This is a genomic window from Nocardia sp. NPDC058058, assembly GCF_042885355.1.
Classification (GTDB): Bacteria; Actinomycetota; Actinomycetes; order Mycobacteriales; family Mycobacteriaceae; genus Nocardia.
The window spans coordinates 677,105-734,775 of sequence record NZ_JBHVSA010000004.1 but is presented as its reverse complement, the minus strand read 5'-3'; the positions used below and the strand labels follow the sequence as shown (position 1 = coordinate 734,775).

Genomic DNA, 57,671 nt, shown 5'->3' with positions numbered 1-57,671 from the left:
CGGCGACGAGCTGCACCTGATTGAAGCGTTCGAGGAGTTCGCCGGCCTTGGCGTGCCGGAACCACACGCGATCACCGATGGCGAGGTGGTCCGCACCGGTGAGCGGGGTCTGGACCTCGCCCGCGCCTTCGGTGCCGATCAGACTCAAACCCTTGGGCCACACCGGTTTCGGGACACGCGTCGCCCCGGCGGGACCGGAGGCGATATAGCCGCCGGAGAAGACCGTGGCGATCCCCTCGGCGGGATGGCGCAGCACCGGCATGGCGAAGTACATCGCAGGGCGCGGAGCCAGATTCCGGTAACCGTCGAAAAGCGTTGGCAGATATAGCCCGGAGCCCGCCGTCACCTCGGTGACATCGGGATCGGAGATGCTCACCTCGATGGATCCGGTGCCGCCGCTGTTGACGATCTCCAGCTCACCGATCTCGGCGCGCACCGCTTCGACGACCTGTCGCCGACGCCGGCCGATCTCGAAGGCGGAGGCCTTCTTCACCAGTCGCACAGCGGGATTGGTATCGGGGAGTCCGGCGATCTGCGCCTCGTAGGTCATCACGCCGACGACCCGGAACCCGCGTCGGCGCGCCGCACCGGCGACCCGCGCGGCGTGTTCGGGGGAATGGATGGGCGAGCGCCGCACCCCGAGGTGCAGCGGCCCGATGCGCAGCGAGGCATCCACATCGACGCACACCCGGGGCGCGACCTTATCGCTGCCGACGGCGGCGCGAATGAAGTCCAGCTGGTCGAGATCGTCGACCATGAGCGTAATCGCGTCCAGCAGTACCGGATCCGTGGCGAGTTTGGCCAGCGATCCGCGATCGACGGTGGGATAGCCGAGCAGAATGTCCCGCGCGCCGAGTCCGGCCAGCCAAATGGCCTCGGCGAGCGAATAACCCATGATTCCGGCGAATCCGCCGGATGCGGTGAGGTCGCTGCCCAGCACCTCTTCGAGGACGGCGCGGCAGCGCACGGATTTACTGGCCACCCGGATCGGCACCCCGCGGGCGCGGCGCACCAGATCGGCGGCATTGGCGCGCAGGGCGGCCAGGTCGACGGCGGCCAGGGGCGGGTCGAGCTCGGCGGTGGCCGCGTGCAGCTCCGCGATCGGCGACGGTTCGCTCACAGGTTCATTCGATCACGAAACTGGTCATGCGTCCAGCAATCCGGGATCTTCGTGAGCGACGCCGGAGCGGACGCACAGGGAATGTGCAGCGAAAGACCGACAAACAGGGCGATCGGTGCGATCAGGGCGCGGGATCAGAGATCGAGCGCCTTGGTGGACAGGTACGACACCAGATCATCGAGCACGACCAGCGATATCTCGTCATCGCAGTCGGCCAGCCAGCGCAGCACCATGCCCTGAATCACGGCCACCAGGTACGCGGCGATCGCATCGACCGGTTCCAGCCACTGCGTGCCGGATCGCTGCGCGCAGAGCTCCAGGAACGCGGTGACCTCCTGATCCAGGTCCCGGAACATGGCCGAGGCCACCGGATCCGGTACACAGACCGTTTGCCCGTCCTCCCAGCGGCGGCGCAGTACCGCCAGCGTGCCCTCGTAGGCGCGTAACTGCCGGTCCGGCGAGGACTTCAGAATCGGCCAGAGGGTGCTCACCCCCGCGTGCAGCAGCACTCGCAGGGCACGGCTACCGGTGATGTCGAGCGACGCGGCGGCCTTTTCGATCGCCTCGGACATGGCCGATCGCAATCCGACCTGGACGATTTCTCCACTAGCGCTCAACGACGACTCCCTTTGGCGAAAAAGATTCGCGCATCTTGCTTGCGCGGCTCGCTCAACGGGTTTGCAGATCAGCACTGATCCCCGAGCAGGACCCCGGCGTACCCGTTCAACGGGTCTCAACGATACGTCGTTTTCTGGGTCGATGACCAGCTTTGATAGCCGGTTTCGTACCGGAAGATTGTTTCGTTACCTAATCGCTACTCGCCCGCGATCGAATGGGAATCGTCGAAATTCATCGATCGCCCGGTAAACCAGGCATTAGAACCGCTTGGTATTTTATGAAAGCTAGTACTGCTAAAGATAGCGAGTGTGCGCGAACCCACACGTCCGAACCCGCCACGCCCTCACAACGCGCCGGTAGCGACACGAAATTCACGTCCACTAGCCGGATTCGACATCCTCCGTTCGGACGCCCACGGATAGCCTGGCCGAGTGACTTCAGCGCGCCACGACCCCCTCCTGATCAACGGCACCTTCAACTTCCGCGATGTGGGCGGCGCCCGCACCACCGCGGGCGCATCCGTGCGCGATGGTGTGCTGTTGCGTTCCGCCCAGCTCAGCCGCCTCGACGACCAGGGCCGCGACCGGCTGCTGGAACTCGGCGTCACCGATGTGCACGATCTGCGCGGCTTCGCCGAGATCGACCTCATCGGCCACGATGCCCTGCCCGAAAAGGTCCGGCTGCACGTCACCCCCTTCGATCCGCGCATGGGCGAGACCCCGCCGCACGAGGCGCGCCGCAATGTCACCGCGGCCAATCACATGCTCGAGGTCTACCGGCTCTTCCCCGCCATGCCCGAGGCGCACAGCGCGATCAAGGCGCTGGCCGATTCGGTGCTCACCGGCACCGCCCTGGTGCACTGCGCCGCGGGCAAGGACCGCACCGGCTGGGCCGTGGCCACACTGCTGCGCGCGGTCGAGGTCACCGAGGAGGACGTCTACGCCGACTACCTGCTCAGCAATGACGCCGTCCCGGTGCTGCGCGCCTACATGGCGGGCGATACCGACGAGGAACTCTCCGACGATCTGCTCGGCGTCCGCCCCGAATACCTGGAATCCGGCACCAACACCATGAACGAGATGTACGGCGGCATCGACGGCTACCTCACCGAGGTCGGCATCGACACCGCCCAGCGCGACGCCCTGCGCACCCGTCTCGTCGGATAGCCACCGTGACGAAGAGTTGCGGCCTGGCCTATTCGGCGAGGGAGCGGCGGACCAGGCCGTCCGGGTCGATGCTCACGTGGTTGCCGGTGTGGAACCAGGCGCCGGTGAAGCGGGATTCGGTGGTCTGGGGGTCGTTCCAGTAGCGGGGGGCGACATTGGGGCCGCGGCACAGGAGTTCGCCGTGGCCCGCTTCCGCGCGCGGGCCCCAGAGCGCGAGTTCGGTTCCGCCGAAAGGGAATCCGAGCACATCGCGGGCGGCCGCGCCGTCATCGCGGGCCAGGCCGATACCGCTGGTCTCGGTCGCGCCCCAGACCGACCACTGGCGGGCCTCCGGAAAGATCTGTCGCAGGGTGGCCGCCACCGAATCCGAGGTGGAGTGGTCGGCGGCGGCGAGTTCGGCGCGGTGACCCGCGCTGCAGACCTGGCGCACCCGATCCAGGCGCAGGCCCGCGAGTTCGGGCAGTAGGCCCGCAAAGATTCTGGGGGTCGCGGAGACCATGTCTATTCGTTCCGCGACAAGCGTTTTCGCGACCACCGCCGGATCCGGGGCGAGCACCACGGTGCCGCCGACCGCGAAGGTGGGCAGTAACTGATCCACGCAACCGCTGGCGTGCGCGAGCGGCAGCAGCACCAGATTGCGCAGCCCCTCGCTCGGCAGATCGAGCGTGCCGACCACGGAACGGATTGCGGACAAAAGGTTTTCGTTGGTCAACTCCACACCGCGCGGTCCGATCTCGGCGCCCGGACTGGTGTAGCAGAGCAGCGCCAGCTCGCCCAGTGACGCACCGTCATCGATGAACGCCGCGCCATCCGGCAGCGCCTCGCGGTAATTCGCCGCGCTGCCACCGCCGTCCAGGATGTAATCGGCGGCGGCATCGCGAATCACGCGGTCCGCCAACGCATCCGGCAAACCGTCATGCACCAGCACCGGCACCGCGCCGGACAGCAGCGCGCCCAGGAACGCCTGCACCCAGCGCGCGCCGACCGGCATTCTTACTGCGACCCGGTCCCCGTAACCGATTCCGTGCTCCTGCAATCCTCCTGCGATCCGGGAGGCGGAGTACCAGAGCTCCCGATAGGTGAGGCGGGGGCCGCCGATCTCGACCACCGCCTCCCGCGCGGAGAAGTTGTGCACCTGGACATCCAGCAATTCCGTGAGCGCCGGGGTCAGGTTCCCGTAGCGCAGGATGCCATCGGCACCACGCGCAACCGGGTTGTCGCACCAGGCATTTCGCGAGTGCGGGTATTCGACCAGTAACTGCGACATCCGTCCCTCCGAGCGCCTCGAGCCTGCAGGCACCAGTGACTATATGATGCACATCACATCCGTGGGCGGATTGTCGGCAAACGTAGTGGAGACGTCACGGCGCGGAAACCACTAGCGACCGGTGTACGTGGCCTTCCCCGGGCCGACGTCGAGGAAACTCTTGACCGCGCCGCGCAGATCATCGGTGGCGAAGAGATGTCCGGAGACCTGCGGCGTCACCGAATCCGCATGCGCCACACCACCGGAACGCCACGCGCCGATGATCTCCTTGGTCGCGGCGTGCGCGCGCGTCGGACCCTCGGCGAGCCGCGCCAGCAGCGCGCGGGCGGCGGTGTCGACATCCTCGTGCACCGCGTTGACCACACCCCAGTCGGCCATGGTCGGCGCGTCGTACAGGTCACCGGTCATGACGAATTCGCGCGCGCGACCCGAACCGGCCCGCTCGGCCAGCCGCTGCGGGCCGCCCATCGACGGGGTCAGCCCGACCACCGTCTCCACCAGACCGAACTTGGCCTTGGGCGCGGCCAGAATGATGTCGCAGGCCAGCGCGATCTCGAAGGCGGCGGTCAGGGTCAGGCCGTGCGCGGCGAAGATGACCGGGCAGGCCAGCGCCTCCAGCGGATGAATGATGCGCGCGAACAGCGTCTGCCACAGCTGCGCGCCCTCGGCCGCCGACAGACCGTCGAAGACGTGCACATCGACACCGCCCGACACCAGCTTGCCCTCGGCGCGCAGCAGGACCGCGCGCGGAGTGTCGGCGGCCAGATCCTCGATATCGGCGGCGATGGCATCGAACAGCGCCTGATCGAAGAGGTTCAACGGCGGATGCGCGATCGTGAGAATCGCGGCCTGGGCGCCGCCCTCGGTGACGATGCGTTCCAGACGGGTGGGCTTGGAGTCGGTCATGAACTGAATGTATGCGCAGTCACATCCCCCGGGATAGATCGGATCGGCAGCGCGTCGCGGACCACCGCCGAGCGCCTGCTCGATCTGGAAGACTGATCGGGTGACCACCTCGGAAGCCGAAAACGGCGCGTATGTCGAGCCGGGCGAGTTCAAACGCGATACCAACTACATCACCACGCGGATCACCGCGGACGGGCGCGACGGCTACCCCGTCGAACCCGGGCGGTATCGGCTGATCGCGGCGCGCGCCTGCCCGTGGGCCAATCGCACGCTCATCGTGCGGCGGCTGCTCGGACTGGAATCCGTGCTGTCCCTCGGCCTTTGCGGCCCGACGCACGACAAGCGCAGCTGGACCTTCGATCTGGATCCCGGCGAGGTCGACCCGGTGCTGGGTATCCACTTCCTGCGCGACGCGTATCTGGCGCGGTTCCCGGACTATCCGCGCGGTATCACCGTGCCCGCCATCGCGGAGATCGCGACCGGGCAGATCGTCACCAACGACTACGCGCAGATCACCCTCGACTTCTCCACCGAGTGGACCGAATTCCATCGGCCCGGCGCGCCCGAGCTGTACCCCGCGGACCTGCGCGCGGAGATCGACACCGTCAACAAGCGGGTGTACACCGAGGTCAACAATGGCGTGTACCGCTGCGGATTCGCGGGCGATCAGGCCGCCTACGATGCCGCCTACGACCGGTTGTTCACCGCGCTCGATTGGCTCGAGGAACGACTCTCCGGACAGCGATACCTGGTGGGCGACACCATCACCGAGGCCGATGTGCGGCTGTTCACCACGCTCGCCCGCTTCGATCCGGTGTATCACGGGCATTTCAAATGCAATCGGCAGAAGCTCACCGAGTTCGAGGCGCTGTGGGCGTACGCGCGGGATCTGTATCAGACCCCGGGATTCGGTGACACCACCGATTTCACCCAGATCAAACAGCACTACTACATCGTGCACACCGACATCAATCCCACCCGGATCGTCCCCGACGGCCCGGACCTGGCCAACTGGCTGACCCCGCACGGCCGGGAAACCTTGGGCGGCAACCCCTTCGGTAGGGGCACACCGCCCGAGCCGCCGCTCCCGGCCGAACGGGTGCCCGCCGGGCACCAACCCGCCTGACGCCACACTCCGGTCCCCCCGCACGACGCTGTTCCGGCCACCCCGCGCGGCCGGAACCGGGTCAGCGGGTCTCGCCGCCGTAGGTGCCGAAGCTCCAGTACACGCCCTCGGGGTCGCGGCAGACGAAACCCCTTGACTCATAACCCTCTTCATCACGGAGTTCGCGGGTGATGTTCGCGCCCGCGGCCTTCGCGCTGGCGTAGATCGCATCCGGGTCGGGCACCACGATGTAGACGGAGCCGACGCCGGGCGGCTGGCAATCCAGGGCCATCCCCTCGCGGGACGAACCGAGCATGATCGCGCCGCCCGCGGGCCAGGCCAGTTCGGCGTGCGCGACGATATCGCCGTCATTGTGGCGGGCGATGGTCTCGAAACCGAAGGCCCGCTCCAGGAAGTCGATCGCGGCCGCGGCGTCGCGGTAGACCAGGGTCGGCCACACCAGAACGGTGCCGGTCGAGGCTGCGGTGGAAGCTGCTGATGTTGTCGTTTCGGTCATGACCTCAGCCTGCTATCCCGGCGGGCTGCGGGTCTTGGACGAATGGGAACTCCTCGCGCTCGCGCCACACCGAGGGCGGCAGCCCGGCGAGTTCGCGCCACTCACGCGCCATATGCGCCTGGTCGTAGTAGCCGGACAGGGTCGCGACCTCGGCCAGCGACGGCGGCTCCGGAAGGCGCATCATGGCGTGCGAACGCTCGAATCGTGCGATGCGCGCCAGATCCTTCGGGGTCACGCCGAGTTCGGCACCGCATCGATTGCCGAGATGTCTTCGGCTCCAGCCGATCTCATCGGCCACCGCGGCCACCCGCACCGCCGGATCCGGTCCGGACAGCAGCGCCCAGGCGTGCGCCAGCTCGGCGTCCCAGTGCGCCGGGCGGACAGCGCGCAGCAACACCTCATCGAGAATCTCGAAGCGGCGCGGCCAGTCCGGGGCGGCCGCGAGCCGCTCCCGCAGTTCCCGCGCGGACGGTCCGAACACCTCGGGCAGATCCACGATCCAGGAACCCAGCGCCGATGCGGGCATGCCGAACAGGGCACGGCACCCCAGCGGGGTCAAAGCCAGCTGCACACCGTGCTGATAACCGTTGTGCGCGATCACACATGGGCGCGTGGTCAGCCCGCTGGCGAGCATCTCCCAGGTTCCGCCGGGCTGATCCGGATGCGAGGACACCGCGAGCTCGATCGGCTCGTCGATGGTGATGATCACCGTCAGCACCGACGCGGGCATGCCCACGTGCGTACCCGGGTCGAACCCGCGCAACAGGTAGCCCTCGTACCCGAGGACGTACGGGCGCAATCGCGGATCCGGAACTCCGCTCGCGCCTTCCGACACACCCGCCACAAAGCCCACGATATGCCGCGTGTCCGACTCAAGTAAGGACTGATCTCGCGACCTTCGGGGTAACTCCTGGGGGACCCCCGAAACGTAACCCCCTCCAACCCGCATGCCCGGTGCGAAACTGGCTATGTCCCTAAGGGGCCGGCAAAAGGTTCGGGGAGGCGGAACAGTCTCGCGAATCGTTGAGCGGGTGCAATAGAGTTTCGGTCGGAGGACCGCGCGAATGTTAGGGGTATGGCGATGTTCAAGGCCGGGCTCGAGAAGACAGTCGTCTCGCTGCTCGACAATGGGGCGCAGGTCCAGGCCCCCGCTGTCGCGAAGTATGTCGGGAAGCTGCGTGATGGCCACCCGGGTGAATCCCCCGCGCAGATCATTGCCCGGATCGAGAAGCTGTACCTGACCGCCGTCACCGGCAGCGGTACCGCGGTCGGCGCGACCGCGGCCGTGCCCGGCGTCGGCACCATGGCCTCGATCGCGGCCATGAGCGCCGAGACCGCGTTCTTCCTGGAGGCGTCCGCCGTCTACACCCTCGCCGTCGCGGCCGTGCACGGCGTCGCGCCCGATGACAAGGAACGCCGCCGCGCCCTGGTGCTGGCCGTCGTCATGGGCGAGAGCGGGATGGAGATCGTGCAGAAGAGCGTCGGCAGCTCCGCCAAGAACTGGGGCACGCTCATGGCCGGGAAGATCCCGGGCATCAGCGGTATGAACGACACCCTGCTCAAGCGATTCGTCATGCAGTTCCTCGCCAAGCGCACCGCACTCATGGCGGGCAAGGTGATTCCGGCCGGAATCGGCGCGGCCATCGGCGGTTTCGGCAACCGCGCGCTCGGGCACGGCATTATCGACAACTCGCGCAAGGCCTTCGGCGCACCGCCCGCGGTGTGGCCGCAGCCCCTGGTCATCGACGCCGATCCGTTCCCGGCCGTGGAATCCGCGCCCCGGACCAAGCAGCCGTGAGCCAGGCGCGACCGCTCGCCTTCGCCGCGGCCGGACTGAGCAAGAGCTTCGGCACCGTCACCGCCGTCGACGACGTGAGTTTCGTGGTGCCCGCCGGCAAGGTGGCGGCACTCACCGGTCCGCCCGGTGCGGGCAAGACCACGGTGCTGCGACTCATGCTCGGCGGGCTGACCCCGGACTCCGGTACCGCGACCCTCGGAGGTCCCGCCGCCGCGCCGCGCGGACGGCAGGTGCTGGGCGCGATGCAGTCCCCGCGCGGACTGCATCCGGCCCGCACCGTGCGCGGGCAGTTGAGCGTATTCGCCGCCGCCGCAGGTTCTTCCGGTGAGCGGGTGGACGAGGTGCTGGCGCTGACCCGCCTGGACACCCTGGCGCAGGAGTTCACCCGCGCCCTGTCCCCCGGTGCTCACACCAGGCTCGCACTGGCCGTCGCACTGCTCGGCAATCCGCCGCTGCTGCTGCTCGACGATCCCTTCGACGGGCTCGACGGGGCCGAAACCGCCTGGCTCACCGAATATCTGCACGCGCATGCCCGGCGCGGCGGCACGGTGCTGCTCACCTCGCGCACCCTCAGCGCGGTGCTGCCGGTCGCCGATGAGCTGATCGTGCTGGACCGCGGCAAGATCACCTATCAGGGCAGCCCGGCGCGCCTGCGCCGCAATCACCCCGATCGTCTGCTGGTGCGCGCCTCCAGCCCGATCGCGCTGGCCACCGCCCTGGCCGCGCAGGGCTTCACCGATGCCGTCATGCGCCCCGACGGCCGCCTCGCCGTCGCGGAAGTCTCACTCGCCCAACTGGAATCGGCCGCCTCCCAGGCCCGCGTCCAGCTCACCGAGATCACCCCCGAACATATCCACCCCGACCAGGTGCTGGCCGCCCTGGCCCACACCGCCCCCGCGGCCCAGCCCTACCCGGCCCCCGCCACGTACGGAATGCCGCGTTGACCCCACCGCGCGCGCAGACCCCGCGCGTTTCCGAATCGGACGCCGCGGCCGCTGCGGCCGAACGCGCTCATGACGCCGTGGCGGGATCGGCGATTATCGGCCGGACCCGTCCGGCCGGTGGCCAGCTACGAGAGGATTTTCGATGATTCTGGATGTCGTGCCGGATTCTGTACTGCGGGCGGCGGATTCGGAGTTTCGGAAGATCACCTCCTTGCGGCTGAACCGGCGGGTGGCCGGATTGCTGGTGGGGTACGGGGTGGTGGCGTTCGCGATCATGGGGCTGACGTTCGAGCCCGCCGACGCGGCGGTGCGGGACCGGTTCCTGTTCGCGACGGGGTCGGCCGTCGCGCCCGGATTGGCTTTGCTCGCGGCCGTGGTGCTGGCCGCGGCGCTCGGCGCGGTGGTCTCGGGCGATGAATATCGACTCGGGTCACTGGGGTTGAGCGCGCTGTTCACACCGGACCGCAATCTGCTGTTCGGCGCGAAACTCGGTGTGGCGGCGGCGGTTTCACTGGCCGTCACACTGGGGCTGGAAGTGCTCGGCGGTGCGGCGCTACTGCTGTTCGGGCGGGATCGGGTGCCGCTCACCGCGAATATGCTGGCCATTTTCGGCGGCGTGGCCGTCGCGGTGGTGTGCTGGTCGATTATCGGTGCGGCACTGGGCTTTCTGCTGCGGACGCCGGTGCAGGCGATCGCGGCCATGGTCGCGCTGGCGGTACTCGAACCGCTGGTGTGGATCACCGCCAAGGCCGTCGGATTCGGTGGACTGGCGAACATCCTGCCGATCTCGGCGACCGTCGGGACGATGACCAATGGCGCGTACGTGAAGGGCGCGTACATCGCGCCCACCCCGGCCGCCATCATCGTCCTGCTGATCTGGACCGGCGGCTCGGCCGCGGCGGCGTGGTGGTTCTTCACCCGCCGCGACCTGTGAGACCGGTTCGCCCGGTGAGACCTGTTCGCCCCGAGGCGATTCAGTCGGCGGTGCGGTCGGCGAACAGGCGACGCCAGACCTCGTGATCGGTGCGCGGACCACCCGGGGTGTCCGCACCGTACTTCGCGATGAGACCGGGTAGATCCAGCGGCGAGGTCGGCGCGGCCATGGTGGTGAGTTCTTCCTCGACCGCCGAATCCGGTACCAGCCAGCACACTTCGAATTCGATGCCGTCGGGATCGGCGGCGTAGAGCGCCTTGGTGGAGCCGTGGTCCGAGGCCCCGGTCAGCGCGCCCGCGGCCGTGAGCACGCCCCTGACGCGCTGCAACTCCGCGAGCGTGTCCACCTCCCAGGCCAGGTGATACAGCCCAACCCGCCCGGTGCGATGCGCGGTCGACGGGTCCGGCGACTGGAACAGGCCGAGATCATGATCATTGGCCGACCCCCCCGCCTGTAGGAACGCCCCGCCCGGGAACCCGCCCGGCAGTCGGCGGAACCCGAGCACCTCTTCGTAGAAGGCCACGGACCGCTCCAACTCGGAGACGAACAGGACGGCGTGATTGAGACGCTGAATCGGCATGAATCCAGCGGACCACGCCCGCGCTCCGCACACAAGCGCGAGTCCGACTTCGCGCACCGACACGCCATCGACCCCGGGATTGTCGGTGGGCGGGAACAAACTGGGGGGAGGGCCGTCGTTACGGCACTAGGTGAGCGTGATGAAGGTGGATGAGGCCGGGGTGGAGAAAAACGGGGTGAACCGAGCACGAGCGGGCGCGACGACGGCCCGCGGAGATGCGCCGACGCACGCGAACGCGCCCGCCGCGGTGACGCCGGAAGGTGCGCCGACCGACGCCGCTCCCGGGTGGTTGCGCCGACTCTGGGAGCGATGTCGCGAACACCCGTGGCTGCTCGCGGGCATTGCCGTCGCGGTGCTGATCGGCGCGGCCGTCGAGGTCACCGGGCCGCTGCTGGCCAAGCGGGCGCTGGACGGGGCCACCGCCGGGAACACCGGCATCATCACCGCCATGGCCGGGCTGCTGGCGCTGCTGGCGGTCGGCCGCTTCCTGTCCTCCTTCGGCCGCCGCATGGCCGCCGGGCAACTCGCACTCGATGTGCAGCATGAGTTGCGCGTGGATCTGCTTGCGGCGCTTCAGCGTTTGGATGGTCCCGGACAGGACGCGCTGCGCACCGGACAGGTGGTGTCCCGCTCCATCAGCGATCTGACCCTGGTGCAGGGCCTGCTCGCCATGGGCCCGTGGTCCTCGCTCGCGGTGCTGCAATTCGTGCTCGCCGCGGGCGTCATGCTGTGGCTGTCGCCGCCGCTGGCGCTCACCGCGCTGCTGGTGGTGCCGGTGCTGGCGCTGGTCGTGTATCGGGTGCGGCCGCGGCTCTATGCCGCCACCTGGTCGGCGCAACAGCGCGGTTCGGATCTGGCCCAGCATGTCGAGGAGACCATCACCGGCGTGCGCGTGGTGAAGGGCTTCGGGCAGGAAGCCCGCATGGTCGATCTGCTGGAACGGCACGGCCGCAAGCTCTATGCCGAGCGCATGCGCGCCGCCCGCATCGACGCCAAATTCGGGCCGACGCTGTCCTCGGTGCCGCAGGCCGGACTGGTCGCGGTCATCGCCGCGGGCGGTGTGCTGGCCCTGCACGGCGCGATCGGACTGGGCACCCTGCTGGCGTTCACCGCCTACCTGTCCACCATGACCAATGCCACCCGCACCATCTCCATGGTGGTGGTGATGGCACAGCTCACCCGTGCCGCCGCCGAACGCGTGCACCAGGTGATCGACAGTGCGCCCGAACGCACCGATCCGCCGCATCCGGTGGCACTGCCCGCCGGACCGCTCGGCATCGAAATCTCCGGTCTCACCTTCGGATTCGACCCGAAGCGGCCGATTCTGGACGATTTCGACCTGACGGTGGCGCCCGGCGAGACGGTGGCGATCATCGGCCCGGCGGGGTCGGGCAAATCCACCCTGTCGCTGCTGCTCCCCCGCTTCTACACCCCGAGTTCGGGCCGGATCACCCTGTACGGCAATGACTCCCACGTTGATATCGCCGAACTGCGCGCCGCCGAACTGCGCGATGCGGTGGGTGTGGTCTTCGACGAGGCATTCCTGCTGTCGGACACCATCTCCGCGAATATCGCACTGGGCCGCCCCGAGGCGACCGAGGACGAAATCCACACGGCCGCAAGCCAGGCCGCCGCCGACGAATTCATTCGCACCCTGCCCAAGGGCTACGACACCGTGGTCGGCGAGCGCGGGCTCACGCTGTCCGGCGGTCAGCGCCAGCGCATCGCCCTGGCCCGCGCGCTGCTGGCGAATCCGCGCATCCTCATCCTGGATGACGCCACCTCCGCCGTGGACGCCCTCACCGAGGCCGCCATCTTCGCCGCGCTGCCCACCGATTCCGGCCGCACCACCCTCATCCTGGCGCACCGCGAATCCACCCTCACCCATGCCGACCGCATCATCCGCCTGCCCGCTCCGGGCGGGGAAACCACACCGGGCCCGGCGATCGCGACACCCGCGCGCACCGGACTGGAGGCCGACGCCGGGCTGGATCCCGATACGCCGCAGGAGGTGCGCAAGTCGCTGGCGAAACTGCCCGCCGCGAACGAACTGCCGGAGCTCGATCCGGCCGAGCTGCGCGAGCCGGATACCGAATTCCGGTTGAGCAAAGCCATGCGCCCGGTGCGGTGGCTGGTCATCGCCGCGGTACTGCTGCTGGCGGTGGACGCGATTGTCGGCGTGGGCTTTCCGTCGATCGTGCGGTACGCCATCGACTCCGGCGTGACCAACCATGACGGTGCGGCACTGGCCAAGGCCGCCATCATCGGGGCGGTACTGGCGGGCGTCGGCTGGCTGGCCGCCTCGACCGCACTGGTGTGGGGTTCGCGCGCCGGCGAACGGGTGCTGTACGGATTGCGGGTGCGCAGTTACGCGCACCTGCAACGACTCGGACTGGACTACTACGAGCGCGAACTGTCCGGCAAGATCCTGACCCGCATGACCACCGATATCGACGCGCTCTCCACCTTCCTGCAAACCGGCGTGCCGGACGCGCTGGTGAGCGTGCTCATGGTGCTCGGCATCGCGGTCGCGCTGCTGGTGATCGATGTACAGCTGGCGCTGGTGGTGTTCGTGTCACTACCGCCGTTGCTGTTGGCCACCTGGTGGTTCCGCCGGGTGTCCGATGCCGCGTACACCGAATCGCGGGAGCACGCCGCCACCGTGAACGGCGATTTCGCCGAGAATGTCGCGGGATTGCGTGCGGTACAGGCGAATCGGCACGAGGAGCGTTCGGCCGAACGTTTCACCGGCTATTCGCACCGCTATCGGGTGAGCCGGATGCGGGCGCAGCGCGCCATCGCGCTGTTCTTCGCGTTTGTCGGCGCGTGGGCCGATCTGGCGCTGGCCGCGGTCGTGTTCATGGGTGCGCGCGAGGTCGCGAACGGCGTCACCACCGCGGGCACGCTGGTGGCCTTCGTGCTGTATCTGGAGTTGCTGTTCGGCCCGATCCATCAGCTCTCCCAACTCTTCGACGGTTATCAGCAAGCCCGGGTCGGGTTGCGCCGCATCGGGGAACTGCTGCGCACGCCGTCCTCCATCGCCGCCGATCCGGCCGACGCGGTCACCGTGGACGGCCGCCTGCGCGGTGACGTGGTCTTCGACGATGTGCGCTTCCGCTATCCGGGCACCGACACCCCCGCGCTGGACGGTGTCACGCTGCGCATTCCGCCGGGCACCAGCCTCGCACTGGTCGGTGCGACGGGCGCGGGGAAATCGACCATCGTGAAACTGCTGGCACGGCTGTACGACATGCCCTATGACGGAAATCACGATCGACAGTCAGGTGATATACCCGGCTCGATAGCCGATTCCTATGGGACGCATCGCATTTCCGGCGAAAACGGCACCATCAGCGTGGATGGCGTCGATATCCGCGACTATCGGCTCACCGACTATCGATCGCGGCTGGGAGTTGTTCCTCAGGAAGCTCACCTGTTCACCGGCGACATCGCCAGCAACATTGCATTCGGCAAACCTTTTGCGAATTCAGCGGAGATCGAGGCGGCGGCCGCGGCGGTCGGCGCGCTCGACGCCATCAACGCGCTGCCGCTGAAAATGCGCCAGCCGGTGGGCGAACGCGGGCGCGGACTCTCGGCCGGGCAACGGCAGCTGATCGCGCTGGCCCGCGCCGAGCTGGTGCGGCCGGATCTACTGCTGCTCGATGAGGCCACCGCCGTACTCGATCCGGCCGCCGAGGCATCGGTGCTGGTGGCAAGCGAATCGGTGACCAATGGCCGCACCGCGGTGATTGTCGCGCACCGCCTCGCGACCGCCGCGCAGGCCGATCTGATCGCCGTCGTCGCGCAGGGCAAGATCACCGAAATCGGCACTCATGAAGAACTGCTATCAACACACGGTGCGTACTCCCGCCTCTGGGCTGCGGCACAGGCCACCGAAGGAATATTCTCAGTTGAGGACGAGTCGTCACTAAGGAACGTGTCCGCTCGGTGGTAGTCCATGCCCGTGGGCTTACAGGGGTGGGCATATCCTCAGAGGGGGCGCGTCGGCGCGCATCCGCCGATTACCCGTGCCGGGCACGTCACAAACGTCGCAGCGCGAAGAACGAAATGAGGCGAACACCTGCTGTGAGCAGCTCAACAGACCAGTTCGGACAGAACCAGTGGCTTGTCGACGAGATGTACCAAAAGTACAAGCAAGACCCGTCGTCGGTCGATGAGAGCTGGCACGAGTTCCTCGCCGATTACTCGCCGGAGTCCACTCCCGGCGATACCGGCAACAGCCAGCCGGTTACCCCGGCGACAGCTGCGGTAGCTCCCCCTGTCACCCCGCCCGCGGCCCCCGCCGCACCGAAGGCCACGCCGAACGTCGCACCGTCCACGAACAGCGTGCCGACTTCGGTCGCGAACAATGCGCCCGCCGCCAATCCGGCCCCCGCCGCGCTGGCCACCCCCGCGCCCGCCGCGGCCGCGGTGCGCACCCCGCAGACCACCCCGGCTCCGGCCTCCAACGCCGCCCCCACCACGGGCGCGCCGAAGGCCGCGACCGCCGATGAGACCAAGATCCTGCGTGGACCCGCGGCGGCCGTCGTCAAGAACATGTCGACCTCGCTGGCCATCCCCACCGCCACCAGCGTCCGGGCCTTCCCGGCCAAGCTGATGATCGACAACCGGGTGGTCATCAACAACCACCTCGCGCGTACCCGCGGTGGCAAGATCTCCTTCACCCATCTGCTCGGCTACGCGATCGTGCAGGCGGTCAAGGCGTTCCCGAACATGAACCGGCACTTCGCCGAGATCGACGGCAAGCCGAACGCGGTCACCCCCGCGCACACCAATCTCGGCCTGGCCATCGACCTTCCGGGCAAGGACGGCAACCGTTCGCTGGTGGTCGCGGCCATCAAGAACACCGAGACCATGACCTTCGCGCAGTTCCACAGCGCGTACGAGGACATCGTGCGCCGGGCGCGCGACGGCAAGCTCACCGCCGACGATTTCTCCGGCGTCACCATCTCGCTCACCAACCCGGGCACCATCGGCACCAACCATTCGGTGCCGCGCCTCATGCAGGGTCAGGGCGCGATCGTGGGCGCGGGCGCCATGGAGTACCCGGCCGAATTCCAGGGCATGAGCGATGAGCAGCTCGCCGAAATCGGCATCGGCAAGCTCATGACGCTGACCTCGACCTACGATCACCGCATCATTCAGGGCGCGGAGTCCGGCGATTTCCTGCGGACCATCCACAACCTGCTGATCTCGGACGAGTTCTACGACGATATCCACCACGGCCTGGGCGTGCCCTACGAGCCGATCCGGTGGCGCAAGGACATCAAGGAACGCGGTATCGACAAGTCGACCCGCGTGCAGGAAATGATCGCGGCGTATCGCAACCGCGGTCACCTGATGGCCGACACCGACCCGCTGCGGCTGGTGAAGGACAAGTTCCGTTCGCATCCGGATCTGGATGTCACCCAGCACGGTCTGACCCTGTGGGACCTGGATCGCGAATTCAATGTCGCGGGCTTCCACGGCCAGGAGCGCATGAAGCTGCGCGATGTGCTGTCCATCCTGCGTGACGCATACTGCCGCCACGTCGGTGTGGAGTACACCCACATCCTGGATCCCGAACAGCTGCAGTGGATTCAGGACCGGGTCGAGCAGAAGCACGCCAAGCCGACCGTCGCCGAGCAGAAGTACATCATGTCCCGGCTCAACGCGGCCGAGGCGTTCGAGACCTTCCTGGCGACCAAATACGTTGGCCAGAAGCGCTTCTCGCTCGAAGGCGCGGAGTCCGTCATCCCGATGATGGACGGCGTCATCGATCAGTGCGCCGAGTACGCCCTCGACGAGGTCGTCATCGGTATGCCGCACCGCGGCCGCCTGAACGTACTCGCGAATATCGTCGGCAAGCCCTACTCGAAGATCTTCACCGAGTTCGAGGGCAATATGAACCCGGCGGCCACGCACGGCTCCGGCGATGTGAAGTACCACCTGGGTGCGCGCGGCACCTACATCCAGATGTTCGGCGACAACGACATCGAGGTCTCGCTGACGGCCAACCCGTCGCACCTCGAGGCCGTCGACCCGGTGCTGGAGGGTCTGGTTCGCGCCAAGCAGGATCTGCTCACCAAGGAAGACCTGGTCACCAAGGGCGAAGAGGCGCGCAGCTTCTCCGTCGTGCCGCTCATGCTGCACGGTGACGCGGCCTTCGCCGGTCAGGGTGTCGTCGCCGAGACGCTGAACCTGTCCGGGCTGCGCGGTTACCGCACCGGCGGCACCGTGCACATCGTGGTGAACAACCAGATCGGCTTCACCACCGCGCCCGAGTACTCGCGCTCCACCGAATACTCCACGGACATCGCGAAGTTCATCGGCGCGCCGATCTTCCACGTGAACGGCGATGACCCGGAAGCCTGTGTGTGGGTTGCGAAGCTGGCCGTCGACTACCGCCAGCGGTTCAACCGCGACGTGGTCATCGACATGATCTGCTACCGCCGCCGCGGCCACAACGAGGGCGACGACCCCTCGATGACGCAGCCGAACATGTACGACGCCATCGACACCAAGCGCTCGGTCCGCAAGGCCTACACCGAGAGCCTGATCGGCCGTGGCGATATCTCGATGAAGGAAGCCGAAGACGCCCTGCGCGATTACCAGGGGCAGCTGGAGCGGATCTTCAACGAGGTGCGCGAGCTGGAGAAGTACGTTCCGGAACCGTCCGAATCGGTCGAGGACGAGCAGCAGATGCCGACCACGCTGGTCACCGCGGTCGACAAGACTGTGCTGCAGCGCATCGGCGACGCGTTCGTGAACCCGCCCGAGGGCTTCAATGTGCATCCGCGCGTCAAGCCGGTCATGGAGAAGCGCCGCGAGATGGCGTACGAAGGCAAGATCGATTGGGCCATGGCCGAATTGCTCGCCTTCGGTTCGCTCATCGACGAGGGCAAGGCCGTCCGCCTGACGGGTCAGGATTCGCGTCGCGGCACCTTCTCGCAGCGGCATTCGGTGATCATCGACCGCAAGACCGGTGGCGAGTACACCCCGCTGCACAACATCGGGTCGAAGAATCCGGGCTGGTTCGCGGTGCACGATTCGGCGCTGTCCGAATACGCCGCGGTCGGTTTCGAATACGGCTACTCGCTCGGCAACACCGACGCACTGGTGTTGTGGGAGGCGCAGTTCGGTGACTTCGTCAACGGCGCGCAGACCATCATCGACGAGTTCATCTCCTCCGGTGAGGCCAAGTGGGGCCAGCTGTCGGAGGTCGTGCTGCTGCTGCCGCACGGTCACGAGGGCCAGGGTCCGGACCACACCTCCGGTCGTATCGAGCGCTTCCTGCAGCTGTGCGCCGAGGGTTCGATGACGGTGGCGGTTCCCTCCACCCCGTCGAACTACTTCCACCTGCTGCGCCGGCACGCGCTCGACGGCATCCGCCGTCCGCTGGTGGTCTTCACCCCGAAGTCCATGCTGCGCAACAAGGCCGTGGTCTCCGAGGTCGAGGACTTCACCGACAACAAGTTCCGTTCGGTGCTCGAGGAGCCCACCTACGAGAGCGGCGACGGTGATCGTTCGAAGGTCAAGCGCGTACTGCTGACCTCCGGCAAGATCTACTACGAGCTGGTCGTGGAGAAGAACAAGAACAAGCGCGACGATGTGGCCATCGTGCGCGTCGAACAGCTCTACCCGATCCCGAAGTTCCGCCTGAACGAGGCGCTGGAGGGCTACCCCAACGCCACCGATCTGGTGTGGGTCCAGGAAGAACCGGCCAACCAGGGCGCCTGGCCCTTCTTCGGCCTGAACCTCCCGGAGATCCTGCCCGCCCGCTTCGCCAAGCTGCGTCGCATCTCGCGGCGCGCCATGTCGGCCCCGTCCTCGGGTTCGTCCAAGGTGCACGCGGTGGAGCAGGCCGAGATCATCGGCGAGGCGTTCGCACCGACCGTCTAGCACAACCGTTTTCACGTTCCGGGCCGGATTCCCACGGGAATCCGGCCCGGCGCCGTTTGTCCCCTAGGTGGCGCGTTGCATCCCGTTCGGGGCGAATGTGCTGGTCATAGGCTCGGATTCATGAAATCGATCAGTACCGATATTCAGATCGACGCCACGCCGGAGCAGGTGTGGGCGGTGTTCAGTGATTTCGAGAGCTACAGCGAGTGGAATCCGTTCATTCGGGAGGCCAAGGGGACGCTCGCGGTCGGTGCGCGGCTGGAGATGCGGATGTACCCGGTCACGGGGCGGCCCATGGGTTTCAAGCCCCGCGTGCTGGTGGCCGAGCACGCCAGGGCGGTCACCTGGAAGGGAATCGTGTTGGTGCCCGGGCTTTTCGACGGCACGCACAAGTTCACGATGGAGGCGCGGGACGGCGGAACGCGGTTCGTGCAGGCGGAGGAGTTCGGCGGGGTGCTGGCGCCCTTCATGAGCGGCACCATCGCGAGCACCATCGAGAGTTTCGAGCTGTCGAACGAGGCGCTGAAGAAGCGGGTGGAACGATGATCACGGTCCAGCCATCGGTGCCAGCGGCCGTGCTGAAGAGCCTGCTGCACAACGGAATCGTGCATCGCGCGCTCGCGCTGGCGGTGGCGACGATCGTGTTGATCGCCGTCCGTCATCCGACCTGGGTGCCGTACGCGGTGAGCCTGTACGCCATCTGGAATGCCGCGGCGGTCACCCTGAACGCGGTGCAGGCGACGCGGGCCGCGAAGTCGTGAGATGCGCTCAGGCGGCGCGCCGGAAGGCGTCCGGGGTCTGCCCGGTCCAACGCTGGAAGGCGCGCCGCAGGGTGCGATGGTCGGTGTAGCCGAGCCGTCCGGCAATGGATTGCAGCGAGAGATCGGTCTCGCGCAGCAACCGGGTGGCGCGCTCGAATCGCACCGCCTCCAACTCTTCTCGCCAGGTCGTCTCGTGGTCGGCCAGGCGGCGTTGCAGGGTGCGCGGGCTCATGGACAGCCGGTGCGCGACCTCCTCCAGCGAGGTGCCACGGCCGTGACTGTCCGCCAGCGCTTCGGAGATCGCGCCGCGGAAGGTTTCGCGCCAGTCCGGCGCCGGCCGCGCGCTGTCGATGATCGAGCGCGCGTACATCCGCATGACGCGCTGTAGCTCGGGGTCGAAAGGCCTTGCCGCGGGCTCGGATTCGGCATCGAGGAAGGTGATCCGATTCCCGCCCTGCCCGAAGTGGATGTTCCCGGTCCCGAACACCTCGTCGAGGTGGTCGTGCCGCCGGGGCGCGTCATGCGCGAAATCCACTCGCACGGGCCGCAATTGGTCTCCGCGCGCATCTCGGGCACGCCGCAGAATCAACCCGAGCGCGTACTCGTTGATGGTGTTGTCCACCTCCGTCCCGGTGGCGAGATTGTCGTGCTGCACCGTCAGCCGAGAACCGTCCTCGCGCACCGAGATTCGCGCGACCGGATCGCAGATGACGCTCAGATACTCTCCCGCGTCCGCGAAACCCGCTGCGAGCGTGGGCGCTCCGGTCACCAGGTAGTCCCACACGTGCAGCCGTCCCCGATCCGCGGCCGCGATGGCCCGCGCACCGCCGCCCACCGGGTCGGCCGCCGCGATCAACTCCCACACCCGCAGCAGCGACGAGGTCGGAAACCGGGTCAGATCGTCATCGAGCGCGGGCCCGCGCACCCCCTCGATGAACGCCAGCTCATGCTCGGGTACCCCGGACTCCCGCGCGACTCCCACCAGCAACCGCATCACGTGCGAGGCCACCGAACCCTTAACCACCGGGTCAGCCTACCGAGCGGCCTGTTTCCCGTCGCCCCCCGAAAGTGACTGGCACGGTGCGCTATCCGGGCCACGGTGCGCCATCGGGGCCATTGTGCGCCGGACCACAGGGGGTTGCCCCGCCATGTTCCACGTCGTATATTCCACGTGGAATATTTGGAGCGGAACAGGAGGCCGATATGACCGGCAAGCAGGCGAGTGTGGCGCTGACGCCTTTGGCGATCGCGGTGCTCGCCCTGCTGGAAGAGAAGCCGATGCATCCGTACGAGATGTATCAACTCCTGATGGCCCGGCACGAGGACGAGCTGGTGAAGATCAAACCCGGCTCGCTCTATCACACGGTGGCGCGGCTGGCGGAGCTGGAATTCGTGGTGGCCGAGGGCACCGATCGGGCCGGTAATCGCCCGGAACGGACCACCTATCGGATCAATCCGGCCGGGCGCGACAACCTGCGCACCCGGGTCACGGAAATCCTCCGTACTCCCGTGAAGGAGTACCCGATTTTTCCGCTCGCCATGGCCGAGGCGCACAATTTGCCGGTGCACGATGTGATCGCACTACTGCGCGAACGCGTCACCTGGGTGGACGGCCGCATCGCCGAGTTCGAGGCGCTGCAGGACTGGGTCCGTTCCCGCCTGGTGCCGCGGCGGTACTGGATGGTCATCGAATTCCTGCACCTGTCCAACGTCACCGAGGCGGGCTGGCTGCGCACCGTGATCGCCGATCTGGAGTCCGGCGAGCTGCCGTGGTCCGACTTCGATCCGGAGACCGGTGAGCGCGTTCCGAGCCGCGACGACGAGGACAAGGATCGGCTCGGCGCGGACTGGGGCGCGGGCCTGAGTCAGGCGGATCTGGCCGCCGTCCGAAAGGGCGTGGTCCCCTGACAAACCGCGAATCCCCTTCCGCTACACAGACTTTCATCTCTAGATAGGAATCCCATGTCCACTCAACGCAATCCGTGGCTGGCGCTATACGCGCTGGTGGTCGGGTTCTTCATGATCCTGCTGGACATGACCATCGTCGCGGTGGCCAATCCGGCGATCAAGGAGGATCTGAACGCCGATATCAACAAGGTCATCTGGGTGACCTCGGCCTATCTGCTGGCCTACGCGGTACCGCTGCTGGTGACCGGGCGGCTCGGAGATCGCTTCGGCCCCAAGAACATCTACCTCATCGGCCTGACGGTCTTCACCCTCGCCTCGCTGTGGTGCGCCATGTCGACGAGCATCGAGATGCTCATCGCGGCCCGCGCGGTGCAGGGTCTGGGCGCGGCGCTGATGACCCCGCAGACGATGGCGGTCATCACCCGCACCTTCCCGCCGGACAAGCGCGGCGCGGCCATGGGCCTGTGGGGCGGCGTCGCCGGTCTCGCGACCCTGGTCGGCCCGATCCTGGGTGGCGTGCTGGTGGACTGGCAGGGCTGGCAGTGGATCTTCTACGTGAACGTGCCGATCGGCATCATCGCGTTCGTGCTGGCGGCCTGGCTGGTGCCCGCGTTGGAGACCCACGAGCACAAGTTCGACTTCGTCGGCGTCGCACTGTCCGCGGTCGGCATGTTCCTGCTGGTCTTCGGCATCCAGGAGGGCGGCACCCGCGATTGGGACGCGCTGATCTGGCTGATGATCGGCGGCGGCATCGTGGTGCTGGGTCTGTTCGTGGTCAATCAGGCACGCAATACCGGTGAACCGCTGGTCCCGATGAGCCTGTTCAAGGATCGCAACTTCTCGCTGTCCAGCCTGGCGATCGCGGCTATGGGCGCCTCGATCACCGCGACGTTCGTGCCGTTCTACTTCTTCCTGCAGCAGGTGCACGGCATGTCGCCGACCAAATCGGCGCTGGTGCTGGCCCCGATGGCGATTCTGACCGGTGTGTTCGCGCCGATCATCGGCAAGATCTCGGATCGGATGCCGCCGCGCATTCTGCCGACCATCGGTTTCGCGGTGTTCGCGGCGACCATCTTCGGTTTCTCCGCGCTGATGAAGCCGGACACCTCGATTCCGCTGTTCCTGGTCATCGGCGGTATCGCCGGTATCGCGAATGCCTGCATCTGGGCCCCGCTGGCCACCACGGCCACGCACAACCTGCCGATTCAGCAGGCCGGTGCGGGCGCGGGCGTGTACAACACCACCCGTCAGGTGGGTTCGGTGCTGGGTTCGGCGGCCATCGCGGCGCTGATGTCCTCGCGGCTGGCGGCGCAGCACCTGCCCGGCGGTCCGGTGATGGAGGGCGGCGGCAGCGGCGGCGGCAAGATCCCGCCGGAGGTGCTGGACAAGATCAGCACCGCGCTCAGCCAGTCGATGATTCTGCCGGGCTGCATCCTGCTGATCGGCGTGGTGGCGTCCGCACTGTTCGTCGGGCACGGCAAGAGTGATCACCGTCCGGCGGCCGAGCCCGCCAAGGCCGATATCGCGGGCTGAATCAGCCTGCGCGACAAGGGATCCGCATCAATAGACGAGCCCGTACAACCGGGTCCAGTCGATGCGGATCTCTATCGGCATATCGATCAGCGTCTCACCGCCGATGGGCGTGAGCCGCCGGTGCGGGCGATAGTGCCCGAGCACCAGCACGTGGGTCTGGATCGCGGTCACATGATCGCGATCCAGATACACCAGCCAGAACCACGGAATCCCGGCCAGCGCGTACTCGGCCTGTTTGTCGGCGATGTCGACGCGTTCGGTCAGCGGCGAGACCACCTCGATCGCGAGTTTCACCCGGGGCGCGGGCAGCACCCCGGAAACCGTTGGCGCACAGGTGAACAGCGCGACGTCGGGACGGCGCAGCGTGACCCGCGGCAGTTCCCACAGCAGCACATCCTTATCGGTGCCGACGTAGAGCGGACCGTCGCTGTACTGCCCCATATGCGAGATGGCGGCGACCTCGAGCATGGCGGCGATGCGCCGGGCGGCATTGCGATGCGGATGCGGGGCCGGATCGGCGCGCACCACATCACCGTTCACCACTTCGACGATGCGGCAGAAGTCGCGGGGTAGCTGCTTCCAGACATCGAGGGTGATCGGTTCGGGCTGCAGGTTCTCCGCCCGCGCCCACTCCAGCACTCCGGTCATATGGCGCTCCTTGATCGGGCGTCGAACGGCCTGGGCGATCGTAAACCGTTGGCGCGGGCAAAACGGCCGTTCGGCATTTTCGCCACTCCGGAAACTCCGAATAACCGGGCGTTTGCGGTATTTCAGCCGATGCGCACGAATCGCGACGCGTAACCGGTCGCGCCGTCGGGGACCTCGCCCGCTTGATCGGAGGTCTGCACCGTGCCCGTGCCGTCGGTGCTGCGCGCCCAGATGGTGTGCGGACCGGAGGTGGCGTCCCAGTCGAAGGCCCACTGCCGCCAGGTGTCGATCGACGGTTCGGCGGCCAGCCGCGCGGGCTGCCATTCACCCTGGTCTATCCGCACTTCCACGGCATTGATACCGCGATGCTGCGCCCAGGCCACCCCCGCCACCGTCACCCTGCCCGCCGCGAGCTTGCCGCTGCCGGGCGTGTCGATCCGGGTTCCGGTCTTGATCGGGCCGCGCTCGGACCAGCCGCGCCGGGTCCAATACGCCTGTGCGCGATCGAATCTGGTGATCTCGATATCGGTCACCCACTTGGTCGCCGAGACATAGCCGTACAGGCCCGGCACCACCATGCGCACCGGATAGCCGTGCGCGGTGGGCAGCGGTTCACCGTTCATGCCGACCGCGAGCATGGCATCGCGGCCGTCGGTGAGCGCGGCCAGCGGACTGCCCGCGGTGAAGCCGTCGATACTGCGGGACAACACCATATCGGCATCCGGATGCGGACCAGCTTCGGCGAGAATCTCATCCAGGCGATAGCCGAGCCAGCTGGCATTGCCGATGAGATCGCCGCCGACCGGATTGGAGACGCAGGTGAGCGTCACCAGTTTCTCGATGGCCTGCCGGGCGCCGAGATCGGCGTAACTGAGCCGGATTTCGCGATCCACCATGCCGTGGATGCGCAGCGACCAATCGTCCTTGCTGACCTGGGGGACGGTCAGCGCGGTGTCGATGCGGTAGAAATCGCTGTTCGGCGTGAGATACGAGGACAGGCCCGGGATTCGGAGATCGGCGGCCGGATCGACAGCGACCTTCGGACCGGACGGGGGCGGCAGCTGTACCTCCGCCCGCTCCCCCGAGACATCCCGCTTCCGCAGTCCGAGAACACGTCCCACCGCACCGGCCGCCGCACCGGAGGCCAATGCGATGCCGATGCCCCGCATGACGAGCCGCCGCTCCAGGGTCACGTCCGAATCCGCTTCCCCGGCGGCGGTTTCCGAGCCATCGGCGGGTTCCACCGCTGCCGCACGCGCCGCGTCGAAATCCTCGATGCGGCGAATCAGGCTGCGCAGCACCGCGATTCCCGACCACGCGCCCAAGAGCGCGGGCAGCGCCCAGGTCCAGGACGCATCGGCGCGGGTAACCGCCGCCACGATCGCCAGCAGCCCGAAGGCCGCGAACAGGATCGAGCCGATCGGGCGCTTCACCCGCTCGGCGAGTCCGGCCAGCCCGGCCACCAGCACCGCGACCGCGCCCATCGAAACGAACAGCACCAGTTTGTCTTTGGTGCCGAACGTCCCGATCACCCACTCGCGCACCCCATCCGGGGTGTGGTCGACGATCAGCGATCCGATCGCCTGCAACGGTGTGCTGTCGGGGCTGATCAGCACCGCGACGATCTCGGCGACGCCCAGCGTCACCGCGGCGGCGGCGATGCCACCCGCTATTCGAAGTTCACGACCGGCCACGAATTCGACCCTACTGCGGGATCGGGCCTGCATACCGGCCACAGAAATGACATTCCGATGACGCCGGATCTCCCCCGGTCAACGGCATTACCTTCGTCATCCCGGCATGCATTTGGCCGGGATCCACACCGGCAGTGCCGCACCGATCGTGTGGATCCCGGCCAAGAAGCGCGCCGGGATGACGGAGGTTCCTAGGAGTAGATCGCCTCTACGTCCTTGGCGTACTGCTTCATCACCACGTTGCGCTTGAGCGACAGCTTCGGGGTGAGCTCGCCACCCTCCTGGGTCCAGTCGACCGGCAGAATGCGGATCTTCTTGATCGCCTCGGCGTGCGACACCAGCTTGTTGGTGGCGGCCACGGCCTCGTTGATCTCGGCGACCAGCGCCGGGTTCTCGATCAGGTGCTCGATGGTGGTCTCGGGCGGAATGTTGTTGCGCTCGCGCCACTTCGGCAGCGTTTCCTGATCCAGGGTGATGAGCGCGCCGATGAACGGCTCACCGTCGCCGACGACCATGACCTGGCTGATCAGCGGGTGCTGGCGCAGCGAATCCTCGAGCATGGCCGGGGAGACGTTCTTACCGCCCGCGGTGACCAGGATTTCCTTCTTGCGCCCGACGATGGAGATGAATCCCTTGTCGTCGATCGCGCCCAGGTCACCGGTCTTGAACCAGCCGTCGGCGTCGAACGCGTCGGCGGAGGCGTCCGGGTTGTTCCAGTAGCCGGAGAACACCACCGGTCCGCGGATGAGCAGTTCGCCGTCCTCGGCGACCTTCGCGCCGTGGCCGGGCAGCGGCTGGCCGACGGTGCCGACCTTGATGTTCTTGGGGGTGTTGACGCTGACGGCCGCGGTGGACTCGGTCAGGCCGTAGCCCTCGTAGATGGTGACGCCCGCGCCGCGGAAGTAGTGGCCCAGGCGCGCGCCCAGGGGTCCGCCGCCGGAGACCGCGGAACCGCACTGCCCGCCCATGGCCTCGCGCAGCTTGGCGAAGACCAGCTTGTCGAGCACGGTGTGCTTGAGCTTGAGCACCAGGCCGGGACCGCCGGTCTCGAGCGATTTGCTGTAGTCGATGGCCACCTCGGTGGCGTAGTCGAAGATCTTGCCCTTGCCGCCGTCGTGCGCCTTCTGCTTGGCGCCGTTGAACACCTTCTCGAACACGCGCGGTACCGAGAGGATGAAGTTCGGCTTGTACGCACCGAATTGGTCGACCAGCGTGGACCAGTCCGAGCTGTGCGCGACGGTGACGCCCGCGTCGAACGCGGCCAGTGCCACCGCGCGCGCGAAGACGTGCGCCAACGGCAGGAACAGCAGCGACTTCTGGCCGGGGCGCAGGAATTCGCTCATGGCGGAGCGATCGGCGGCCGATTCGGCGTACAGGTTGGCATGCGAGAGCATGACGCCCTTGGGCCGTCCGGTGGTGCCGGAGGTGTAGATGAGGGTCGCGGGCGAGGCGGCCTTGACCTGGGCGCGCCGCTCGTGCACGACGCTGTCGTCGAGTTCCGCACCGCGCGTGGTCAGTTCGGCGATGGCGCCGCCCTCGATCTGCAGCACCTCGCGCAGATCACCCAGTCCGCCTTCGATTTCGGCGATGGTGGCGCGCTGCTTCTCGTTCTGCACGACGATCGCCTTGGTGGCGGAGTCGGACAGGATCCAGCGGATCTGCTCGGCCGAGGAGCTGTCGAAGATCGCGACGGTGCAGCCGCCGGCCGCCCAGATGGCGAAGTCCAGCACGACCCACTCGTAGGAGGTGGCGGCCATGATGGCCACCCGGTCTCCGAGTTCGATTCCGGAGGCGACCAAGCCCTTGGCCACACCCGTGACGGCCTTGGCGAACTCGACCGCCGTGACGTCGTTCCAGCCGCCCTTACCATCGGGAGTGTTGAAGACGACCAGGTCCGGGGTCTTCTCCGCATGCCGGAACGCACCGTCCGACATATTGGCGCTCTCGGGGATGGTGTAGGTAGCCGGGACTTCGAACTCTCGCATCGCTGCCCTTCCACAGTGGGTTTACTCGCGGGTAATTTACGCCACGCTTACTTGTCACACCCGGCAGCCCGCCCGAACCTGTTCTATCGAACTGTTCGAACGGGCTTCACGAACCGTGCCACCACTATCCTATGGAACGGGTTTGCGCAGGTCGAAGGGCCTGGCGCAGGAACTCGCCGAGTTCCCGGGTAATCGCCTCGGCGGGCGCCACCAGGGACGCCTGCAATTGGGACACGTGCCAGAGACCCTCGGTCTCGGTGAACCGGGTCTCCACGCCCGCCGCGCGCAGCTTCGCGGTGAGCCGGGTGCACTGGTCGTGCAGCAGCTCGGATTTATCGGCCTGCACATAGGTGGGCGGCAGCCCGTGCAGATCGGCCAGCAACGGCGCGTAACCGGTGTCGAGGCCGTCACCGCCGCCCAGATAGGCGGCGGCGCAGGCCCGCGACCACGGCTTGTTGATGACCAGATCCCGGGTGCGCTCGGGGATCTCGTTGGGATCGCCCCACGGCGCGATGAGCCCGAGCGCGGCCGGGGCCAGCCCGTGCTTATCGCGCAATCGGATCGCGAGCGCCAGCGCGAGCCCGCCACCGGCCGAATCCCCGCCCACCGCAATGCGTTCGGGCTTGTAGCCGAAGGCGATCAGCTCCAGGAACGCCGCCTCGGCATCGTCCAGGGCCGCCGGGAACGGATGCTCCGGGGCCAGGCGATAGTCGAGAACCTGTACGGGACAACCAGTTTCACGCGCCAGATACCCGGCGAGCGCCCGATGCGTTGCGGGCGAGCCGACGGTGTAGCCGCCGCCGTGCAGATACAGCACGGTGGCGCTGTCGGTGGCCGGACCGAGCGTGACCCGCTCGGCCGGACGCCCGCCCAGGCGCACCTTCTCCGAATGCGTACCGCGCGGAGCCCGTTGCAGCGGCGCGCCCAGATCCATCAGGGCGCGCTGCACCGAGAAGGGCAGCGTCTTGTTGAGCATTACCCGGAACATCGGATGCAGGACCGCACGCGCGACGGGCAACGGCAGATTCAGCTGTGGCATAACCAATTCCCTACGGCAGGAAGCGCTTCTGTACGACGGCGGAGATGCGCTGGTAGTACGAGCCGGTGCTGCGCACGAACAGATCCAGCAGCTTGGCCTCCCAGCCGATCAGCACGCGGCCGTGTCCGCGGGCCACGCCCTCGGTGATGGTCTGCGCGGCCATCGCGGGGGTGTGCATGGCGAGCTTCTTGTCGAACAGGCTCGCCAGGTTCTGCTGGTTCAGGCCCTCGGAGACCGTGGCATTGCGGGCGACGGCGGTCTGGATGCCGCCGGGGTGCACGCAGGTGACCTTGACCGGCTTACCGCTCATGAGCATTTCCTGGCGCAGCGCCTCGGTGAAACCGCGCACCGCGAACTTGGCGGCGTTGTACGCGCTCTGGCCGGGGACCGCGATGAGGCCGAACAGGCTGGAGATGTTCACCACGTGACCGGAACCGGATTCGATCAGGTACGGCAGGAATGCCTTGGTGCCGTTGACGACTCCGTAGAAGTCGACGTCCATGATGCGGTCGATGTCCTTGAACGCGGTGTCCAGTACATCGCCGTGGTGCGCGATTCCGGCATTGTTGTAGATCTGGTTGACCTTGCCGAAATGCTTCTTGACCTCATCGGCGTAGACCAGCACGGCCTCGCGCTCGGCCACATTGAGCCGATCGGATTTGATCTCCACACCGAACTTCTCGCACAGCCGCACGGTTTCGGCCAGGCCCTCGGTGTCGATATCCGACAGCGCGAGCTTGGCGCCGCGGCGGGCCAGGTTCTCCGCCAGGGCGCGGCCGATGCCGGAGCCGGCGCCGGTGATCACACAGACCTTGTCCTTGAAGTAAGCATCGTTGCTCACGGTTACCACTTTCGGTTGTTCGGGCGCTGCCGGAATCAGGCGGCGGTCCGGGCGGAAGTTGAAGTCTCATAGGCGGATACGTCGAACTTCTGGAGCAGGCTCCGGAAGCGGAAGGTGAAGTCCGGCCAGAGCGTGGTGTTGTTGCCGTGCTTGTCCATGTACCAGGAGGCGCAGCCGCCGGTGCTCCAGACCGCGCCGGTCAGCTTCTTCTGCAACTCGGCGTTGTATTCGTCCTGCACATCCTTGCGCACCTCGATGGTGCGCACGTCCAGGCGGTCGATGGTGGCCACGGCGTCGGCGATGTAGTTGATCTGCGATTCGATCATGAACACCATCGAGGTGTGGCCCAGGCCGACGTTCGGGCCCAGCATGAAGAACATATTCGGGTAGTTGTGGATCGCCGAACCCTTGTAGCCCTGCTGGCCGATGCTCTCGAAGACCTCGGCCAGGGTGCGGCCGTCGCGACCCGAAATGGTGTCGTAGGCGGGGGAATCGGTGACGTGGAAGCCGGTGGCCACGACGATCGCGTCGACCTCGCGCTCGACGCCGTCCTTGGTGACGACCGAACCGGAGCGGATTTCCTGGATGCCGTCGGTGACGACGTCGACATTGTCGCGGCCCAGCGCCGGGTAGTACTCGTTCGAGATGAGCATGCGCTTGCAGCCGATCCGGAAGTTCGGCGTGACCTTCTTACGCAGCTCCGGATCCTTGACCTCGATGCGCAGCTTGGCGCGCGCGACGGTCTCCAGGATCTTCATGGCGGGCGGGAACTTGGCCAGGCCGACGACCTGGGTCTCGCGCGCGGCGTAGATGGCGGCGCGGGACAGCGCCTGCGCGCCCGGAATGTATTTGAAGGCAAGCTTTTCCGGCAGCAGGTAGGGCCGGTCCGCGCGCGGCAGCAGCCACGGGGCGGTGCGCTGGTACAGGTCCAGGTGCGCGACCTGCTTGGCGATGGTCGGCACGATCTGGATCGCGGAGGCGCCGGTGCCGATGACCGCGACGCGCTTACCGGTCAGGTCGGCGTTGTGGTCCCAGCGCGCGGAGTGGAAGATCTCGCCCTGGAAGTCATTGATGCCCTTGATATCCGGCAGGTTCGGCTCGCACAGCGCGCCGACGGCGGAGACCAGGATATCGGCGGTGAAATCGCCCTGCGAGGTCTGGATCTCCCACCGCGCGGTGTCGTTGTTCCACTGCGCGCCGGTCATATCGCAGTTGAACAGGTGCTTGTCGCGCACGTCGTACTTATCGGCGACGGACTTGATGTAGCCCTGGATCTCCGGCTGCTTGGAGAACGAGCGCGACCAGTCCGGGTTCAGCGCGAAGGAGTACGAGTACAGGTGCGAGGGCACGTCGCAGGCCGCGCCCGGGTAGGTGTTGTCGCGCCAGGTGCCGCCGACATCATTGCCGCGCTCGAGCACGAGATAGTCGTTGCGACCCTGCTGGCTCAGCCGAATGGCCAGGCCCAGGCCGGAAAACCCGCTGCCCACGATGATGATGTGGGAATGCCGGGCAGCCCGGTTGTCGACAGCTTTGTCTGTAACCTTGCGACTCATGTATATCAGCGTAGGGTCTTATTGAGTAGGAGTCAATAGTATTGACTCACGTTCAGTAAGATTTGACCATGACCTCAGGAGCCAAGGTGAGCAAGCCGGACGCCGGAGCCAAACGCACCCGGCTCAGCCCCGACGATCGACGCCTGCAACTCATCACCCTGGGCGCGAACATGCTGCGCGACCGGTCGCTGGAAGAGGTGTCGGTCAGCGAGATCGCCGAACAGGCCGGCATCTCGCGCGGCCTGCTCTTCCACTACTTCCCCACCCTCGGCGATTTCCACCTCGCGATCATCGCGCACGCCAACGCCGAACTGCTGGAACGCACCACCCCCAATCCCGCCCTGCCGCTTCCGGAAATGCTGCGCGACTCCGTCGAGCGCTATGTCGCCTACGTCGAGGAGAACCGCACCCCCTATCAGGCGCTGCTGCGCGGCCCCATCAGCGCCAGCCCCGAACTCGTCGCCCTGGTCAACACCCACCGCCTCGCTCAGGTCGAGCGCATCCTCGCCGAATCCCCCATCCCCGTGGAGGATTCGGATATGCCCCGGCTCACCCTGGCGGTCCGCGGCTGGATCGCCTTCGTCGAGGAAACCACCCTCACCTGGCTGCGCGAGGCGCCTATACCCCGCGAAGCGCTCATCGACCTGCTGGTCGACTCGCTGCCGGCGCTGGCGCTCAACTCCACTCTCGCCGCCGCCCTGAACGAATGGCCGTGAGGTCCGCCGGCGCCATCCGGTTATCGATTGCGTGGTAAGCGATTCGAGGCCAGTAGCCGGTGACCGCCGCCGCCATGAGCGCGGCCGCGAGCGGGCTGTGCGCGCGGCTCAAGCTCAGGCAGAGCTGTTCGGCGGGGTGCCATTCATATTCCGGTTCGGAAATCGACATCGGTGCCCTCCCATGGTTCCGTGTATCACCAGGCCACGAGATTGCCACCGGCGGAATCGGCCCGCGCCTGAAAAATCCGGCCACGGAGCAGATTTCAGGGATTCTTCATTCCAGCTCCGCGTAGTTCCGCAAACCTTCGAGATCGCGCACCACCACATGGCGGCTGCGCAGGCAGACCAGATCCTTCGTCTGCATGCGCTTCATGGCCAGTCCGACCGCGTCCTCCCCCGCGCCGATCAGATTGCCGAGCTCCTCGTAGGACAGCCGCACGGTGATCTCCACCCCGGATTCGCTGGGGCGACCGTAGGATTCGGCGAACTCCACCAGCAACCGGGCCAGACAGCGCCGCACCGGCCAGCCGCCGAAATCCAGGCGCCGCTGATCCGACCACGCGAGGCGATCGGCCAGGGTGCGGCACAGCGTCTGCCAGCCGTCCGGATGCTCGTTGAGAAACGACAGGAACATATTTCCGGGAATGCAGTGCGCGATCGTCGCCGTGCAGACCGTCGCCGTGGCCGAACGCACCGAATTCGGTGTCAGCGCACCCAATTCCCCGATCACATCCCCGCTCACCCGAATGGCGAACAGCGTCCCGGCGTCCGCGGTGATCTTCACGCACGCGGATACGCTCGTATCGTGCGAGCGCAGCACGTACACCGTATTTCCCGGATCCCCCTGCCGCATCAGCAATGTGCCCGGTTTGCAGTACCGCTCATGCCCGAGCCCGAGCAACTCCCGCCGCGACCGCGGACTCAACCGCGCCAGCAACGTGTTCTCCGGCCACGGCCAAGAATCCAAATTGACCATCGAATCCAAATCCGCCTAGTTGGAATCGTCCCCGAAACTCAACGGTAAGCGAGCTTTCCGCGTACGGACCGGCAACTCGCATCACGATCGGCGATACCTCGAGGCGGATTCGGCGGTATCGGATCCGGATTCAGAGCGCGTGCGCGTCCAGCCAGGTGCGGGCCAGATCCGCGGGGACGGCCCCGTTATCGCGGATCTGGCGGAGCATATCGGCCAGGTCGACGGTGGTGAGTTCGCCTGCGACGTAATTGAGTTTGCGGAGCTGGGTGGACGTCAAGGCGGCCTTACGAAGTACCGGGACGACCATGGCCGAGCGGAAGGCGTAGGACGGGTCGGCCAGGGCGGTCAGGTCCGCGCCGCCGTCGGGGAGGTACGACGGGGGGCCGGACAGCACCGCCAGCTGGATTTCACCGGTGGACAGGGCTTTTCGAGCGTCCTCGGCGGTCGCGAAGGTGACCGGGTGGGCGATGGCGCAGCCGTAGACCGCTTCGAAGGGGGCGATCACATCGCGTTGCGGATCGAGCGGCGCGCGCATCGGATCCAGGGCGGGGCCCGTCGCGATGCCGACGGTCAGCTCCGGACAGCGCGGGGCGAGCTCCTTCAGCGAGGCCGGGTACACCTCGGTGCGGGTGGCATCGGCGACGACCACCGGGCGCAGATCGGTGCCGTCGGCCGGATCGCCGACCGTGAGCCCTTCGGGCAGAGCGGCATTGAGCGCCTTGACGACATCGTCGGGCTTGTTCGCGGTGGACGTGGAGTCCAGGGTGGTGAGCAGATCACCGGTGACGTCGGCGACCGCGACGACGGTGCCCGCGTCAAGGGCGGCGAGCTGACCCAGGCGCGCGCCCAGGCCGCGATGCACGGCGGTGCGCGCCCCGGTGCGCCCGAGCGCGTTCGCGTAGATCTCGGCGAGCAGACCCGACTGCGCCGAATCACCCGCGCCGATGGTCAGCGCGGGCGCGTCGTCGGTACCGCACGCGAGGGTCGCCGCCGCGAGCGCGACCGCCAGCGCGGTGCACAGCAGGGCTCGCCGGGGGGCGCGGGAATCCGTTCTGCCGAACATGCGCAACAGTCTGCCGCGCGCCGGGCGCGAACCCCGGATCGGGTGGCCCCGAGCGTGTCTCACCAGCCGATATCGGGAATCGTCCGGCGGCACACGGAGAAACCAACCCGAGGTAGGCAACGTTCGCGGGGCAAACCGGGCAGTATGAACAGTCAGGTTGGTTCCCCCGGCACGATCCGCACGGGGAATCCGAATGGCCTCGCTCGGAAGGACGACAGTGCATTCGCTACTCTCCACGCGCGCCGGCGGCAGGCGCACAGCCCGCACCGTGCTACGTATCCTCGCCGCGGCAGTCGCACTGGCAGCGGCCATGGCCGCCTCCGCCTGCGGCGGCGACTCCAATCCACTCGGCGGCAAGAGCGACTGCGGGGGCGGCACGGACAGCCTCACCGTCGGCTCGGCCAACTTCCCGGAATCCGAAACCGTCGCGGACGTGTATGCGGAGGCATTGCGCGCCAACGGTTTCCAGATCACCACCAAGCTGAATATCGGCAGCCGCGAGGCCTACGTACCCGCACTGCGCGAATGCGCGATCAGCCTGATCCCCGACTACACCGGCAACCTGCTGCAGTACCTCGACAAATCGTCCACGGCCACCGCGCCCGCCGATGTGAATACCGCGCTCACCAAGGCGCTCGGCGATGAGCTCGGTATCGCAACCCCCGCTCCCGGTGAGGATTCCGACGCCGTCGTGGTCACCGGAGCCACCGCCGAACGCTGGAATCTCAAATCCATCGGCGATCTCGCCGCGCACTCGGCCGAGGTCAGCTTCGCCGCGCCCGCCGAATTCGCCGAGCGCCCAGGCGGTCTCCCGGGCCTGAAGAAGGTCTACAACCTCGATATCGCACCCGCGAAGTTCGTGCCCATCGCCGACGGCGGCGGCCCGGCCACGGTGCGCGCGCTCACCGACGGTCAGGTGACCGCCGCCGACATCTTCACCACCTCACCCTCCATCGCCGCCAATAACCTGGTGGTACTTGCCGATCCGCTGCACAACTTCGCCGCGCAGAACGTGGTGCCGCTGTTCAACACCGCCAAGAAGAGCGACAAGCTGATCGCCGTCCTCAATGCCGTCTCGGCGAAACTCACCACCGCCGAGTTGATCGGGCTCAACACCGCGGTCTCGGGCAGCGCCAAGACCGAACCCGCCGCCGCCGCGAAGGCGTGGGTGCAGGCACAGGGGCTGAGCAAGCCGATCGGCTGATAGGGGAAATACGGTGTCCGACATCGAATTCAGCGGGGTCAGCAAGACCTACCCGGGCGGGACGGTAGCCGTCCACGATTTCGACCTGCGCATCGAATCGGGGTCGTTCACCGTATTCGTCGGTCCCTCCGGCGGCGGCAAGACCACCGCCATGCGGATGATCAATCGCATGGTCACGCCGACAACCGGCACCATAACCGTTGCCGGACAGGATATTTCGACGATCAACCCGGTACAGCTGCGACTCGGCATCGGCTACGTCATCCAGAACGCCGGACTGCTGCCGCACCGCACCGTACTGGACAACGTGGCCACCGTCCCGGTGCTGCGCGGCAGCTCCCGCCGTGCGGCCCGGCTGGCCGCCTACCAGGTGCTGGACCGGGTCGGACTGGATCGTGAACTGGCGCAACGCTATCCCGCACAACTCTCGGGCGGGCAGCAGCAGCGCGTGGGCGTGGCCCGGGCACTGGCCGCCGACCCGCCCATCCTGCTGATGGACGAACCGTTCAGCGCCGTCGACCCGGTGGTGCGTACCGAACTGCAGGCCGAGATGCGGCGGTTACAGGCCGAACTGCACAAGACCATCGTGTTCGTCACGCACGATATCGACGAGGCCATCAAACTCGGTGACCGCGTCGCCGTCTTCGGCTCCGGCGGGCGACTGCAACAGTACGACGAACCGCAGCGCGTACTCTCGCAGCCCGCAACCGATTTCGTCGCCGGATTCGTCGGGCGCGATCGCGGCTACCGGGAACTGTCGTTCCGCAGCGCCGCAGCGGTACCGCTGCGCGAGCTCGCCACCATCACCCCGGAGGAAGTCACCGGGGTCCGCCTGCGCAAGGGCGAATGGCGGCTCGTCGTCGATCCGGAACGACGACCGCTCGGCTGGATCGACACCACCGGGGTGGAGGGCGTGCGCGCCGGGCAGGCGCTGGAGCACAATATGGCCGCGGGCGGCTCGCTCTACCCGCCGGACGGCGATCTGCGCCAGGCATTGGACGCCGCCATCTCCTCGCCCTCGGAAATCGGTGTGGCGGTGGCAGATTCCGGTGCGGTGCGCGGGGCCATCCTGGCCGCGGATGTGCTGGAACAACTCTCGAATCAGCGTGCCGCCGAGGACGCCGAACGCAATCGCGCCTTCTTCGAGGAGGAGGCGGCCGAGTGAGGTATCTCCTCGACAATTTCGCGGAGATCGCCGGATTCGCCCGCACCCACCTGTATCTGGCACTGCTGCCGCTGCTCATCGGCCTGATCATCGCGATACCCGCCGGGGCGCTCGCACACCGGGCGCGCTGGCTGCGCCGCGTCACCACCACCGCGGCGGGCATCGCCTACACGATTCCCTCACTGGCGCTGTTCGTGATCCTGCCGCCGCTGCTCGGCATCTCGGTCATCGATCCGCTGAATGTGGTTATCGCACTGACCATCTACTCGGTCGCACTGCTGGTGACCGCGGTGCCCGCCGCCCTGGACTCGGTGCCCGCCGAAATCCTGGACGCCGCCGACGCCATCGGCTACACCCGGCTGCGCCGCACCCTCACCGTCGACTTCCCGCTCGCGCTACCGGTTTTCGTGGCCAACCTGCGCGTGGTGGCCGTCACCAATATCTCCATGGTGACCGTCGGCGCGCTGATCGGCGTCGGTGGACTCGGCAAACTCTTCACCCAGGGCTATCAGCGCGACTATCCGGACGAGATCGTCGCGGGCATCATCGTGGTGCTCGTCCTCGCGCTGATCACGGACCGGCTGCTGTATCTGTTCGGCCGGCTCGCCACCCCGTGGGTCTCGAAAGGCGCTGCGGCATGAACCTTTTCCTCGACGCCTGGCACTACCTGAGCACCGGCTCGAACTGGTCCGGGCCCACCGGCATCGGCAAGCGCATCACCGAACACCTCTGGTACAGCCTGCTCGCGGTCGGCCTGTCGGTCGCCGTCGCGCTGCCGATCGGGCTGGTGGTCGGGCACACCCGGCGCGGTTCGGCACTGATCGTCGGCTTCGCCAATGCCATGCGGGCACTGCCGACCCTGGGCCTGCTCACCTTCGTGGTGCTGCTGCTCGGGCTGGGCCTGTTCCCGCCGATTCTCGCGCTGCTCACCGTCGGCATCCCGCCGCTGCTCGCGGGCGCCTACGCCGGTATCGCGAATGTCGATCCGGCGGTGGTCGACGCCTCGCGCGCCATGGGCATGACCGAACGCCAGGTGCTGTTCCGAGTGGAACTGCCCAACGCGTTGCCGGTGCTGCTCACCGGATTGCGCGCGGCCACCCTGCAGGTCGTCGCGACCGCCACCATCGCCGCCTATGTGAACCTGGGCGGGCTGGGCCGCTATATCTTCGACGGGATCGGGCTCTACAAATACGACCGCGTCCTCGTCGGAGCCATTCTGGTCGCCGCGCTGGCACTCGCACTGGACGCCGTCCTCGCCTTCGCGGTGTGGCTGTCCGCGCCCGGCGCGGGCCGACTGCGCCGCACCCGCCCGCCCGTCGCGGCGGCCGCACAACCGATCAGCCGACCAGTCGCGCATTGACCTCCGATGTGACTTGGGACACGATGGCAGATGGCCCGAAGCACCATCCACTCATCAGGAGGTCTGCGTGAAAGCCATGAAAGCCCGCGACATCATGCACCGCACGGCGGAATGCATTCCAGCGGACGAAACCCTCGACCGCGCCGCGCAAATGATGCGCAATATGGATGTCGGCGCACTTCCCATCTGTAATAACGACCGCTTGATCGGCATGCTCACGGACCGTGACATCGTCGTCCGCTGCATTGCCGAGGGCCACGACCCGTCCCGCGTCCGCGCCGGCGACCTCGCCCAGGGCACACCCCGCTGGGTCGACGCCGACACCGACGTCTCCGCGGTGCTGGACATGATGGAGCAGAACCAGATCAAGCGGCTCCCCGTCATCGACGTGGCGAACGGCAAACGCCTCATCGGCATGATCTGCGAATCCGACCTCGCCAAGAACGTCACCGACAAGCAGCTCGCCGAATTCGTCGCCGCCGTCTCCATCCCGCACTAGCCGCCGACGGGACACTCACGGCGGTGGAATCCCGATCGCTCCCGCCGTGAGTACCGCCGCGATCCATTCGCCAGCTGATTCACAGGGAGCGGCCGGAGAATGTGCCGGTGCAACCGGGACGAATTCTTGTGGTCGAGGACGCCGAGGCGATTCGCACGGCCGTGACGGCGGGCGTCAGCGCCGCGGGGCATGACGTGCTCGGACGCGCTGACGGGACGCTGCTGGAACAGGATCTGGCGCAGTTCCGGCCCGATGTGGTCGTGCTCGATGTGATGCTGCCGGGGCGGGACGGGTTCGCGCTGCTGGACGTCGTGCGGGCGCGCTCGGCGGCGGGGGTGCTCATGCTGACCGCGCGCGACGGGGTCGAGGATCGGGTGCGCGGACTGCGCGCCGGATCGGACGACTACGTGGTCAAACCCTTCGATCTGGGCGAAGTGGTGGCGCGGGTAGACGCGCTGCTGCGGCGAATGGGCCGGGCGCGCACGCGAATCACCGTGGGGGATCTGGTGGTCGACGTCGATTCCGGCAGCGTGCGGCGCGGGGAGGCCGCGGTCGCGCTCACCGCGACCGAATTCAAACTGCTCGCCTATCTGGCCGGGAATCGGGATCGGGTGGTCACCAAGACCCAAATCCTCACTGCCGTCTGGGGTTACGACAATTACGACCCCAATCTGGTCGAGGTGAATGTGAGCGCGGTGCGCCGCAAACTCGAGGAGCACGGGGACCGGCTGCTGCACACCGTGCGCGGACTCGGCTACACGCTGCGGGTCGGCGAGTAGATGCGCACGGTATCGCTGCGCAGGCGGGTAACCCTCACCACCGCGATCGTTTCCGGGCTGGTGCTGGTGACGGTGGCGTTCACGGTGCACGCGCTGTTCGGGGTGGTGGTGAACCGCAGCGAGAACGCGGTGCTCACCGATCGCGTGCAATTGGCGAAACAGTTGGCGCAGGAAGGGGTTTCGCCCGATGAGCTGATCGCCCGGGTGGACACCCGGTCGGTGCGGGCGCGGCTGGTGCTGCCGGACGGGCGCGCGTTCGGGAGTCTGAATCGCAGGAACGCCGACGACACGGCGGTGAAATCGCGCAATACCAAGCTCACCGGCGGGCAGGTGAACGATGCCCGGCTCACGTTGCAGATCGACACCCCGCTGCTCACCCGCGTACAGGACCGCCTCGGCATCCTGCTGAGCCTGGCCACCGCGGGGGCCATCGCCGTCATCGCCGCCGGACTCTGGTTCGGCGTGCCGCGCGCGCTCGCACCGCTGGACGCCATGACCCGGCTGGCCCGCGATATCGCCCGCGGCCAGCTCGGCCGCCGCCTGAACCCATCCCGCACCGATACCGAATTGGGCCGCACCGCAGCGGCATTCGACGAAATGCTGGACACCCTCGAAGGCGCGCTGCACGCCACCACCGCCGCCGAGGCCCGCGCCCGCGCCTCCGAACAGCGCATCCGCACCTTCGTCGGCGATGCCGCACACGAACTCCGCACCCCCGTCTCCGGCATCCGTGCCCTCGCCGAAGCGGTCATCCAGCACCCCGCCGGCGCCGATCCCGAAGCCCTGCAACACATGCACCTGCTGCTGGTGCGCGAAGCCGTCCGCGCCGGCCGCCTCATCGACGACCTCCTCGACCTGGCCCACATCGACGCCGGACTGCAACTGCACCGCGTGCCCACCGATCTGCGCGCCCTGGCCGCCACCCAACTGGACCGGATGCGAATCCTGCACCCGGACATCGACTTCCAGCTCGAAGGCGATGCGGTCATCGCGCCGGTGGACCCGGAACGCATCACCCAGATTCTGGCGAACCTGCTGAACAACGCCTGCCAGGCCATGAACGACGCGGCCGGACCGACGACCTCCGCCGGAGGCACCCCAGCGGACGGACTCGGCACGACTCCCCCGACGGACGCCGCCGTGCTGATCCGCCTCCGCACCACAGTCGAATTCGCCGAATTGACGGTGACCGACACGGGCCCCGGCATACCCCCGGACGACCGCGAGCGCATATTCGACCGCCTCGTCCGCCTCGATGCCGCCCGCGACCGCCGCGCCGACGGCTCCGGCCTGGGCCTGCCCATCGCCCGCGGTCTGGCCCGCGCCCACAACGGCGACCTGACCTGCGAACCACCTCCTCCCGACCACTCGGGCGCGGTCTTCCTCCTTCGCCTCCCCCGCGACTGATCCCCGGCGACCGAGGCGGGCGGCGGTAGTCCCGCCCGCAGCATTCGGCGTGCGGGCAGAGCTGAAGATCGGCTGAAGATGGGGTGGGGATTCAGGGGATCTTCAGGTGGCGGGGGCAGATTCGGTGGGGACACATCCCCTCAGGTAGGAGTGAGTATGAAGCGCAGCATTGCCGCCGTCGTCGCCGGTGCGGCCGGATTCGCCGCCATCGCGCTGGCGGTGCCGGGCGTGGCATCGGCCGACGGCCCCGATTGCAGTCCGGCGGCATTGAGCGCGGCCCGCGCCGACGCGAAAGGCAAAGTGCAGGCGTATCTTTCGACCCATCCGGACGCGGCCGCCGAATTCGCCAAGATCAAGACCATGCCCAAGGATCAGCGCCGGGCCGAGATGAAGGCGTACGCCGCGTCGCACCCGCAGGACGCCCAGGCCATCAAGGATGCCCGCCAGGCCGTGCGCGACTACCGCGCCAACTGCCACAAGTAGTCCGGCCCCGGACAAGCCCCCTGCCAATCCACGCCACCCCGCGCCAACGCGGGACCGACCCGTTCGCGTCGCCCGCCGGACCCTCCCTCGCCGGTCCGGCGCATATGCCGCGACTGCCCTCGCGGCACGACGCCGACGGAATCGACCGGCGGGCACCAACTCCCACGGTGCCCGCCGGTTTCGCGTGCGACCTCAGCCGCGAACCAGGCCGTTCCGGTAGGCGTAGACCACCGCGTGAATGCGGTCGCGGACACCGAGTTTGGCGAGGATGCGGGAGACGTGGGTTTTCACCGTCTCTTCGCCGACACCCAGTTCGGCGGCGATCTCGTAGTTGCTGCGGGCATCGGCCACCAGCAGCAGGACTTCGCGTTCGCGGGCGGTCAGTTGTGCGAGTTCCGGGGGTTCGGCGGGTGGGGCCAGTTCGGTGGCGAAACGTGGTGCGAGCCTGCGGGTCATGGACGGGTCGATGACCGCGTCACCGCGCACTGCCACCCGGATGGCCGCGACCAGGTCTTCGGGCGGCAGGCTTTTCAGCAGGAAGCCGCTGGCTCCGGCGGCCAGCGCACGGGACAGGCCGGCCTCGCTGTCGTAGGTGGTGAGCACCAGCACGCGCGTACCGCCCGCCGCCACAATGGCTTCCGTGGCGGCCAGCCCATCCAGCTTGGGCATCCGCACATCCAGTATCGCCACCTCCGGACGCAGGCGAGCCGCCGCCTCGATCGCGGCGCGGCCGTCGCCCACCTCGGCCACGCATTCCAGATCGTCCTGCGCGTCCACCACGGCCCGCAGTCCGGACCGGAACATGGTGTGATCGTCCGCGATCAGCACCCTTACGCTCATGCCGCTCCAATCGGTACCGAAACCACTATGTCCCAACGACTTCCGGTGCGATCCGGCCCCGATTGCACGGTGCCGCCGAACAATTCGACGCGCCGCCGGATGCCGTCCAGACCCCGGCGCACTCCCTCGGAGACCTGCGGCACGCTAGCGATGGGATTCGTCTCGCGAATCTCGACACGGGTCGGGCGATAACCGATCTCCAGCCGCGCCGGTGCACGGCCGTGCCGCAGGGCGTTGGTGAGCATCTCCTGCACCACCCGGTACAGCATCACGTCCAGCGATCCCGGCAGCACCGGCGGCTCCCCCGAAATCTCCACGCGCACTTCGAGTCCCGCCGAGCGCACGCGCTCGAGCAGATCCTCGATATCGGCGAGCCCCGGCTGCCGCTGCCCGTCATCGTCCTGCCCGTGCAGCAGATCCAGCTGCCGCCGCAGATCCACCATGGCCGACCGGCTGCTCGATTCCACCGCCGTCAGCGATTTCGTCGCACCCGCGGAGTCCGTGCGGGACAGCGCTATTCGCGCCACCCCGGCATGAATTCCGATGGCGCTCACATGATGGGAGATCACATCGTGCAGATCCCGGGCGATGGCGGCCCGCTCCTCGGACAGCGCGCGATCCAGCGCCGCCCGCTGCTCCTGCTCCCGCAACCGCTCGCGCTGCTCCAACTCGGCGATATAGGCCCCGCGCGCCACCGTATTGCGCCCCACCAGCCACGGCACATACCCCGCGACAATGGTCACGATGAGCAGCTTCCAATCCCGAGAATCGTTGCCGCCCACCAGAATATGCGCCAGCGCCGCACCACCGGCCAGCATGGCCACCGTCAGATAGGAGGTCGCACCGGTCAGCCACGCCCCCGCCCGATACCCCGCCACCAGGAACCCCACATCGGGAATCCGGGCGTGCAACGCGTAATGCTGCACGAACGCCCCGATCCCCAATTTCACCAGCACCTGCGCGAGGGCCGCGTACGCCGCCGTGGACGGTGGGGCCGCCAGCGCCAGATCCGCGATCACGATCCCCACCGCCAGCAGCGCCGCCATACCGGGCGCGGCCCCGAACGCACCGCACACCACCAGCTGCATGCTGTCCACGACGGCCGCCACCACCGCCACCAGCAACGATTGGCGCGCCAGCGATCTGCTCACATCCACCGCGCACCACCTCCGTCGTCATGTTCGGCACTGTGCGCGACGGTACCCCCGAGACCCCCGATCCCCCGTGTGGGGGACGCGGAATCCCCCGTCGGCGCGACGATTCGGCGCGCCGGGCTGATTAGCGTCGAGGTATGCCACCCGAGCAGGAACTTCCCACGCAGGAGTCCACATGAGTCCAGATCTGTTCATCTATGCCGTACCGGCATTCCTGCTGCTCATGCTGGTGGAATGGATTGCCGATCGGCGCGATCCGGATCGGCCGGCGAACGGTATGTCCGGCCGGGACCGCGCCTCCAACATCGCCACCTACACCATCGGACGCATCGCGAAACCGTTTGTCGCCCAGCTGATTCCGTTCTCCACGGTGGTACTGGTGGCACACTTCACCCCGCTGCACCTGTCCCCGAAGGACTGGTGGGTGTGGATGCTGGGCCTGATCGTCACGGATTTCTGCTACTACTGGGCGCATCGCGCCGATCACCGCGTGCGCCTGCTGTGGACCTCGCACAGCGTGCATCACTCCAGCCGGTTCTTCAATCTCTCCACCGCCATCCGGCTGCCGTGGGCGCATCCGATCGCGGCGCAGCTGCGCGGTATGTGCTGGATTCCGGCCGCGGCCCTGGGCTTCCCGGTGTGGATGATCTTCCTGTTGCAGACCATCGGCCTGCTGTACCAGTTCCCGATCCACACCCAGCGCATCACCACCCTGTGGCGGCCGATCGAATTCCTGTTCAACACCCCGGCGCATCACCGCGTGCACCACGGCTCCAACCAGCCGTACCTGGACACGAATTACGGTGGCGTCCTGATCATCTGGGATCGCATGTTCGGCAGTTTCGCCGCCGAGTCCGAGCCCATCGCCTACGGCCTCACCAAGAACATCGGCACCGACAACCCGATCAAGGTGAACTACGCCGAACTCATGAACCTGGTCCGCGACGTGCGCACCGCCCGCACCTGGAAGGGCCGCGTCGCCTATATCTTCGGCCCGCCCGGCTGGACCGAACAGTCGTCCGAAAAGCCTGAGCCGCCGCGGGATTCGACCCGGCAGCCCGATCCCGCGCGAGCTACCGCCGCGGCCTGAGCGCCCCACCCCGAAAACGATTCGGCCCCCGCACCATCGGTGCGGGGGCCGAACCATTGCTTCGATCAGCGGGTTACGCGACACCCTCGGCACGCGCGGCCGCACCCACGGCCGCGGCGACGGCCGGAGCCACGCGCGGATCCAGCGGGCTGGGGATGATGCGATCGGGGGCCAGCTCATCCGCGACCACCGCGAAGATGGCATCGGCGGCAGCCACCTTCATGCCCTCGGTGATGCGGCGCGCGCCCACATCCAGCGCGCCCTTGAACACGCCCGGGAACGCGAGCACATTGTTGATCTGGTTCGGGAAGTCCGAACGACCGGTCGCCACGATCGCGGCGTACTTGGCGGCCACGTCCGGGTGGATCTCCGGATCCGGGTTCGACATGGCGAACACGATGGACTCGGGCGCCATGGAGGCGATGAGCTCCTCGGCGACGGTGCCCGCGGACAGCCCCAGGAACACATCGGACCCGGCGAGCGCCTCGGCCGGACCACCGGTGATGTTGCGCGGGTTGGTGCGCTCGGCCAGTTCGGCCTTCACATCGTTGAGGTCACCGCGGTCGCGGCTCACGATGCCCTTGGAGTCGAGCACCACGATGTCCGAGACACCCGCGGCCAGCAGGATGTTGGTGCACGCCACACCGGCAGCGCCCGCACCGGACACGACCACCTTCAGCGCCGACATATCGCGACCCTGCACCGCGGCCGCGCCCTTGAGGGCGGCCAGCACCACAATGGCGGTGCCGTGCTGATCGTCATGCATGACGGGGCAATCCAGCGCCTCGATAACGCGCTTCTCGATTTCGAAGCAGCGCGGGGCCGAGATGTCCTCGAGATTGACCGCACCGAAGCTCGGGCGCAGCAGAATCAGCGTTTCGACGATCTTGTCGACATCCTTGGTGTCGAGCACGATCGGAATGGAATCCAGGCCGGCGAACTTCTTGAACAGGGCCGCCTTGCCCTCCATCACCGGCAGCGAGGCGCGCGGGCCGATATCGCCGAGGCCCAGCACCGCGGTGCCGTCCGAGACGACCACGACCAGGCGCTCGGCCCAGGTGTAGGTCTTGGCCAGGGACTCGTCGGCGTGAATGCCACGGCAGACCTGCGCCACACCGGGGGTGTAGGCGATCGAGAGGTCGCGCTGGGTCTCCAGCGGCGCGGTGAGTTCGACCGAGAGCTTGCCGCCCAGGTGGCCCGCGAAAATCTCTTCCGTGGTGATGTCGGAAAGGTTCGCAGAATTGGTCGCGGGGTTTGCCGTGGGGGCATTCACTGCTTCAGTCACGGATGACACGATTTCACTCCATCTCGGTGCGGACTCAACCGTTTGACGGTTACCGTTCGGTAATAGGTAATGGGGGTTTCGATACTCGTTTTTCGGGCGCGTCGGCCATCACCGCGGGCCACTTCGAAAACCTTGCCACCACATCGTGGCAATGGGCACAAAGTATTACCGATCGCGGGAAGCGTGTCTGCGGACAGACAACACGGCGCTGCACAGATCGTCGAGCTGGAACCGGACGGGTGGTCCGGGCGATATCGCCGGGGTGATCAGAGTCAACCCGCGCGTCGCGGACCGTAATCACCGAGTGGCCCCGGACCGGGCGGTGGCTGCGGCCGGGGGTCGTCACATTCTGCCAGTAGCGTCGACGACGCGCCAAATCGCCCCCGGCCCATCGCGCGCGTTCACCATCAACGAAGCCTAGGTGAGCCGAATCACCCGCAGGTTAAGGGAAACTCGCACGTCCGGCCGCGACTGCGGCGAACTGTCACAACGCGATACCACCCGCCGCCGTGAGCTGTCGCGCCCGATTGGCAGCGGCGCGGTGAGATCGAGCCCGAACCGAGCCCTGCCACCTCTTGCGAGTCACCGTGGGCCGCCGCGAGATTCGCAACGGCTATCGCATGACGTCAGGACGCCTCGGGTGCGGCGCTCTCCACGGGTCCGCGCATGGTGCGCGGCGCGGCCGTGCGCTCGGGCCGCACCCAGACGCTGTTCAGGCCGCCGGTGAGCAGGCGGACGCGCCAATCATCGGTCACGCCGGGATGATCCGTGCGGCGGTGCATACCGCGGGTTTCGGTGCGGGCCAGGGCGCTGTATTTGGTCCAGCGGGCCACCGCCAGCAGCGCCGCGGCCTGCCGGGCGTGCAGCCGGGTCGCGCCCTTGCCACCGAGGTCGTATTCGACGCCGGGCCACATGCCGTCGAGTTCGCCGATGCTGTCCCGCAGGCTGCCGTCGCTGCGCCAGTAGCTGCGGCGCAGCGGCAGCGTGTGCTCCTGCACCAGTCCGACCACCGCGCGCGGATCGATGCGCGCCCGATCGGCGAGCCCGACCCCCGGAACCGGGCGTGTCTTACCCAGCTTCCGGCGGGTGCCCGCGAATCGCGCCGCGGCCTGCCCGGCCCACACCCCGGACGACACCGCCCAGGCCCCGTGCTGACCGCCGAAACCGGAAACCGCGCCGGTCACCGGCTCGCGCGTGGTGACATCACCGGCCCCGTAGAGCCCGGGAACCGTGGTGGCGCAATCGGGTCCGGCCAACCGCAGCCCACCGGTTCCGCGCACCGTCCCCTCCAGCACCGCGCGCAGCGGCACCCGACCCGAGTTAGCGCGCGCCGACAGCGTGTCGCCGTCACCGCCGAGCAGCGCCGCGGCGTTCGCGTCGGTGAGTTCGTCGAGGGCGGCGTACACCCGGCGGCCACCGGCGATGGCCGCGAAGGCCTGCGCCCGCGAACCCGCGCCCTCATCGCAGAGCACCGAGCGCGATTCGTCGTACAGCGTCGCGAAATGCCTGATCTCATCGGCGCGGAAGGAACCGGGCGGACGCTGCCCCGACACCGAGGCGGGCCCCGAAACACCGGCCGGGACAAGCGAATACGCGTTGGAGAACTCCATACCGGAGAGTTCGGCCCCGGCCTCCGCACCCATCAGCAGGCCGTCACCGGTATCCACATCGGTGCCCGCGCCGCCGGACAGGAAGGCGCAGCCGCCGGTGGCGATGATCACCGATTTGGCCCGCAGCGACCAGCTGCGGCAGTCACCGTCCAGCGTCACCCCCGCCGCGCCCGAGACGATGCCGTCCCCGTCGGTGATCAGCTGCAATGCCGGATGGTGATCCAGGATCCGGACCCCGGCGACGATCATGCTGCGGCGCAGCCGACCGAGGTATTTCGGCCCGTCCAGGTGAATCCGGGTGGGCGGGCCGATGCGCTCACCGTGCGATCGCAGTCCCCCGTGCACGAGTTGTCCGACACGCCGATGCGTCTCCTCGAGCACCCGGTACATCCATTCCGGATCGCCGAGTCCGCCGCCGTGCGCGAAGTTCTCCGATACGGCCTCGTCGCGCAACCGGCCGGGCGGAATGTTCCAGAGCGTCGCGCCGACGCGCGCGGTGGGTCCGCTGGAACCGCAGCGGGCCTTGTCGACCAGCACAACGCGGGCGCCCGCCGCCGCCGCGGCGAGCGCGGCCCAGGCCCCGGCGGGACCGCCGCCCAGCACGAGTACATCCGCGTCGAATTCGGTCATATCGACAAATGTTCGTCGACCGTTCAACTGCTCGCAACTGTTATGCGTATTTCAATTCCACCACTGTGTCCACAACAACATTCCAGCTACCGCAAAAACTATCGCACATCCGGAAAAAGCAGCAACTCCCTGACGTCTATCAGCAAATACCTGGGCGATCACAATCAGTACCGCCGCACCGATATGCCACGCCAGATCGGAAGCCCCGGGGCCCGGAAAACCGCGCCGCGTACCCATGATCGCCGCGCCGACCACCGTCAGCACCAAGATCACCGTGCCACCCGCGACAAGGCCGCTCAGACCCCGGAGCACCTTCATCCGGTGATCACCGGAACCCCGCTCGCCTTACCCACCAGCTCCTCGAATTGCGCCGGGTCCGTGGTGAATTCGCCGAGCCGAATGGTCTTGTTGCGGCCGTGGTAATCCGAGGAGCCGGTGGTGAGCAGTCCGAGCTCGGCGGCCAGCCCGGCCAGCACCTCGCGGTCCGCGGCGCTGTGATCGGGATGATCGAGCTCCAGCCCGCCCAGGCCCAGCGCGGTCAACTCCCGAATGTGGTCCAGCGCCAGCAGCCTGCCGCGCTTGCGGGCCCGCGCGTGCGCCACCACGCTCACCCCGCCCGCCGCCTGCACCATCTCCACCGCGCGCTGTAGCGGCGTATCGGCCTTCTCCACGTAGTACCGGCCGTCCGAGGCCAGCAGATCCTGGAACGCCGCGTCGACCGACGGCACCACACCCGCCTCCACCAGCGCCCGCGCCAGATGCGGACGGCCCGCCGACGGACCCGCCGACGCCATCACCGCGTCCGGATCCACCGGCAGCCCATCGGCCGCCATCTGCTCGGCCATGGCCCGCAATCGGATGATGCGCTCACCGCGCAACCGCTCGCGCTCCTGCGCGAAAACGTCATCGGCAGGATCGAAAAGATATGCCAGCAGATGCACCGCGACCGGCCAGCCGTCCTCGCCCCGGCCCACACACGACATCTCCATGCCGCGCACCAGCGTGAGCCCCGGCGGCAGCGCCTCGACGGCCTCCGCCCAGCCCGCGGTGGTGTCGTGATCGGTGAGGGCAACCACGTCCAGTCCGGCGGCCGCGGCATTGCGGATCAACTCGGCCGGAGTGTCGGTGCCGTCGGAGGCATTGGAATGGGTGTGGAGATCGATGCGCACAGGGTCCATCTTGCACGCGGCCGCCGCCCGATCCCGGGCAGCCGGTCCCAGCAAGCACATCGCGAGCGCCGCGGCCGTCGCGAACTAGACTCCGGCGGGTGTCCTCGATACCGCAGTTACCCTCGTTCCGCTGGCCGAACAGGGCACCGGCGCATCCGCATCAGGCGACGCCGAAACAGGGCGCGAACGTGGTCATCGACTGCGCGGTGTACGTCGAGGGCAAACGACTGTCCGCGCACTGCTCCTATGACGAGGCGCTGGCCGAGGTGCGCGAGCGCGGCGAGGGATATGTCTGGCTCGGACTGCTCGAACCCAGCACCGGGCTGATGACCGATGTGGCGAAATCCTTCGGCCTGCACGAGCTCGCCGTCGAGGACGCGGTGAGCGCGCATCAGCGGCCCAAACTCGAACGCTACGACGACATTCTGTTCCTGGTGCTGCGCACGGTCAGCTATCACGTGCACGAACTCAATACCGTCAGCGAGATCGTGGACACCGGCGAGATCATGATCTTCCTCGGCCCCGATTTCGTGATCACCGTGCGGCACGGCGATCACAGCGGATTGGCCGGGGTGCGCAGGGAATTGGAGTCCACGCCCAAACAGCTGGCGCTCGGCCCGAGCGCGGTGCTGCACGCGGTCACCGACAATGTCGTCGACACCTACACCGAGGTCACCGCGGCCATCGAGGACGATGTGGACGCCATGGAGGAGGCGGTGTTCACGCCCGGCGCCGACATCATCATCGAGGCCATCTACCAGCTCAAACGCGAGGTGGTGGAATTGCGGCGCGCGGTGAAACCCCTTGCGCTGCCGCTGCAATTGCTCACCCACGACCCGAAACTGCCGCTGCCCGCGGAGATTCGGCGCTATATGCGCGATGTCACCGACCATCACACGGCCGTCACCGAGCAGATCCTCGACTTCAACGAATCGCTCAGCGCGCTCATCAATGCCGCGCTGGCCAAGGTGAGCGTGCAGCAGAACACCGATATGCGAAAGATTTCCGCGTACGCGGCCATGGCGGCGGTGCCGACCATGATCGCGGGCATCTACGGCATGAACTTCGACCACATGCCGGAACTGCGCTGGACCTTCGGCTATCCGCTGGTCTTCGCCATCATGGTGCTGCTGTGCGCCGGTCTCTACGTGAACTTCCACCGCAACAAGTGGCTGTGACCGCGGCGCGCTGATTACAGCGAGGCCGCACCGCGATCCGCGTCCCGCACATCGATTTTCGCCTCGGTCCAGGCATCGCGCAGGGCGGCCGCCCCGCGAATGCGCACCCAGGCCGCCTCGGTCGCGGTGATCGGCGTCGCGGCCAGAAACCGCACGGGCTCAGCGGGTTCCGGCAATTCCACCGCCGGGATATCGCTCTCGCCGAGCAGTACGGCGGTGAACGGCGCACCGCCCCAGATCGGTTCGCCCATGTCCAGCAGCGCATCCGCCTGCAGCACAATGCCTTCCACCGACGGCGACGCGACCAGCACGGCCAGCGTCTTGGTCAGCCCGCTGCCCGCGCCCACCCCGCCGCGCAGCGTCAGCGCCAATTCCGCGCGCGGTCCGCGCACCGGATCGGCAAGCGCCGCAGTCGGATCCGTCATGGGATGACGGGAACCGCCGAGCGTCACGTAGTGCACCAGATCGCCATCGGGAATGCGCAGGATATCGATGGGCTCCAGCCCGAGAAAGGTCACCGACGCGGCATCGGCGGAAGCCACACCGAAATGCCCGAGCACCCCGGCCCGGACCGTATTGATCACATCCATGAGCTAGATGGCCAGCCTGGCGAGCATGTCCCGGGCCTGTTCGGCGGCCTTCGGATCACACAGCACGTCATAGCGCCCGGCCACCAACTGCATGGTGGAGGCGAAATCGCGCTGCCCGCGGGTCGCGGCGTACGGGATGGTGGTGGAGATGACGCCGAACACGATGCCGCCGATCAGACCCACCAGAATCGCGCCGCTGGAGGAGAACAGGCTCAGCAGCAGACCGATGAACAGGCCGAGCCAGGCGCCCGACACCACACCGCCGCCGATGACCTTGCCCCAGGTCAGGCGGTAGAGCACGCGTTCGACCTGCATGAGGTCGACGCCGACGATGGTCACGTTCTCGACGGGGAAGGAATTGTCGGCCAGGTAGTCGACGGCGCGCTGGGCCTCGGCGTAGGTCGGGTAGGAGCCGACCGGCCAGCCGGACGGTGGCGTCGGCAGGCCCGGACGGTTCCGGCTCGCGTTCCCCAAGGGATTCGTCATATCTCCATCATGCTATTTCGGCGTGTCGGACGGGGCCGCGCAGCGCCGATTACGGCGAAACCGTGGTGCGAGTCATTTTCGCGGCCCGCCCTTTATCAGCGATCACCTGCGCCATCTTGGCGCTGGCCTCGTCGATCATCTCATCGCCGAGCATGACCGCGCCCCGGGCGCCACCCGCGGCCGAGGTGTGAAAGGCGTACGCGTCCAGAATTTCCTCGGCGCGGTCGTAATCCGCCTGCCGCGGGCTGAAGATCTCGTTGCCGGCCGCGATCTGATCCGGATGCAGCACCCATTTGCCGTCGAAACCCAGTGCGGCCGTGCGCGCGGCATTGCGCCGGAAGCCCTCCACATCGCGCACCGCCAGGTACGGACCGTCGATGGCCTGCAACCCGTGCGCGCGAGCCGCGAGCAGGATCGTCATATAGATGTGGTGATAAGCGTCACCGGGCTCATACCCTTCGGGCTGCTCGCCGACGACCAGGGTGCGCATATTGATCGAGGCCATGAAATCGGCCGGGCCGAACACCAGGGTCTGCACGCGCGGGCTCGCGGTGGCGATGGCGTCGATATTGCGCAACCCGAGCGCGTTCTCGATCTGCGGTTCGATGCCGATCCGCCCGACCGGCAGCCCATTGGTCTTCTCCAGTTGGGTCAGCAGCAGGTCCAGCGCCCGCACCTGTCCGGCGTCGGTGACCTTGGGCAGCAGCAGCGCGTCGATGCGGTCACCCGCGCCGTCCACCACGGCGATGACATCGGCGTAGGTGTGCTCGGTGGTCCAATCATTGACCCGCACAACGCGAATCTGCTCGCCCCAGCCGTCCGAGTTCAACGCGGCCACGATATTGGCGCGCGCCTGCGCCTTGGCCGCCGGCGCGACCGCGTCCTCGAGATCGAGGAACACCTCGTCGGCCGCCAACCCCTTGGCCTTCTCGATCATCCGGGGGTTGCTGCCGGGGACGGCGAGCACCGTACGGCGCGATGTCATGAGTCACTCCTTCTACGTCCGCGCTCGTGGCGCGACATTTCGGGTAGCCCGAACCCATTAGCCTTGTTACCTATGGCAGCGACGAGAGTTTTCGCCGCCCGGCTCGCGGGCTTGGTGGTATTGGGACCGGACGGGGAGTCTATCGGCCGCGTCCGCGACCTGGTGATCTCCATCCGCTATGACCAGCGGCAGCCGCGCGTACTCGGCGTCCTCGTCGAACTGCCCTCGCGCAAACGGATTTTCGTGCCGATGCTGCGGGTGCAGGCGATCGATCCGGGCGCGGTGACACTGACCACCGGCACCATCAGCGTGCGGCGTTTCGAACAGCGCGCGAGCGAAATGCTCGCCATCGCACAGATTCTCGATTCGACGGTGCGGGTCGACGATCCGGAACTGCCGCAGCTGGCCGAGGCCGAGGTGGTGGTGGTCGATCTGGGCATCGAGCAGTCCCGCACCCGCGATTACGTGGTGTCCCGGGTCGCGGTGCGCGAACGGCGGCGGCTCGGCGTCGGATTCGGGCGGCGCGGGGCGGTGCACGTGGTGGATTGGGCGCAGGTGCGCGGGCTCACTCAGACAGAGCTGAATCTGCCCGGACAGGACGTCACCCAGCTGCTGGCCCAGTTCGAGGGCATGCGGCCCGCCGATGTGGCGCATCTGCTGCGCGAACTGCCGCGCAAGCGCCGGATCGAGGTGGCGGCCGCCTTCGACGACGAGCGACTCGCCGATGTGGTGCAGGAATTGCCGGAAGCCGATCAGGTGGAGCTGCTGGAGCAGCTCGGCGTGGAGCGCGCGGCCGATCTGCTCGAGGCGATGGATCCCGACGACGCGGCCGACCTGCTCGGCGAACTGCCCGAGGGAGAAGCGGAATCGCTTCTGGCGCTTATGGATCCGGAGGATTCCGAACCGGTCCGGCGACTGCTCGAATTCGCGCCGTACACCGCCGGTGGTCTGATGACCTCCAAGCCGGTGGTGCTCACCCCGGCCACCACCGTCGCCGAGGCGCTCGCCCGCATCCGCGATCCCGAGCTGACGCCCGCGCTGGCCACCATGGCCTTCGTGGTGCGGCCGCCGACCGCCACACCGACCGGTCGCTATCTGGGTTGCGTGCACTTTCAGCAACTGCTGCGCGAACCGCCGGCGAACCTGGTCGGCGGCATTGTCGACGCCGATCTGGTGCGCCTGCGGCCCGAGGCCCCGCTCACCGCCGTGACCCGCTATTTCGCTACCTACAATCTGGTGTGCGGACCGGTCGTGGACGCGGAGAATCATCTATTGGGGGCGGTCACCGTGGACGACGTGCTCGACCATCTGCTGCCCGAGGACTGGCGCGAACAGGATCAGGACAATCACGATATGCACGGCGTTCCGCTGATCGACGGCACCGGAGGCCGCGCATGACCGATCGCACCGAGAAGTCCAGCGCCCGCCAGCGCCTGGAATCGCCCATGGAGACCCGCTTCCGCGGATTCGATTGGGACGCAGAGGCTCTCGCGCGCAGTAGCGAACGGGTCGCACGCTTCCTCGGCACCGGCCGCTACCTGGTGATCCAGACGGTGATCGTGATCGTCTGGATTCTGCTCAATGTGTTCGCGCTGCGACTGCAGTGGGACCCGTACCCGTTCATCCTGTTGAATCTGGCCTTCTCCACCCAGGCCGCCTACGCCGCGCCGCTCATCCTGCTGGCACAGAACCGGCAGGACAACCGCGACCGCGTAGCACTCGAGGAGGATCGGTCCCGGGCAGCCCAGACAAAAGCCGATACCGAATTCCTGGCGCGCGAGCTCGCTTCATTGCGACTCGCCGTCGGCGAGGTGGCGACCCGTGACTATCTGCGCCGCGAGTTGGATGATGTCAAGGATGCGCTGGTCAGGTTGGAGAAACTGGCCACCGACGGTGAGATCGTGAAGGAGCGGAAACCGAAGAAGAGTAGCGATCGAAAGAGGGCGGAGGTCGCAATTTCGCCGCAAAAAGATGGCGACTAACCGCACAAGCTGTACCCAACAAGCTTACGGATGGGTAACCTGGATCACGTTGTTCCGAGCGACCGACCCAGACACCCGTGAAATGCGGCCGTCGTCACCGGGATCCGGCCGCACGACTGAGGGGATTGTGTGGTGGGCAAGAGAATATCTGCACCGGTGACCGCATCGGCGCTGCTGATCGCGGGCCTGGTCACCGCCGGTTCGGCCACCAACACCACAGTGCACACCGAGGCGCCGCAAGCCGCGCCCGAAGCGCTCCTGGCCGCCGCCGCGTCCGATACCGGATCCGGAAAAGCCGTACAGAACGCCTCGGATCAGACCGTCGGGCTGGTGCCCGCCGCGCCCGAAGCGCCCCGCAAACTCAGCGCGATGACCCCGCCCGCCGACGGCAGACTCGGCGGCAATGTGCAGCTGCAGAACATCGCGCTGCCCGGCGGCACCGGCGCGCTCGGCATCCCCGAACTGGTGCTGGCCGCCTATCGCAATGCCGAACTGGCACTGGAATCCTCGACACCCGGATGCGGGCTGCCGTGGAATCTGCTCGCCGGCATCGGGCGCATCGAATCGCTGCACGCCAGCGGCGGCCGCACCGATGCCGCGGGCACCACCATCTCGCCGATCTACGGTCCGGCGCTGGATGGCACGCTGCCCGGCAACGAGGTCATCAAGGCCACCAACGGCGGCTACGTGCGCGCCGTCGGGCCCATGCAGTTCCTGCCCAGCACCTGGGCGAACTACGCCTCGGACGGTAACGGCGACGGCGTCTCCGATCCGAACAATGTCTTCGACGCGGCGCTCGCGGCGGGTAAATACCTGTGCTCGGGCGGACTGGATCTGCGCGATCCGGCCCAGCAGCTGCGCGCGGTGCTGCGCTACAACAACTCGATGTCGTACGCGGCCAATGTGCTCAGCTGGTCGAACGCGTACAAGACCGGCGGCACCCCCTCGGCGGTGAGCATTTCCGCCGACATGATCCCGCCCGGCGCGCTCACCGCCGGACCGGATATGACGGCCGCCTCGGTGAATATCCCGGCCACCACCACGACCACCACCACGGACGCGCCGCCGAGTGTCACCCGGCAGACGCCGACCCAGGTGATGATCAATATCCCGGGCCTGCCCCCGATCCCGTGCGGCATCTTCTGCCCCGCGCCGGTGGTGCCCGCGAATCCCTGTGAGTCCGTGAACCTTCCGCCCACCGAGAACAAGCCGGACGCCAAGCCCGAGGACGGCGTCCAGGTCGGCGCGCAGGACAAGACCGATCAGGACAAGGCCAACGAGCAGCAGTTCGGGCCGGACGGCAAGCCGATCGAGAAGACCACCACCTGCGCGCAGCCGCAGCAGCAGGATCCGGCGGCGCAGGCGCAGCAGCCCAACAACCAGCCCAACAACCAGCCCGCGCAGCCCGCCAAGACCGATGAGCCCGCACCGGCCGCACCGGAGCCCGCGCCCGCACCGGAGTCGGTCGATCCGACCACCCCGGCGCCGGGCATCACGCTCCCGTTCGGCATCACCATTCCGCTGCCCGCTCCGGCCGCCCCGGCGGTGCCGTAATCCATTGCGGCCGTTGGCCTCATCCGCCGACGTCCGGAGAGTTACAGTTGAAGACCGATATTCGGCCGCAGCCTCGGGGCTGCGGCCGAGTCGTCTCCGCCGCAGGCCCGCAACGGTCTCGGCGCAGGCTCGCAAGGTCCCGGCGCAGGCGCGAAAGTCCGTCCGGCACAGGCGCGACAGGCTGTCTCATTGACGCCTTTAACCACTCGAGCGTAATCGAATCATCAGGAAAGATTACGAAGTAGTAACGGAACGGTCTCGAATGATGTAGCTTGGTCCTCACTGCGTCAACCGGTTCGCGAGAACCGACGGCAATGGAGGGTCAGCACCAAGTGGGACGTCATCGCAAGCCCCCGGTTCCGACGATTCGGCGCGGATCGGTCATCGCACTCACCAGTCTCGTCCCAGCGGTCGGCGCCACCATCTCCGGTGCGGCGGACAGCGGCAATATCGTCAGCGGCCTGACTTCCGCACTGCAGCACGAGTTCTCGTCCGACGCGGACGCGGCGCTACCCAGACCCGAGGCGGCCGCCGCGCCGGTCGCCGCCCCGGAAGTCATGCTCCGCGAGGCCAAACAGGTTGTGCCCGTTGGCCCTCCGGTCGTCAAGACAGTCGCTCTGCCGCAGGGCCGCGTGCCCGCCGCCCTGCCCGCCGGCCCGATCGGAATGCCCGGCATCGCGGAAAACGCCTATCAGAACGCGGAACGCATTCTGGCCGTGGAGAATCCGGCCTGCGCCATGCCGTGGTCCCTGCTCGCCGGTATCGGCCGGGTCGAATCCACGCACGCCTTCGGCGGTAAAGCCGACGCGGACGGCAACCCCATCGATCCGGTCTACGGCCCGGTCCTGGACGGCAGCCTGTGGGGCAACAATGTCGTGCACGACACCGACGGCGGTGAACTCGACGGCCTCGCCGGTTACGACCGCGCCATCGGCCCCATGCAGTTCCTGCCGCAGACCTGGAAGCACTACGCCGCGGACGGTAACGGCGACGGCATCGCCGATCCGCAGAACCTCTTCGACGCCGCCCTCACGGCGGGCAAATACCTCTGCTCCGGCAACCTCGACATGCGCGATCCGGCCCAGCAGACCCGGGCCATCCTGCGCTACAACAACTCCATGGCCTACGTCGCCAACGTCATGGCCTGGGAAACCGCCTACGGCACCGGCATCGCCCCCGGCGCCTCCGCCCTCCCCCGCATCTGACAACTCGCTCGCGTGGCCCACACGTGGCGCAGAAGCACCGCCCGCCCGCGATACCGAACGTCTCGGCCGTTGTCATGCGCTCGGCGCGTGGCGTAATGGCCGACCCGCTCCCCCGCGATGAGCCCGAGGCGGTCCCCGTCGCAGCGCGGTGCGCCCGAACTCCTAAGCTTTCGGTATGCCAGTGGTAACGGAATCGGATGTGCGGGGCGCGCTCGCGAAGGTGAACGACCCGGAGATCCGGAAACCGATCACCGAGTTGGGCATGGTGAAGAGCGTCGAGGTCGGCGCGGACGGCAGTGTTCAGGTCGTCGTTTATCTGACCACCTCGGCGTGCCCGATGAAGGGGCAGATCACCGAGCGAGTCACCAAGGCCGTCAATGACGTGCCGGGCGTCGGCTCGATCAATGTGTCCCTCGATGTGATGAACGATGAGCAGCGGACCGAGCTGCGCAAGAAATTGCGCGGTGACAATGCCGAACCGGTCATCCCGTTCGCCCAGCCGGGCTCGCTGACCCGCGTGTACGCGGTCGCGTCCGGTAAGGGCGGTGTCGGAAAGTCCAGTGTCACCGTGAATCTCGCGGCCGCCATGGCCGCCAAGGGACTGTCGGTCGGCGTGCTGGACGCGGATATCTACGGACATTCCGTGCCGCGCATGCTCGGCACCGATCAGCGACCCACCCAGGTGGAGCGAATGATCATGCCGCCCATCGCGCACGACGTGAAGCTCATCTCCATCTCCATGTTCACCCAGGGCAATACGCCCGTGGTGTGGCGCGGCCCGATGCTGCACCGCGCGCTGCAGCAGTTCCTCGCCGATGTGTTCTGGGGCGATCTGGACATCCTGCTGCTGGATCTGCCGCCGGGCACCGGCGATGTCGCCATCTCGCTGGCCCAGCTGATCCCGAACGCGGAGATCCTGGTCGTCACCACCCCGCAGCTGGCCGCCGCCGAGGTCGCCGAGCGCGCGGGATCCATTGCGCTGCAAACCCGTCAGCGCATCGCGGGCGTGGTGGAGAACATGTCCTGGCTGGATCTGCCCGACGGTTCGCGCATGGAGCTGTACGGCTCCGGCGGCGGACAGACCGTGGCGGACAACCTGACTCGCGCGGTCGGCGCGAATGTGCCGCTGCTGGGCCAGATTCCGATCGAGCAGGAACTGCGCGAGGCGGGCGACGAGGGCACCCCCATCGTGCTGTCCGCCCCGGAAAGCCCCTCCGGCAAAGCCCTGCTGGAAATCGCCGACAAACTCGCGGTCCGCCGCCGCGGCCTCGCGGGTATGTCCCTCAACATCGACACCACCCGCCACCTGTAACGAGAAGTCGCCTCCCATTCGAATACCGCCGTGGCCCGTGGCCAATCAACCGGCCCCGCGGTTTACAGGGCCGGGGGGGGGTATTGGGGACCCGCGAAAAAAAAGGCGGCGGGCGGAATAAAAAGCGGAA

General features: G+C 67.5%; 52 protein-coding genes (1 of these 52 cut by a window edge). 27 read left to right on the top strand and 25 right to left on the bottom strand.

Annotation, left to right across the window (positions count from 1 at the left end; translation table 11 throughout):
- Both ACFVUS_RS34495 and ACFVUS_RS34490 read right to left on the bottom strand, forming a co-directional pair.
- On the bottom strand, positions 1–1,120 hold the 5' portion of the coding sequence (locus ACFVUS_RS34495) for an amino acid deaminase/aldolase (RefSeq protein WP_387776366.1). Its footprint begins 56 nt before the window's first position; the window shows 1,120 of its 1,176 coding nt (coding positions 1–1,120); the start codon lies at positions 1,118–1,120; the stop codon falls past the left edge of the window.
- 134 nt (positions 1,121–1,254) lie between these two features.
- Entirely contained in the window at positions 1,255–1,737 is a 483-nt protein-coding gene (locus tag ACFVUS_RS34490; RefSeq protein ID WP_387776363.1) for a TetR family transcriptional regulator, read from the bottom strand.
- A 432-nt stretch (positions 1,738–2,169) separates the two neighbouring features.
- Between ACFVUS_RS34490 and ACFVUS_RS34485 the strand changes: the two genes are divergently transcribed.
- Positions 2,170–2,904, top strand: a complete 735-nt coding sequence (locus tag ACFVUS_RS34485; protein WP_387776360.1) for a tyrosine-protein phosphatase — start codon at positions 2,170–2,172, stop codon at positions 2,902–2,904.
- Positions 2,905–2,932: 28 nt separating this feature from the next.
- Here the strand turns inward: ACFVUS_RS34485 and ACFVUS_RS34480 are convergent, their stop codons facing one another.
- Together ACFVUS_RS34480 and ACFVUS_RS34475 are read right to left on the bottom strand one after the other, a co-directional pair.
- Entirely contained in the window at positions 2,933–4,171 is a 1,239-nt protein-coding gene (locus ACFVUS_RS34480) for a class I adenylate-forming enzyme family protein (RefSeq protein ID WP_387776357.1), read from the bottom strand.
- A gap of 111 nt (positions 4,172–4,282) precedes the next feature.
- On the bottom strand, positions 4,283–5,077 hold the full coding sequence (locus tag ACFVUS_RS34475; RefSeq protein WP_387776354.1) for an enoyl-CoA hydratase/isomerase family protein: 795 nt from the start codon (positions 5,075–5,077) through the stop codon (positions 4,283–4,285).
- 100 nt (positions 5,078–5,177) lie between these two features.
- On the opposite strand from ACFVUS_RS34475, the gene ACFVUS_RS34470 reads away from it, so the two are divergent.
- Positions 5,178–6,203: a glutathione S-transferase family protein gene (locus ACFVUS_RS34470; RefSeq protein ID WP_387776351.1), complete on the top strand. Its 1,026-nt coding sequence runs from the start codon at positions 5,178–5,180 to the stop codon at positions 6,201–6,203.
- Positions 6,204–6,264: 61 nt separating this feature from the next.
- Here the strand turns inward: ACFVUS_RS34470 and ACFVUS_RS34465 are convergent, their stop codons facing one another.
- Complete coding sequence (locus tag ACFVUS_RS34465) at positions 6,265–6,699, bottom strand: VOC family protein (protein ID WP_387776348.1); 435 nt, start codon at positions 6,697–6,699, stop codon at positions 6,265–6,267.
- Between the two features lie 4 nt (positions 6,700–6,703).
- A complete protein-coding gene (locus ACFVUS_RS34460; RefSeq protein ID WP_387776345.1) occupies positions 6,704–7,543 on the bottom strand; it encodes a helix-turn-helix domain-containing protein in 840 nt (279 codons plus the stop codon).
- A gap of 237 nt (positions 7,544–7,780) precedes the next feature.
- Here ACFVUS_RS34460 and ACFVUS_RS34455 point away from each other — a divergent pair, with 237 nt between their 5' ends.
- From ACFVUS_RS34455 to ACFVUS_RS34445, 3 genes are all read left to right on the top strand, one after another.
- On the top strand, positions 7,781–8,497 hold the full coding sequence (locus tag ACFVUS_RS34455) for a hypothetical protein (RefSeq protein ID WP_387778468.1): 717 nt from the start codon (positions 7,781–7,783) through the stop codon (positions 8,495–8,497).
- A complete protein-coding gene (locus ACFVUS_RS34450; RefSeq protein WP_387776342.1) occupies positions 8,494–9,441 on the top strand; it encodes an ATP-binding cassette domain-containing protein in 948 nt (315 codons plus the stop codon). The genes ACFVUS_RS34455 and ACFVUS_RS34450 overlap by 4 nt, the downstream gene beginning before the upstream one ends.
- A 142-nt stretch (positions 9,442–9,583) precedes the next feature.
- Complete coding sequence (locus ACFVUS_RS34445; RefSeq protein ID WP_387776339.1) at positions 9,584–10,375, top strand: ABC transporter permease; 792 nt, start codon at positions 9,584–9,586, stop codon at positions 10,373–10,375.
- 40 nt (positions 10,376–10,415) lie between these two features.
- Here the strand turns inward: ACFVUS_RS34445 and ACFVUS_RS34440 are convergent, their stop codons facing one another.
- Positions 10,416–10,955 (bottom strand): VOC family protein, encoded by a 540-nt coding sequence (locus tag ACFVUS_RS34440; RefSeq protein ID WP_387776336.1) that lies wholly within the window; start codon positions 10,953–10,955, stop codon positions 10,416–10,418.
- Positions 10,956–11,094: 139 nt separating this feature from the next.
- Between ACFVUS_RS34440 and ACFVUS_RS34435 the strand changes: the two genes are divergently transcribed.
- From ACFVUS_RS34435 to ACFVUS_RS34420, 4 genes are all read left to right on the top strand, one after another.
- Positions 11,095–14,910, top strand: coding sequence for an ABC transporter ATP-binding protein (locus ACFVUS_RS34435; protein ID WP_387776333.1), 3,816 nt, complete (start codon positions 11,095–11,097; stop codon positions 14,908–14,910).
- A 113-nt stretch (positions 14,911–15,023) separates the two neighbouring features.
- A complete protein-coding gene (locus ACFVUS_RS34430; protein ID WP_387776330.1) occupies positions 15,024–18,857 on the top strand; it encodes a multifunctional oxoglutarate decarboxylase/oxoglutarate dehydrogenase thiamine pyrophosphate-binding subunit/dihydrolipoyllysine-residue succinyltransferase subunit in 3,834 nt (1,277 codons plus the stop codon).
- 120 nt (positions 18,858–18,977) lie between these two features.
- Positions 18,978–19,403 (top strand): SRPBCC family protein, encoded by a 426-nt coding sequence (locus ACFVUS_RS34425; protein WP_387776327.1) that lies wholly within the window; start codon positions 18,978–18,980, stop codon positions 19,401–19,403.
- Positions 19,400–19,618, top strand: coding sequence for a hypothetical protein (locus tag ACFVUS_RS34420; RefSeq protein ID WP_387776324.1), 219 nt, complete (start codon positions 19,400–19,402; stop codon positions 19,616–19,618). The genes ACFVUS_RS34425 and ACFVUS_RS34420 overlap by 4 nt, the downstream gene beginning before the upstream one ends.
- Positions 19,619–19,625: 7 nt before the next feature.
- Here ACFVUS_RS34420 and ACFVUS_RS34415 read toward each other — a convergent pair whose 3' ends face one another.
- Positions 19,626–20,642, bottom strand: coding sequence for a helix-turn-helix domain-containing protein (locus ACFVUS_RS34415; RefSeq protein ID WP_387776322.1), 1,017 nt, complete (start codon positions 20,640–20,642; stop codon positions 19,626–19,628).
- Between the two features lie 179 nt (positions 20,643–20,821).
- Between ACFVUS_RS34415 and ACFVUS_RS34410 the strand changes: the two genes are divergently transcribed.
- Both ACFVUS_RS34410 and ACFVUS_RS34405 read left to right on the top strand, forming a co-directional pair.
- Positions 20,822–21,526, top strand: a complete 705-nt coding sequence (locus ACFVUS_RS34410; protein WP_387776319.1) for a PadR family transcriptional regulator — start codon at positions 20,822–20,824, stop codon at positions 21,524–21,526.
- Positions 21,527–21,580: 54 nt separating this feature from the next.
- Positions 21,581–23,059 carry a DHA2 family efflux MFS transporter permease subunit gene (locus tag ACFVUS_RS34405; protein ID WP_387776316.1) on the top strand — a complete coding sequence of 493 codons (1,479 nt, stop codon included), beginning with the start codon at positions 21,581–21,583 and terminating at the stop codon, positions 23,057–23,059.
- 27 nt (positions 23,060–23,086) lie between these two features.
- Here the strand turns inward: ACFVUS_RS34405 and ACFVUS_RS34400 are convergent, their stop codons facing one another.
- From ACFVUS_RS34400 to ACFVUS_RS34375, 6 genes are all read right to left on the bottom strand, one after another.
- The gene (locus ACFVUS_RS34400) at positions 23,087–23,707 is read right to left on the bottom strand and encodes a Uma2 family endonuclease (protein ID WP_387776313.1); all 621 of its coding nucleotides are present in this window, start codon (positions 23,705–23,707) and stop codon (positions 23,087–23,089) included.
- Between the two features lie 122 nt (positions 23,708–23,829).
- Entirely contained in the window at positions 23,830–25,401 is a 1,572-nt protein-coding gene (locus ACFVUS_RS34395; RefSeq protein WP_387776310.1) for a molybdopterin-dependent oxidoreductase, read from the bottom strand.
- A gap of 191 nt (positions 25,402–25,592) precedes the next feature.
- Entirely contained in the window at positions 25,593–27,386 is a 1,794-nt protein-coding gene (locus ACFVUS_RS34390; protein ID WP_387776307.1) for an AMP-dependent synthetase/ligase, read from the bottom strand.
- Between the two features lie 124 nt (positions 27,387–27,510).
- Positions 27,511–28,425 carry an alpha/beta hydrolase gene (locus ACFVUS_RS34385; protein WP_387776304.1) on the bottom strand — a complete coding sequence of 305 codons (915 nt, stop codon included), beginning with the start codon at positions 28,423–28,425 and terminating at the stop codon, positions 27,511–27,513.
- A gap of 10 nt (positions 28,426–28,435) precedes the next feature.
- Entirely contained in the window at positions 28,436–29,266 is an 831-nt protein-coding gene (locus ACFVUS_RS34380; RefSeq protein WP_387776301.1) for an SDR family NAD(P)-dependent oxidoreductase, read from the bottom strand.
- 35 nt (positions 29,267–29,301) lie between these two features.
- Complete coding sequence (locus tag ACFVUS_RS34375; protein ID WP_387776298.1) at positions 29,302–30,819, bottom strand: flavin-containing monooxygenase; 1,518 nt, start codon at positions 30,817–30,819, stop codon at positions 29,302–29,304.
- A 68-nt stretch (positions 30,820–30,887) separates the two neighbouring features.
- On the opposite strand from ACFVUS_RS34375, the gene ACFVUS_RS34370 reads away from it, so the two are divergent.
- Positions 30,888–31,535, top strand: a complete 648-nt coding sequence (locus tag ACFVUS_RS34370; protein WP_387776295.1) for a TetR/AcrR family transcriptional regulator — start codon at positions 30,888–30,890, stop codon at positions 31,533–31,535.
- Between the two features lie 274 nt (positions 31,536–31,809).
- Here the strand turns inward: ACFVUS_RS34370 and ACFVUS_RS34365 are convergent, their stop codons facing one another.
- Both ACFVUS_RS34365 and ACFVUS_RS34360 read right to left on the bottom strand, forming a co-directional pair.
- Positions 31,810–32,511, bottom strand: a complete 702-nt coding sequence (locus ACFVUS_RS34365) for a Crp/Fnr family transcriptional regulator (protein ID WP_387776292.1) — start codon at positions 32,509–32,511, stop codon at positions 31,810–31,812.
- Between the two features lie 130 nt (positions 32,512–32,641).
- Entirely contained in the window at positions 32,642–33,574 is a 933-nt protein-coding gene (locus ACFVUS_RS34360; RefSeq protein WP_387776289.1) for a glycine betaine ABC transporter substrate-binding protein, read from the bottom strand.
- Positions 33,575–33,884: 310 nt separating this feature from the next.
- Here ACFVUS_RS34360 and ACFVUS_RS34355 point away from each other — a divergent pair, with 310 nt between their 5' ends.
- The 8 genes from ACFVUS_RS34355 to ACFVUS_RS34320 all read left to right on the top strand — a co-directional run bounded on the left by ACFVUS_RS34355 (position 33,885) and on the right by ACFVUS_RS34320 (position 40,471).
- Positions 33,885–34,778: an ABC transporter substrate-binding protein gene (locus ACFVUS_RS34355; RefSeq protein ID WP_387778465.1), complete on the top strand. Its 894-nt coding sequence runs from the start codon at positions 33,885–33,887 to the stop codon at positions 34,776–34,778.
- Between the two features lie 13 nt (positions 34,779–34,791).
- A complete protein-coding gene (locus ACFVUS_RS34350) occupies positions 34,792–35,943 on the top strand; it encodes an ABC transporter ATP-binding protein (RefSeq protein WP_387776286.1) in 1,152 nt (383 codons plus the stop codon).
- Entirely contained in the window at positions 35,940–36,584 is a 645-nt protein-coding gene (locus ACFVUS_RS34345) for an ABC transporter permease (protein WP_387776283.1), read from the top strand. Before ACFVUS_RS34350 ends, ACFVUS_RS34345 begins: the two co-directional genes overlap by 4 nt.
- On the top strand, positions 36,581–37,303 hold the full coding sequence (locus tag ACFVUS_RS34340; RefSeq protein ID WP_387776280.1) for an ABC transporter permease: 723 nt from the start codon (positions 36,581–36,583) through the stop codon (positions 37,301–37,303). Before ACFVUS_RS34345 ends, ACFVUS_RS34340 begins: the two co-directional genes overlap by 4 nt.
- 76 nt (positions 37,304–37,379) lie before the next feature.
- Positions 37,380–37,802 (top strand): CBS domain-containing protein, encoded by a 423-nt coding sequence (locus tag ACFVUS_RS34335; protein ID WP_364640497.1) that lies wholly within the window; start codon positions 37,380–37,382, stop codon positions 37,800–37,802.
- Positions 37,803–37,909: 107 nt separating this feature from the next.
- Positions 37,910–38,581 carry a response regulator transcription factor gene (locus ACFVUS_RS34330; protein WP_387776277.1) on the top strand — a complete coding sequence of 224 codons (672 nt, stop codon included), beginning with the start codon at positions 37,910–37,912 and terminating at the stop codon, positions 38,579–38,581.
- Positions 38,582–39,988: an ATP-binding protein gene (locus ACFVUS_RS34325; protein WP_387776274.1), complete on the top strand. Its 1,407-nt coding sequence runs from the start codon at positions 38,582–38,584 to the stop codon at positions 39,986–39,988.
- Positions 39,989–40,144: 156 nt separating this feature from the next.
- Positions 40,145–40,471: a hemophore-related protein gene (locus ACFVUS_RS34320; protein WP_387776271.1), complete on the top strand. Its 327-nt coding sequence runs from the start codon at positions 40,145–40,147 to the stop codon at positions 40,469–40,471.
- A gap of 192 nt (positions 40,472–40,663) precedes the next feature.
- On the opposite strand, the gene ACFVUS_RS34315 is transcribed toward ACFVUS_RS34320, so the two are convergent.
- Entirely contained in the window at positions 40,664–41,311 is a 648-nt protein-coding gene (locus tag ACFVUS_RS34315; protein ID WP_387776268.1) for a response regulator, read from the bottom strand.
- The gene (locus tag ACFVUS_RS34310; protein WP_387776265.1) at positions 41,308–42,468 is read right to left on the bottom strand and encodes a sensor histidine kinase; all 1,161 of its coding nucleotides are present in this window, start codon (positions 42,466–42,468) and stop codon (positions 41,308–41,310) included. Before ACFVUS_RS34310 ends, ACFVUS_RS34315 begins: the two co-directional genes overlap by 4 nt.
- Positions 42,469–42,640: 172 nt before the next feature.
- Between ACFVUS_RS34310 and ACFVUS_RS34305 the strand changes: the two genes are divergently transcribed.
- Positions 42,641–43,555, top strand: a complete 915-nt coding sequence (locus ACFVUS_RS34305) for a sterol desaturase family protein (protein WP_387776262.1) — start codon at positions 42,641–42,643, stop codon at positions 43,553–43,555.
- 73 nt (positions 43,556–43,628) lie between these two features.
- On the opposite strand, the gene ACFVUS_RS34300 is transcribed toward ACFVUS_RS34305, so the two are convergent.
- From ACFVUS_RS34300 to ACFVUS_RS34285, 4 genes are all read right to left on the bottom strand, one after another.
- Complete coding sequence (locus tag ACFVUS_RS34300; protein ID WP_387776259.1) at positions 43,629–44,849, bottom strand: NADP-dependent malic enzyme; 1,221 nt, start codon at positions 44,847–44,849, stop codon at positions 43,629–43,631.
- 617 nt (positions 44,850–45,466) lie between these two features.
- Positions 45,467–47,080, bottom strand: a complete 1,614-nt coding sequence (locus ACFVUS_RS34295) for an FAD-binding protein (RefSeq protein ID WP_387776256.1) — start codon at positions 47,078–47,080, stop codon at positions 45,467–45,469.
- A 51-nt stretch (positions 47,081–47,131) separates the two neighbouring features.
- A complete protein-coding gene (locus tag ACFVUS_RS34290) occupies positions 47,132–47,353 on the bottom strand; it encodes a hypothetical protein (protein ID WP_387776253.1) in 222 nt (73 codons plus the stop codon).
- A gap of 41 nt (positions 47,354–47,394) precedes the next feature.
- A complete protein-coding gene (locus tag ACFVUS_RS34285) occupies positions 47,395–48,249 on the bottom strand; it encodes a PHP domain-containing protein (protein ID WP_387776250.1) in 855 nt (284 codons plus the stop codon).
- A 98-nt stretch (positions 48,250–48,347) separates the two neighbouring features.
- Here ACFVUS_RS34285 and ACFVUS_RS34280 point away from each other — a divergent pair, with 98 nt between their 5' ends.
- Entirely contained in the window at positions 48,348–49,427 is a 1,080-nt protein-coding gene (locus tag ACFVUS_RS34280) for a magnesium and cobalt transport protein CorA (RefSeq protein ID WP_387776247.1), read from the top strand.
- A 14-nt stretch (positions 49,428–49,441) separates the two neighbouring features.
- Here the strand turns inward: ACFVUS_RS34280 and ACFVUS_RS34275 are convergent, their stop codons facing one another.
- From ACFVUS_RS34275 to ACFVUS_RS34265, 3 genes are read right to left on the bottom strand one after another with little or no spacing between them, the layout of a single operon-like run.
- Positions 49,442–50,017 (bottom strand): suppressor of fused domain protein, encoded by a 576-nt coding sequence (locus ACFVUS_RS34275; protein ID WP_387776244.1) that lies wholly within the window; start codon positions 50,015–50,017, stop codon positions 49,442–49,444.
- A gap of 3 nt (positions 50,018–50,020) precedes the next feature.
- Positions 50,021–50,503, bottom strand: a complete 483-nt coding sequence (locus tag ACFVUS_RS34270; RefSeq protein WP_364639954.1) for a general stress protein — start codon at positions 50,501–50,503, stop codon at positions 50,021–50,023.
- Positions 50,504–50,552: 49 nt separating this feature from the next.
- Positions 50,553–51,488, bottom strand: coding sequence for an HpcH/HpaI aldolase/citrate lyase family protein (locus ACFVUS_RS34265; protein ID WP_387776240.1), 936 nt, complete (start codon positions 51,486–51,488; stop codon positions 50,553–50,555).
- A 72-nt stretch (positions 51,489–51,560) separates the two neighbouring features.
- On the opposite strand from ACFVUS_RS34265, the gene ACFVUS_RS34260 reads away from it, so the two are divergent.
- The 5 genes from ACFVUS_RS34260 to ACFVUS_RS34240 all read left to right on the top strand — a co-directional run bounded on the left by ACFVUS_RS34260 (position 51,561) and on the right by ACFVUS_RS34240 (position 57,541).
- Positions 51,561–52,886, top strand: coding sequence for a magnesium transporter MgtE N-terminal domain-containing protein (locus tag ACFVUS_RS34260; protein ID WP_387776237.1), 1,326 nt, complete (start codon positions 51,561–51,563; stop codon positions 52,884–52,886).
- Positions 52,883–53,470 (top strand): DUF1003 domain-containing protein, encoded by a 588-nt coding sequence (locus ACFVUS_RS34255; protein WP_387776234.1) that lies wholly within the window; start codon positions 52,883–52,885, stop codon positions 53,468–53,470. Before ACFVUS_RS34260 ends, ACFVUS_RS34255 begins: the two co-directional genes overlap by 4 nt.
- Before the next feature lie 156 nt (positions 53,471–53,626).
- Complete coding sequence (locus ACFVUS_RS34250) at positions 53,627–55,024, top strand: lytic transglycosylase domain-containing protein (protein ID WP_387776231.1); 1,398 nt, start codon at positions 53,627–53,629, stop codon at positions 55,022–55,024.
- Positions 55,025–55,356: 332 nt separating this feature from the next.
- Complete coding sequence (locus ACFVUS_RS34245; protein ID WP_387776228.1) at positions 55,357–56,229, top strand: lytic transglycosylase domain-containing protein; 873 nt, start codon at positions 55,357–55,359, stop codon at positions 56,227–56,229.
- A 175-nt stretch (positions 56,230–56,404) separates the two neighbouring features.
- Positions 56,405–57,541, top strand: coding sequence for an Mrp/NBP35 family ATP-binding protein (locus ACFVUS_RS34240; RefSeq protein ID WP_387776225.1), 1,137 nt, complete (start codon positions 56,405–56,407; stop codon positions 57,539–57,541).
- The last annotated feature ends 130 nt before the right edge of the window (positions 57,542–57,671 follow it).

Bases quoted from the DNA above. Each gene is read 5' to 3' on its own strand.
- ACFVUS_RS34465 (WP_387776348.1), bottom strand. From the start codon at position 6,699: ATGACCGAAACGACAACATCAGCAGCTTCCACCGCAGCCTCGACCGGC.
- ACFVUS_RS34385 (WP_387776304.1), bottom strand. From the start codon at position 28,425: ATGCCACAGCTGAATCTGCCGTTGCCCGTCGCGCGTGCGGTCCTGCAT.
- ACFVUS_RS34325 (WP_387776274.1), top strand. From the start codon at position 38,582: ATGCGCACGGTATCGCTGCGCAGGCGGGTAACCCTCACCACCGCGATC.
- ACFVUS_RS34400 (WP_387776313.1), bottom strand. From the start codon at position 23,707: ATGACCGGAGTGCTGGAGTGGGCGCGGGCGGAGAACCTGCAGCCCGAA.
- ACFVUS_RS34455 (WP_387778468.1), top strand. From the start codon at position 7,781: ATGTTCAAGGCCGGGCTCGAGAAGACAGTCGTCTCGCTGCTCGACAAT.
- ACFVUS_RS34430 (WP_387776330.1), top strand. From the start codon at position 15,024: ATGAGGCGAACACCTGCTGTGAGCAGCTCAACAGACCAGTTCGGACAG.
- ACFVUS_RS34275 (WP_387776244.1), bottom strand. From the start codon at position 50,017: ATGGATGTGATCAATACGGTCCGGGCCGGGGTGCTCGGGCATTTCGGT.
- ACFVUS_RS34240 (WP_387776225.1), top strand. From the start codon at position 56,405: ATGCCAGTGGTAACGGAATCGGATGTGCGGGGCGCGCTCGCGAAGGTG.
- ACFVUS_RS34440 (WP_387776336.1), bottom strand. From the start codon at position 10,955: ATGCCGATTCAGCGTCTCAATCACGCCGTCCTGTTCGTCTCCGAGTTG.
- ACFVUS_RS34255 (WP_387776234.1), top strand. From the start codon at position 52,883: ATGACCGATCGCACCGAGAAGTCCAGCGCCCGCCAGCGCCTGGAATCG.
- ACFVUS_RS34375 (WP_387776298.1), bottom strand. From the start codon at position 30,819: ATGAGTCGCAAGGTTACAGACAAAGCTGTCGACAACCGGGCTGCCCGG.
- ACFVUS_RS34320 (WP_387776271.1), top strand. From the start codon at position 40,145: ATGAAGCGCAGCATTGCCGCCGTCGTCGCCGGTGCGGCCGGATTCGCC.
- ACFVUS_RS34480 (WP_387776357.1), bottom strand. From the start codon at position 4,171: ATGTCGCAGTTACTGGTCGAATACCCGCACTCGCGAAATGCCTGGTGC.
- ACFVUS_RS34410 (WP_387776319.1), top strand. From the start codon at position 20,822: ATGACCGGCAAGCAGGCGAGTGTGGCGCTGACGCCTTTGGCGATCGCG.
- ACFVUS_RS34370 (WP_387776295.1), top strand. From the start codon at position 30,888: ATGACCTCAGGAGCCAAGGTGAGCAAGCCGGACGCCGGAGCCAAACGC.
- ACFVUS_RS34315 (WP_387776268.1), bottom strand. From the start codon at position 41,311: ATGAGCGTAAGGGTGCTGATCGCGGACGATCACACCATGTTCCGGTCC.
- ACFVUS_RS34305 (WP_387776262.1), top strand. From the start codon at position 42,641: ATGAGTCCAGATCTGTTCATCTATGCCGTACCGGCATTCCTGCTGCTC.
- ACFVUS_RS34425 (WP_387776327.1), top strand. From the start codon at position 18,978: ATGAAATCGATCAGTACCGATATTCAGATCGACGCCACGCCGGAGCAG.
- ACFVUS_RS34265 (WP_387776240.1), bottom strand. From the start codon at position 51,488: ATGACATCGCGCCGTACGGTGCTCGCCGTCCCCGGCAGCAACCCCCGG.
- ACFVUS_RS34360 (WP_387776289.1), bottom strand. From the start codon at position 33,574: ATGTTCGGCAGAACGGATTCCCGCGCCCCCCGGCGAGCCCTGCTGTGC.
- ACFVUS_RS34335 (WP_364640497.1), top strand. From the start codon at position 37,380: ATGAAAGCCCGCGACATCATGCACCGCACGGCGGAATGCATTCCAGCG.
- ACFVUS_RS34445 (WP_387776339.1), top strand. From the start codon at position 9,584: ATGATTCTGGATGTCGTGCCGGATTCTGTACTGCGGGCGGCGGATTCG.
- ACFVUS_RS34420 (WP_387776324.1), top strand. From the start codon at position 19,400: ATGATCACGGTCCAGCCATCGGTGCCAGCGGCCGTGCTGAAGAGCCTG.
- ACFVUS_RS34295 (WP_387776256.1), bottom strand. From the start codon at position 47,080: ATGACCGAATTCGACGCGGATGTACTCGTGCTGGGCGGCGGTCCCGCC.
- ACFVUS_RS34365 (WP_387776292.1), bottom strand. From the start codon at position 32,511: ATGGTCAATTTGGATTCTTGGCCGTGGCCGGAGAACACGTTGCTGGCG.
- ACFVUS_RS34405 (WP_387776316.1), top strand. From the start codon at position 21,581: ATGTCCACTCAACGCAATCCGTGGCTGGCGCTATACGCGCTGGTGGTC.
- ACFVUS_RS34475 (WP_387776354.1), bottom strand. From the start codon at position 5,077: ATGACCGACTCCAAGCCCACCCGTCTGGAACGCATCGTCACCGAGGGC.
- ACFVUS_RS34340 (WP_387776280.1), top strand. From the start codon at position 36,581: ATGAACCTTTTCCTCGACGCCTGGCACTACCTGAGCACCGGCTCGAAC.
- ACFVUS_RS34270 (WP_364639954.1), bottom strand. From the start codon at position 50,503: ATGACGAATCCCTTGGGGAACGCGAGCCGGAACCGTCCGGGCCTGCCG.
- ACFVUS_RS34260 (WP_387776237.1), top strand. From the start codon at position 51,561: ATGGCAGCGACGAGAGTTTTCGCCGCCCGGCTCGCGGGCTTGGTGGTA.
- ACFVUS_RS34390 (WP_387776307.1), bottom strand. From the start codon at position 27,386: ATGCGAGAGTTCGAAGTCCCGGCTACCTACACCATCCCCGAGAGCGCC.
- ACFVUS_RS34355 (WP_387778465.1), top strand. From the start codon at position 33,885: ATGGCCGCCTCCGCCTGCGGCGGCGACTCCAATCCACTCGGCGGCAAG.
- ACFVUS_RS34435 (WP_387776333.1), top strand. From the start codon at position 11,095: ATGAAGGTGGATGAGGCCGGGGTGGAGAAAAACGGGGTGAACCGAGCA.